42 protein-coding genes (1 of these 42 running past the window's edge) are annotated in these 57671 nt (G+C 47.6%); 21 read left to right on the top strand and 21 right to left on the bottom strand.

Going from position 1 to position 57671, the window contains the following annotated elements; all coding sequences use genetic code 11:
* The 4 genes from gltB to E1919_RS09770 form a co-directional block, all read left to right on the top strand.
* Positions 1–620: the final stretch of a glutamate synthase large subunit gene (gene gltB / locus E1919_RS09785; RefSeq protein ID WP_162053186.1), read on the top strand. 3883 nt of this gene lie to the left of the window's left edge; 620 of the gene's 4503 nt are visible here — the last part of the coding sequence; its start codon lies beyond the left edge, outside the window; its stop codon occupies positions 618–620.
* Positions 620–2077 carry a glutamate synthase subunit beta gene (locus tag E1919_RS09780; protein WP_162053185.1) on the top strand — a complete coding sequence of 486 codons (1458 nt, stop codon included), beginning with the start codon at positions 620–622 and terminating at the stop codon, positions 2075–2077. The genes gltB and E1919_RS09780 overlap by 1 nt, the downstream gene beginning before the upstream one ends.
* 387 nt (positions 2078–2464) lie before the next feature.
* A complete protein-coding gene (gene cphA, locus E1919_RS09775; protein WP_162053184.1) occupies positions 2465–5101 on the top strand; it encodes a cyanophycin synthetase in 2637 nt (878 codons plus the stop codon).
* A 96-nt stretch (positions 5102–5197) separates the two neighbouring features.
* Positions 5198–6655 (top strand): aldehyde dehydrogenase family protein, encoded by a 1458-nt coding sequence (locus tag E1919_RS09770; protein ID WP_162053183.1) that lies wholly within the window; start codon positions 5198–5200, stop codon positions 6653–6655.
* 101 nt (positions 6656–6756) lie between these two features.
* Here the strand turns inward: E1919_RS09770 and E1919_RS09765 are convergent, their stop codons facing one another.
* The 15 genes from E1919_RS09765 to E1919_RS09695 form a co-directional block, all read right to left on the bottom strand.
* Positions 6757–8091, bottom strand: a complete 1335-nt coding sequence (locus E1919_RS09765; protein ID WP_162053182.1) for an NAD(P)/FAD-dependent oxidoreductase — start codon at positions 8089–8091, stop codon at positions 6757–6759.
* A 368-nt stretch (positions 8092–8459) separates the two neighbouring features.
* A complete protein-coding gene (locus E1919_RS09760) occupies positions 8460–8795 on the bottom strand; it encodes a hypothetical protein (RefSeq protein ID WP_162053181.1) in 336 nt (111 codons plus the stop codon).
* 186 nt (positions 8796–8981) lie between these two features.
* The gene (locus E1919_RS09755; protein WP_162053180.1) at positions 8982–9890 is read right to left on the bottom strand and encodes a Gfo/Idh/MocA family protein; all 909 of its coding nucleotides are present in this window, start codon (positions 9888–9890) and stop codon (positions 8982–8984) included.
* Positions 9891–10142: 252 nt separating this feature from the next.
* Complete coding sequence (locus E1919_RS09750; RefSeq protein ID WP_162053179.1) at positions 10143–11186, bottom strand: SusE domain-containing protein; 1044 nt, start codon at positions 11184–11186, stop codon at positions 10143–10145.
* A 64-nt stretch (positions 11187–11250) separates the two neighbouring features.
* Positions 11251–12849 (bottom strand): RagB/SusD family nutrient uptake outer membrane protein, encoded by a 1599-nt coding sequence (locus E1919_RS09745; RefSeq protein WP_162053178.1) that lies wholly within the window; start codon positions 12847–12849, stop codon positions 11251–11253.
* Positions 12850–12865: 16 nt separating this feature from the next.
* Entirely contained in the window at positions 12866–16084 is a 3219-nt protein-coding gene (locus E1919_RS09740; RefSeq protein WP_162053177.1) for a SusC/RagA family TonB-linked outer membrane protein, read from the bottom strand.
* A gap of 107 nt (positions 16085–16191) precedes the next feature.
* Positions 16192–17232 (bottom strand): FecR family protein, encoded by a 1041-nt coding sequence (locus tag E1919_RS09735; RefSeq protein WP_162053176.1) that lies wholly within the window; start codon positions 17230–17232, stop codon positions 16192–16194.
* 179 nt (positions 17233–17411) lie between these two features.
* A complete protein-coding gene (locus E1919_RS09730; RefSeq protein ID WP_162053175.1) occupies positions 17412–17864 on the bottom strand; it encodes a carbohydrate-binding protein in 453 nt (150 codons plus the stop codon).
* A 605-nt stretch (positions 17865–18469) separates the two neighbouring features.
* On the bottom strand, positions 18470–20074 hold the full coding sequence (locus E1919_RS09725) for a DUF6377 domain-containing protein (protein WP_162053174.1): 1605 nt from the start codon (positions 20072–20074) through the stop codon (positions 18470–18472).
* A 126-nt stretch (positions 20075–20200) separates the two neighbouring features.
* The gene (locus E1919_RS09720; RefSeq protein WP_162053173.1) at positions 20201–20794 is read right to left on the bottom strand and encodes an RNA polymerase sigma factor; all 594 of its coding nucleotides are present in this window, start codon (positions 20792–20794) and stop codon (positions 20201–20203) included.
* A 616-nt stretch (positions 20795–21410) separates the two neighbouring features.
* Positions 21411–22436, bottom strand: a complete 1026-nt coding sequence (locus tag E1919_RS09715; RefSeq protein ID WP_162053172.1) for a UDP-glucose--hexose-1-phosphate uridylyltransferase — start codon at positions 22434–22436, stop codon at positions 21411–21413.
* 55 nt (positions 22437–22491) lie between these two features.
* Positions 22492–23640: a galactokinase gene (locus tag E1919_RS09710; RefSeq protein ID WP_162053171.1), complete on the bottom strand. Its 1149-nt coding sequence runs from the start codon at positions 23638–23640 to the stop codon at positions 22492–22494.
* 248 nt (positions 23641–23888) lie between these two features.
* Complete coding sequence (locus tag E1919_RS09705) at positions 23889–25499, bottom strand: alpha-amylase family glycosyl hydrolase (RefSeq protein WP_162053170.1); 1611 nt, start codon at positions 25497–25499, stop codon at positions 23889–23891.
* A 141-nt stretch (positions 25500–25640) separates the two neighbouring features.
* Positions 25641–28235, bottom strand: a complete 2595-nt coding sequence (locus E1919_RS09700; RefSeq protein ID WP_237144209.1) for a cellulase family glycosylhydrolase — start codon at positions 28233–28235, stop codon at positions 25641–25643.
* A 155-nt stretch (positions 28236–28390) separates the two neighbouring features.
* Complete coding sequence (locus tag E1919_RS09695) at positions 28391–31219, bottom strand: DUF4961 domain-containing protein (RefSeq protein ID WP_162053169.1); 2829 nt, start codon at positions 31217–31219, stop codon at positions 28391–28393.
* Positions 31220–31546: 327 nt separating this feature from the next.
* Here E1919_RS09695 and E1919_RS09690 point away from each other — a divergent pair, with 327 nt between their 5' ends.
* The 3 genes from E1919_RS09690 (at position 31547) to E1919_RS09680 (ending at position 35198) form a co-directional block, all read left to right on the top strand.
* A complete protein-coding gene (locus E1919_RS09690) occupies positions 31547–31831 on the top strand; it encodes a GNAT family N-acetyltransferase (RefSeq protein ID WP_162053168.1) in 285 nt (94 codons plus the stop codon).
* A 165-nt stretch (positions 31832–31996) separates the two neighbouring features.
* The gene (locus E1919_RS09685; RefSeq protein WP_162053167.1) at positions 31997–33658 is read left to right on the top strand and encodes a M1 family metallopeptidase; all 1662 of its coding nucleotides are present in this window, start codon (positions 31997–31999) and stop codon (positions 33656–33658) included.
* 1165 nt (positions 33659–34823) lie between these two features.
* Positions 34824–35198 carry an STAS domain-containing protein gene (locus tag E1919_RS09680; RefSeq protein ID WP_162053166.1) on the top strand — a complete coding sequence of 125 codons (375 nt, stop codon included), beginning with the start codon at positions 34824–34826 and terminating at the stop codon, positions 35196–35198.
* A gap of 381 nt (positions 35199–35579) precedes the next feature.
* Here E1919_RS09680 and E1919_RS09675 read toward each other — a convergent pair whose 3' ends face one another.
* Positions 35580–36503, bottom strand: coding sequence for a mechanosensitive ion channel family protein (locus tag E1919_RS09675; protein WP_162053165.1), 924 nt, complete (start codon positions 36501–36503; stop codon positions 35580–35582).
* Positions 36504–37027: 524 nt separating this feature from the next.
* Between E1919_RS09675 and E1919_RS28040 the strand changes: the two genes are divergently transcribed.
* From E1919_RS28040 to E1919_RS09655, 5 genes are all read left to right on the top strand, one after another.
* Positions 37028–37525, top strand: a complete 498-nt coding sequence (locus tag E1919_RS28040; protein WP_317168209.1) for an MFS transporter — start codon at positions 37028–37030, stop codon at positions 37523–37525.
* A gap of 63 nt (positions 37526–37588) precedes the next feature.
* On the top strand, positions 37589–37711 hold the full coding sequence (locus E1919_RS28035; RefSeq protein WP_317168208.1) for a hypothetical protein: 123 nt from the start codon (positions 37589–37591) through the stop codon (positions 37709–37711).
* Positions 37712–38330: 619 nt separating this feature from the next.
* Positions 38331–39815 carry a S8 family peptidase gene (locus tag E1919_RS09665; RefSeq protein ID WP_162053164.1) on the top strand — a complete coding sequence of 495 codons (1485 nt, stop codon included), beginning with the start codon at positions 38331–38333 and terminating at the stop codon, positions 39813–39815.
* A 121-nt stretch (positions 39816–39936) separates the two neighbouring features.
* Positions 39937–40842, top strand: coding sequence for an alpha/beta hydrolase family protein (locus tag E1919_RS09660; RefSeq protein WP_162053163.1), 906 nt, complete (start codon positions 39937–39939; stop codon positions 40840–40842).
* 539 nt (positions 40843–41381) lie between these two features.
* Positions 41382–42755, top strand: a complete 1374-nt coding sequence (locus tag E1919_RS09655) for an ammonium transporter (protein ID WP_162053162.1) — start codon at positions 41382–41384, stop codon at positions 42753–42755.
* Between the two features lie 86 nt (positions 42756–42841).
* Here E1919_RS09655 and E1919_RS09650 read toward each other — a convergent pair whose 3' ends face one another.
* Positions 42842–43420, bottom strand: a complete 579-nt coding sequence (locus E1919_RS09650) for an AraC family transcriptional regulator (protein WP_162053161.1) — start codon at positions 43418–43420, stop codon at positions 42842–42844.
* Positions 43421–43666: 246 nt separating this feature from the next.
* On the opposite strand from E1919_RS09650, the gene E1919_RS09645 reads away from it, so the two are divergent.
* Positions 43667–44068: a hypothetical protein gene (locus E1919_RS09645; protein ID WP_162053160.1), complete on the top strand. Its 402-nt coding sequence runs from the start codon at positions 43667–43669 to the stop codon at positions 44066–44068.
* Between the two features lie 132 nt (positions 44069–44200).
* On the opposite strand, the gene E1919_RS09640 is transcribed toward E1919_RS09645, so the two are convergent.
* Positions 44201–44854, bottom strand: coding sequence for a response regulator transcription factor (locus E1919_RS09640; protein ID WP_162053159.1), 654 nt, complete (start codon positions 44852–44854; stop codon positions 44201–44203).
* A gap of 476 nt (positions 44855–45330) precedes the next feature.
* Between E1919_RS09640 and E1919_RS09635 the strand changes: the two genes are divergently transcribed.
* Positions 45331–45726, top strand: coding sequence for an STAS domain-containing protein (locus E1919_RS09635; RefSeq protein WP_317168212.1), 396 nt, complete (start codon positions 45331–45333; stop codon positions 45724–45726).
* 200 nt (positions 45727–45926) lie between these two features.
* Here E1919_RS09635 and E1919_RS09630 read toward each other — a convergent pair whose 3' ends face one another.
* Positions 45927–46817, bottom strand: coding sequence for a hypothetical protein (locus E1919_RS09630; RefSeq protein WP_162053157.1), 891 nt, complete (start codon positions 46815–46817; stop codon positions 45927–45929).
* Between the two features lie 146 nt (positions 46818–46963).
* Complete coding sequence (locus E1919_RS09625; RefSeq protein WP_162053156.1) at positions 46964–47755, bottom strand: hypothetical protein; 792 nt, start codon at positions 47753–47755, stop codon at positions 46964–46966.
* 190 nt (positions 47756–47945) lie between these two features.
* Between E1919_RS09625 and E1919_RS09620 the strand changes: the two genes are divergently transcribed.
* The 7 genes from E1919_RS09620 to E1919_RS09590 all read left to right on the top strand — a co-directional run bounded on the left by E1919_RS09620 (position 47946) and on the right by E1919_RS09590 (position 56375).
* Complete coding sequence (locus E1919_RS09620) at positions 47946–48686, top strand: DUF72 domain-containing protein (RefSeq protein ID WP_162053155.1); 741 nt, start codon at positions 47946–47948, stop codon at positions 48684–48686.
* 119 nt (positions 48687–48805) lie between these two features.
* Positions 48806–49822 carry an NAD(P)/FAD-dependent oxidoreductase gene (locus E1919_RS09615; protein ID WP_162053154.1) on the top strand — a complete coding sequence of 339 codons (1017 nt, stop codon included), beginning with the start codon at positions 48806–48808 and terminating at the stop codon, positions 49820–49822.
* Positions 49819–50142 (top strand): 2Fe-2S iron-sulfur cluster-binding protein, encoded by a 324-nt coding sequence (locus E1919_RS09610; protein WP_115564107.1) that lies wholly within the window; start codon positions 49819–49821, stop codon positions 50140–50142. Before E1919_RS09615 ends, E1919_RS09610 begins: the two co-directional genes overlap by 4 nt.
* 499 nt (positions 50143–50641) lie before the next feature.
* Complete coding sequence (gndA, locus tag E1919_RS09605; RefSeq protein ID WP_162053153.1) at positions 50642–52060, top strand: NADP-dependent phosphogluconate dehydrogenase; 1419 nt, start codon at positions 50642–50644, stop codon at positions 52058–52060.
* Between the two features lie 140 nt (positions 52061–52200).
* Entirely contained in the window at positions 52201–53709 is a 1509-nt protein-coding gene (gene zwf, locus E1919_RS09600; protein WP_162053152.1) for a glucose-6-phosphate dehydrogenase, read from the top strand.
* An 11-nt stretch (positions 53710–53720) separates the two neighbouring features.
* Entirely contained in the window at positions 53721–54452 is a 732-nt protein-coding gene (gene pgl / locus E1919_RS09595; RefSeq protein ID WP_162053151.1) for a 6-phosphogluconolactonase, read from the top strand.
* Positions 54453–54821: 369 nt separating this feature from the next.
* On the top strand, positions 54822–56375 hold the full coding sequence (locus E1919_RS09590) for a M20/M25/M40 family metallo-hydrolase (protein WP_162053150.1): 1554 nt from the start codon (positions 54822–54824) through the stop codon (positions 56373–56375).
* A 248-nt stretch (positions 56376–56623) separates the two neighbouring features.
* On the opposite strand, the gene E1919_RS09585 is transcribed toward E1919_RS09590, so the two are convergent.
* The coding region (locus E1919_RS09585) for a DUF4082 domain-containing protein (protein WP_162053149.1) at positions 56624–57671 on the bottom strand (1048 nt) is incomplete at its 5' end.

The following is a 57671-nucleotide window of genomic DNA, read 5'->3' as shown; positions in this document are numbered from 1 at the left end:
CCGGGCAAACCTTCGGCGGCTTCCTGGCACCTGGCCTCACCTTCCGGCTTATTGGCGAAGCCAACGATTACCTGGGCAAAGGGCTATCTGGTGGCAAGCTGATTCTGCAGCCGTTTGAGGGCACCACGTATGTGGCGCATGAGCATATCATTACCGGCAACGTAGCCTTATACGGTGCTACCTCCGGTACTGCCTATATCAACGGTATGGCAGGAGAGCGTTTTTGCGTGCGTAATTCCGGAGCAGAAGCAGTAGTGGAAGGCATCGGCGACCACGGTTGCGAATATATGACTGGTGGTAAGGTGCTGGTTCTTGGTTCGGTAGGTAAAAACTTTGCGGCTGGTATGAGCGGTGGTATGGCCTACGTCTATGACCCTGCGAATGCTTTCGCAGATCAATGCAACCTGGATATGGTAGACCTGGAGCAACCGAATGAGGAAGACCTGGCTTGGATAGAGCTGAAGCTGAAGGAGCATGCGTTCTATACCGGTAGTGTGCTGGCACAGCAAATGCTGAAAGCCTGGCATGCCGACCAGAAGTTCTTCCAGAAGGTGATGCCACACGACCTGAAGAAGGCATTAAAAGTAAAAGAAAGTGAAATGCTTAAAGAAGTAGCCTGATGGGAAAAGAAGATGGATTTTTGAAATATAACCGTGAGCTGCCAGCAGCGCGCGATCCGAAACAAAGAATAAACGACTCAAACGAAATATACACTGAATTTCCGGAGGAAAAGACGAAGATACAGGCTGCCCGCTGCATGGACTGCGGCGTGCCTTTCTGCCACAACGGCTGCCCTTTAGGCAACCTGATTCCGGACTTCAACGACGCGGTTTATGACGGCGAATGGGAACGTGCCGCGCAGATTTTGTACAGCACGAACAACTTTCCTGAGTTCACGGGCCGCATCTGCCCTGCTCCCTGCGAGTCCAGTTGTGTGCTGTCTATTAACAAGCCTGCTGTAGCCATCGAGCATATTGAGAAAGCTATTGCGGAGAAGTCATTTGAATTGGGGCTTGTAAAAGCGCAGCCTCCCGTGCGCCGAACAGGCAAAAAGGTGGCTGTTATCGGCTCCGGACCTGCTGGTCTGGCAGCCGCAGCCCAACTGAACCAGGCGGGGCACAAGGTGGATGTCTACGACAAAGACGATAAGGCCGGCGGTCTGCTGCGTTACGGTATACCTGACTTTAAGCTGGAGAAGTGGACGATCGACCGCCGCCTCGCTGTTCTGGAGGAAGAAGGCGTTCAATTCCATTTAGGACAGGAAATAGGAAAAGACATTAGCCTGAAGAAACTACACAGGAAGTATGATGCCGTGCTGCTTGCCATTGGTTCAACCAAGCCAAGACCACTGAATATTCCTGGTAGCCACCTGAAAGGAATTCATTTTGCGATGGACTACCTGACGCTGCATAACCGAAGAGTGGCTGGGGAGGATATACCAGCGGAAGAAGACTTGTATGCCCGCGACAAACATGTACTCGTGGTGGGCGGTGGCGACACGGGCTCTGACTGCGTGGGAACAGCCAACCGTCAGTTTGCAGCCTCTGTGAGCCAATTGCAGTATCGCACCATGCCCTCTACCGTTCGCCCTCCAGATAACCCATGGCCGGAGACGCCTATGACCTACACCTCCTCCAGCTCACACGAAGAAGGCTGTGAGCGTAGCTGGGGCTGGCTTACAAAAGAATTTGTAGGCGACGAGAACGGGCATGTCACAGGCCTGAAGGTGGTAGAACTGGAATGGAAAAACGGACGTGAGTACACTGAGAAAGCAGAAAGCGAAAAGATACTTCCTTGCGACCTGGGTATGATAGCCATCGGCTATGAGCGCCCGATGCACGATGCTTTCAAAGCAAGCTTCGATATAGAGACAGACCAGCGAGGGAATTTTAAACTGCAGGACTGGCAGACAAATGTACCTGGCATATTCGCAGCCGGCGATTCCTTTCGTGGGCAGTCGCTGGTGGTATGGGCCATTTCTGACGGACGGGAAGCAGCACGTGCCATTGACATTTACATGATGGGTGCCTCTGATTTGCCTTCTAAAGAGCTCTCCAAACTGGTGCTGTACAGATAACATACTTTTACCGTGTATCAATGCCGGTTTGTTTGGACTATTAGCTTCTCCGGTGCGCCATAAACTGCGCCATTTGTGTTAAAACAGAAAAACCGCTTTGTCTTCTGAGACGAAGCGGTTTTTCTGTTTTAACACTGCTGTAAGCTCTTTTTCATTTGCCCTTGGCATCAAAACACATACCGTCCTTCTCTCCATAAAGAAGAGACAGTGCCTCCTCCTTACAACTGTTTTAAGTGACTGAATATTTTTTCAGCTTCTATATACTGCCATGCAGCCTCCCGAAACGTATAAGGAGTTTTAATGGTTAAATCCCATCCTTTTAACTCTTTTTATGGCATCACCACTACGCATTTATATTGCTTTTATGAAGCGCATCAAACATAATGTATGAAAATAGCAGAGCTTAAAATTATGCGTGGTCCTAATTACTGGTCCATAAAGCATCCGAAAGTAATTGTGTTGAAGCTGGACCTGGAAGAACTGAAGGACACCCTTACAAATGAAGTGCAGAACCTGGCACAAAGGCTTGAGAAACTCTTTCCGGGCATGTACAAACACCGCTCCTCAGTGGGCACCGATGGAGGCTTCTTCAGGTTAGTACGCGAGGGCACCACCTTAAGCAAAGTGGTGCAGCACATTGCACTCGAACTTCAGACAATGGCTGGTATGGAGTGCGGGTATGGCAGGCGGTATGCGGCAAATGAGTCGGGTATGGACTGGGTTGTATTTACCTATCAGCAGGAACGGGCCGGGGAGTATGCGGCCGAAGCGGCTGTGCGCATTACAGAAGCTCTCGCTATGGGAGAAAAGGTGAGCGTAATACAGGATGTCGCCAAACTACACCAGATACGGGAAGATGAATACTTTGGACCCAGCACGGAGGCCATCATACAGGAGGCTGTTTCACGAAACATTCCCTACATCCAAAACAGGAAAAGCGATCACATACACCTGGGCTACGGAGTACATCAGCAGCGTATACAGGCGGCCATGTCAAATAAGACATCCTTCTTTGCAGTGGAGTGTGCCGGTGACAAAAACACCACAAAGCTGATTTTAGACGAAGCTGGTATACCGGTGCCACAGGGCCATATTGTGTATAATGCCGCTGAACTGGAGGAAGCTGTGGAGGAACTTGGCTACCCGATTGTAACAAAACCATTGGATGGCAACCAGGGCAAAGGCGCCAGCATCAACCTCTTGACCTGGAAAGACGCGCTGAAAGGACTCGCTGAGGCGAAGCGTTTCTCTGACGCCGTGATGGTAGAGCAGTTTATCCAGGGCCACGATTACCGCATGCTGGTGATTGACGGCAAGTTTATAGCGGCTGCCAGACGCACACCAGCCATGGTGACCGGAGACGGGCAGTCCACAATCAGGCAGTTGGTGAATGCCGTGAATAAAGATCCACGCCGTGGCGTGGGGCATGAGAAAGCACTGACACATATCAAGATTGATAAAATAACAAGGGGTATCCTGCGGGAAAAGGGGCTTACGTTACAGTCGATACTAGCAGCCGGAGAAGCATTGTACCTTAAGAACACCGCTAACCTGAGTACAGGCGGTACCGCCGCAGACGTAACGGATATCGTGCACCCTTACAACGTGCTGATGGCAGAGCGGATAGCCGGCATTATCGGGTTAGACATCTGCGGTATTGATGTGATGACTTCAGACATTGCCATACCACTCCCCGAAACAAGAGGCGCCGTGATAGAAGTAAACGCTGCTCCGGGTTTGCGCATGCACATCTCCCCTACCGAAGGCTTGCCTCGTAACGTGGCCGACCCTATCATCAACATGCTGTTCCCATACGGTTGCCCTTCCCGCATCCCGATCGTAGCAGTAACAGGCACTAACGGTAAAACCACCACCACCCGGCTGATAGCACACATGCTGAAGTTTAAAGGGAAAAAAGTCGGCTTTACCACAACAGACGGTATTTACATACAAGACAGAAAAATAGTGAAAGGCGATACCACCGGTTCCTTCAGCAGTGAGTTTGTGCTGAAAGACCCGACCGTGGATTATGCGGTGCTGGAGTGCGCACGTGGCGGCTTGCTGCGGTCAGGCCTTGCGTTTACCCAGTGCGACATAGGCATCGTAACCAACGTATCAGCGGACCACCTTGGCTTAAAGGACATCAATACCGTGGAGGAAATGGCTAAAGTGAAAGCCGTTATTCCTAAAACTGTTTACCCGGACGGATACGCTATCCTAAATGCCGACGACGATCTTGTCTATAACATGGCAATCGGCTTACGATGCAAAGTTGCTTATTTCAGCATGGATGAAGAAAACTTTCGCATTAAAGAACATATATCGAAAGGCGGACTGGCTGCCGTTTTTGAAGACGGCTACATCTCTATCTTCAAAAACACCTACAAAATAAGAGTGGACCGGGTGGCGGACGTGCCGCTTACCTTCAGGGGCAAAGCCAGGTTCAATATCCAGAATGTGCTGGCTGCCACACTAGCAGGTTACATCGCCCACCTCGAGGTAGGTGAGATAAAGACGGCGCTGCGCACCTTTATTCCATCAGCGGAAACCACACCGGGCCGCATGAACCTGTTTCACCTGCCAAAGTGTGACGTGCTGATTGACTATGCCCACAATGCTGCAGGCATGCAGGCTATCAGCGACTTTATCAGTCAGATGGAGGGGCAGCCTAAGATTGGCATAATAGCAGGTATCGGAGACAGGCGCGATGAAGACACGCGGGATGTTGGAAGAATTGCCGCCTCGGTGTTTGACGAAATCATTATCCGGCAGGACACTGACTTGCGGGGCCGCAATGGCAAAGAGATAAACAACTTACTGAAAGAGGGAATTTTTTCGGTGAAACCAGAGATGGAGCCCAAAGAAATAAACCAGGAAGCGCGCGCACTTGCCTATGCGCTGGAGTATGCCCCGGAGGGCGCCTTCATCACACTTCTTGCCGAAAATATAACCGAGGCGGTTAAAATGGTGGAGAGCTTCCGGATTATTCAGCACCGTAAACAGGCAACAGATCAGCTAACCTGAGTCGTGTAGTGCCACAGCATTAGAGAAAACTTTAAACAATCAAGCTGCTTTGGGTGTAAACTTGTCTAAACGCATGTAGTAACACGACAAAAAACTATGGAAGCATACAAAGAACTTAACAAGCAGTTTATCAATGGTGAATGGCTCGACGGAACAGAGGGCAACACAGTCGAGAACCTGAACCCATATGATGAATCTGTAATTAACACATTCAAAGGTGCAAGTACAGATGACGTAGATAGCGCTTTCAATAACGCTAAAGAAGCCTCCAAAACATGGAGCGTAACTCCCCCAACAGAAAGGCAAAAGGTACTGCTGAAAGCTGCGGAACTTTTACAGGGGCGCAAAGATGAGATAATGGACTGGCTGACAAAGGAGGTGGGAGGCACTTACCAAAAGGCAGAGATAGAATTTATGCAGACGTACCAGATGCTGATTGAGTCTGCCTCCTTCCCGATGAGAATGCACGGGTACACTATCCCATCTATGACGTCAGGCAAGCAGAGCCTGGTCTTCAGGAAAGCCCTGGGAGTTGTGGCCATGATTAGTCCGTGGAATTTCCCGCTGTACCTTTCAATGCGTACGGTCGCCCCTGCCTTGGCAGTTGGGAATACGGTTGTAATGAAACCTGCTTCTCAGTCGCCGGTAACCGGAGGAACATTTATTGCCAAGCTTTTTGAAGAAGCAGGTGTGCCTAAAGGAGTCATAAGTGTAGTGGTGGGCAAGTCCAGTATCATCGGCGACTACTTTACAGGGCATCCGGTATCCAACCTCATTTCCTTTACTGGGTCTACACCGGTGGGAAAAGGTATAGGCCGTGTAGGTGGAGAAGGCTTGAAGAAGCTTGCGCTGGAGTTAGGCGGAAACAACCCGCTGGTTGTTCTGGAAGATGCTGATATTGGCAATGCCGTAGATGCCGCTATTTTTGGCAGGTACATGCATCAGGGGCAGATATGTATGTCCACGAACCGGATACTCCTACATGAAAAGGTGTATGAAGAGTTCAGAAAATGTTTTGTAGAAAGAGCGAAGGCATTGCCTTATGGTGACCCAACCGACAAGGAAACTGTTATAGGACCTTTAATTGATAACAAGTCGGTGAAGCGCGTACTAGACCTAATTGACAGGGCTGTGAAGGCTGGTGCGAAAATAGAAACAGGAGGCGAAGCAGAAGGCAATGTGGTTCAGCCAACGGTGCTATCTGGGGTAACGGAAAATAACCCGGTATTTCAGGAAGAGATTTTTGGTCCGGTTGTAGGCCTGACTACTTTCAAAGACGACAAGGAAGGAATCAGGCTGGCAAATGCAACGCAGTACGGCCTGAGTTCAGCACTGCATACCAGAGACCTGCAGAAAGGTATATGGCTTGCCAAACAGATAGAAGCAGGTATGGTGCACATTAACGACCAATCCGTGAATGATGAGATGAACACACCGTTTGGAGGAGAAAAGGATTCCGGAATAGGACGTTTCGGTGGGCAGTGGATTCTGGAAGAACTCACCACCCTGCAGTGGATCAGCTACCAGGATGAATATAGAGGCTATCCAATTTAAGGAAGCTTAGCTTTGCGCAAGCGCTGCCTGTCCAGAAAACTGAACAGGCAGCGCTTGTTATATACGGATAACGCCTCTGCTCCCCGGAACGAACATGCAATTTATACCACCGCTTTGCGTGAAATGGTTTCTTCCACCGGAATATTCTCCTGCTTATTGCCTACGATTAAACGGTTACCCGTGTCGTAGGTAAAATAACTCCAAAGCCAGTTAACGGTAACAACCAGACGATTCCGGAAACCAACAACGGAAATAAGGTGGATAAACATCCAGATGAGCCAGGCTAAGAAACCTTGTGTTTTATACTCCTTTTTTAAGATCTTCAGGTCAGCCACGGCGCGGTTACGCCCCACTGTTGCCATGGAACCTTTGTCGTCGTAGGTAAATGCCTCTAAAGGTTTTCCTGAAAATATGTTGCACAAATTTTTTCCTAACTTTTCGCCTTGCTGTATGGCAGGCTGCGCCAGCATGGGGTGCCCATACGGGTACTCCTCCGTAATCATGGCGGCTATATCGCCAATAGCAAAAATATTATCATAGCCCGACACGCGGTTGTAAACATCCACCTTCAGCCTGTCACCACGCAAAACGCTTTCATTTTGGATACCTTTTATAGGTGCACCTGATACACCTGCCGCCCAAATGAGGGTCCGGGTGATCAGCGTCTCTCCTGTGTCTAATGTTACTGTATAACCGTCATAGGACTTCACCCGCCGATTCAGCCATACGTTTACGCCAAAGTCTTCCAGAAACTTCAACGCTTTCTCTGATGCCTCTGCTGACATTCCTTTAAGAAGCTGGGGCCCACTCTGTATTAGGTGGATATCCATCTCTTTGAAATTGAGTTCCCGGTAGTCCTTTGGCAGCACATGCCTGCGCAGCTCACTCAACGCGCCAGCCAGTTCCACTCCTGTAGCACCGCCACCCACAATTACATAATCCATCAGGCTGTTCAACTGCTCGTCGTCCTCAATCTGTAAAGCCTGTTCAAAATTCTTTAGAATAGTGTTCCGAAGCGTTAAGGCATCATCCAAGCTCTTCATGGAAATGGCCTTCTCCTCCATCGCTTTGTCACCGAAAAAGTTAGACGTGGCGCCGGTTGCCATCACCAGGTAGTCGTACTCTATCAGTCCGATAGAAGTCTCCACCAGGTTGTTTGCTGTATCTATAAACTCCACCTCTGCCAGCCGGAAGTAGAAGTTATCCTGCCCTTTAAAAATTTTCCTGAAAGGGTGCACAATGGAATCTGCCTCCACACCGGCGGTTGCCACCTGGTAGAGCAGTGGCTGAAAGGTATGGTAATTTTGCCTGTCTACCAGAACCACCTGCACATCAACATCCCGAAGCGACTTTGCCAGTTCAATACCTGCAAAACCGCCACCGATAATTAGTACACGTGGTTTTCCTATATGTTCTATTCTTGTATGGTGGGTCATATTTAACTGAGGTTTGCTATCGTCTCACAAGCCTGCAAGAAGAGCGTATGCTGTTATTCGTAAATAGAATGAGAGGCGCAACTAATCAGGTACTAAACAATGCCTGGCATTCTTACATAACTCTACGAATCAGTGCTGCTGCTGTTATAGGAATGATATAAGACAATGCCTGAGGCAGACAAAGGTTTATCCGGAGATAATATACCAGCTTATAACAACATTGATACTCCAGCCTGAAGTTGCAGGCAAATACAAGGCAGTTGCTAGTGCTGCACCTGTAGCTTCTAACTAAATGAAATACTATAACGCAGGCGCTGTGAGAGGTAAGTGAAAACGTGAGGCAGCATCAAACCATTCGCTTTTCCGGGTTAAACTCTAGTGTCCAGGTTTTTTCCTAAATCCTGGACCTGCTTCATAAAGGTTTCAGTTGCTTCATCCGAATAAAGACCATATGCATCAGAGATGGTGCCTTTGGCACCAGAGGTTGTATCTACCACGTATAGGATGGCCATATCATCCGGATTGCTTTCTCCTTCAAAACGGTAGAAGTTCACGATCCGCACCTCGTCCGGCCTGAACTGCTGTTTGCTGTCCATGGTGCTCAGCATGCCGTCTTCCGTTACTCTAAAATCAAGTTTATATCCTTCTTTCTTCACTTGAGCGAGTACTGAGACAAGAGATGTTAATTCAACTTTGTTCTGCATATTACTATTATTAATTCTGGTTGAGATATAAGCCTATACGGAGAAAAAGCACAAGTATTCAGTTTAGGAAATAAAAAACGGAAAAGAACGAAGAGTGACTTATGAAGCAACCATTTAAAAAATACATTTCCTGCCAAATGAAAGAAAGTCAGCTACAGTTACGGTGCCTTCTTCTTTGGCATCACATCAGCTTCTTGACAGTTCCTCCACTATCCTTTCGCAAATCTCATGCGTGGCCAGGGCATCATTTGCTGTAATGCCTGGAGGAGTGCCTGTTGCCACGGCCTTTATAAAATCAGCCACAATCCCCTCAAATCCGCGCTTGTATAAGGTGGGCTCCCAGTCACTGCTTCCCAGGCGGGTCTCTTTTTTGCCCTGCAGCACCACGACATCCGATACATTATAAGCTATTCTTTTCTCGGAGGTACTCATTACTTCCACCTTCTCCTCATTTGTACCGCTGTCACGGTTCATGATGCCGATGGCGGTGGCACCAGTGGAGATAAACTGTACCGTTACATGATGCAGCAGTTCCTGCTCTATTCTGCCACTTACAAGAAGCTGCTCCACCGGGTACGGGAACAGGTACCGCAGCGTATCGACTACATGAATAAAATCGTCGAAGATAAAGGTGCGCGCAGCTGCGGGTAAGGCGAACCGGTTCTTCTGCATGATAACCATATTTGGCTCCTTTACCTCTTTTAGCTTCTGGTACGCCGGTGCATACCTCCTGTTAAAGCCGGTCATCAACGTTAAGCCTTTATTCTCTGCCAACGCTACCAGCCGCCTAGTTGAATCGTAACTGTACGTAATCGGCTTATCGACATACACATGTATACCGTGTTGCAGCAACTGCTCCACCAGTTCTGAGTGTGCTTCCGTAGTCCCATGCACAAATGCGCCTTTTATGCCACTGTTAAGCAGCGATTCAAGGTTTTGGTGCAGATGCTGGTATCGGTATTGTTGGCCGATCCGTGCAAGTTTTTCCTGATTCCTGGTATACAGGTGCAGTTCCACATCTGCCCTGTTACTTAATACCGGCAGGTACGCTTTTTGGGCAATGTCGCCCAGGCCTATCATTCCTAATTTCAGCATGTCTTCTTAATAGTTAACTGTTGATGTACTTCTTTCTCTTCTTCCTGATACTTGTGGAGGCATACGTAATTAAACAAAACATGCCGAAGATGCAGCATCTCCGGCATGGCTTTTATACCTGCGCCGCCAGATAGAAGCAAAACTTTTGGAAAGACAAATTGGTATGATGGTTCTACTCTTAGGTATGGTCATAAAAAAGCACCTGCGCTTTTTGGTTGCACAGGTGCTTTAAAAATGTAGCTGCAAAGCTGCTTACTGTCTGGTTACAGAGTAGGTAGGCGTGCCGTCTTCGGTTTCTAAATCGAGAACAATCTCATAAGTGCCTGCCTCTTCAATCATAATGTCACTGCCAGCTTCATCCAGGAGATCATCGTTAGCATTATTATCACCATAATTAAGTGCCCAGTCATCATTTAGCCTGAACTTAATGGCACCTGCAGTTAAATCAGTTGTTAGTCTCCAGACTCCTTCTTCATAATCATATTCCATGTCCAGGTCACCATCCCATCCAGTAGAAGTGGCGCTGCCGATCAATCCCCAGGAGTATCTGGTAAAAGACCAGGTATTAGTATTCAGGTTAACCGTTATCCTATAGGTGTCGGCGGTGGGCACTGATAAATTGCCACCACCCGGACTTAAGGTTCCCTCAGCATCTCCCATACCATAGTCTGTGTCCCAGTTTCTTTCAGGTGTAAACTTAAAGTTCAGGTCCTCAGCGTCTGAGAAGTCAATAATACCAAAATAGATACCGTTATCCTCTACCGAAGTAAGAGCGGGCGCGGTAGCCGGAGCCCATCCCTGGTAAGCCCCTGGAACATAAAGATATCCTGGCTCTACAAAAGTAGAATAGGGCGTAACACTGATAGTAGAAACGTTAGAATATACAGGATCTACCATATCAGAAACAGTGGCCATAATTCTAATAGGAAGGTCTTGCGCCTCATCCGGGGTATAATTCAATCTTGTGAGCAGCGTGTTTAACTCTTCTACTGTCCAGGCCACTTCCAAATCATTACCCATAGAAGCAGTGTAGGGTGTAGCAAAGTTATTCCCGGCAGTATCTATCTGTAGTGTGTACTCTACAGCAGCACCATAGCCGAAGTCAGCTTCGCTCCATGAAAGGGCAACAGCGTCGTTAGCTGCATCTTCCTCTGTTAAAACAATACTACTCATAGAGGCCTGTAGCATAGGTGCTGTGCCTACTCTAAGAATAGCACGATCCTCATCCTTCTCACAGGAGAACAGAGCTAAGGAACATAGGGTGAGTATAAATACTCTGTTTATCCAAGTCTTCATATATCTCTTTTAAAATTAGTGGATAAAACGGGTAAGCTGCCTGTTCGCTGCTTACCCGTTTCTGTTACCTGTAGTTCGGATTCTGCACCAGGTTAGGGTTAGCGATAACGTCTACTGCAGGTATTGGGTACAAATTTCTGAATTCCGGTACGCTTCTTCCTTCCTGCACACCACCTTTCCATGGCCACACATACTCTCCTCCCGTAAACAAGCCGAAACGGATTAAGTCAGTTCTGCGGTGTGCTTCCCAGTACAATTCTCTGGCTCTTTCATCCAGTATAAAAGGAAGCGTTAACTGACTTGAGGTAATATTACCTTCCGGTCCGTCATAAGCTCGCTCACGCAACTGATTCACGAGTTGCAGCGCCGTTGCTATATCACCACCGCCACCACGAAGCACAGCTTCTGCATACATCAGGTACACATCAGCCAGACGGAACATCGGGTAGTCTGTGTCCGGGAACAATCCGGTAGGGTGAGAACCACGCGCGCCGGTTGAGGTTACGTTCCTGTATTTTGTAATTGCGAACCCTTGTGTAAACTGACTTAAATCTTCAATCTCCAGTGTATGGCCTTCGGTATGGAAAATAGCCCGCTCATCTATGGTGGCTGTCACATCCGGGAATTTCTCCACGAGCGCTTTTGTGGTTCGCAGACCAGTCCAGCCTTCTTCAATGCCGAAATCTGATAAGTTCATAGTCGCCCCACCATAAGGAGCATGTATCAGATAGGTCATACCACCCCAAGTCTGGGTTCTCAAGCCATCATAAACAATGGGGAAGATAATCCCATTTGCAGTGTTGTTGTCAGCCAGGAACAGGTGCTGATATTCATCTTCCAGGGTAAAACCTGCATCAATTACTTTTTTAGCATACGTAACAGCTTCTGTATAACGAGCATTTCCTGTATACACCTCCGCATTAAGGTAAAGCTTCGTCAGCAGCGTCCAGGCAGCAGCCTGGTCGGCTCTTCCATACTCATTCTGGCCTGCGGCAACCAAGTCGTTTTCAATAGCAAGCAGTTCTGACTCTATGTAGTTAAACAGCTCTTCTCTTGCGATTGGCTCCGGGAAAAAGGCACCCACCGGGTCCTCTTCTGTTACAAAAGGGACACCGCCTCCGAATAAGTCGAGCGCATGCCAATAGCTTAAGGCCCTCAGGAAGCGAGCTTCAGCACGGTACTCCGTTGCAAGCTCTGCCTGTGAACCTGAGATACCACGGCTACTCAGTTTACCGTCAGTTGTTTCACGAATATACTCATTTGTAAGCGATACCTGGTAATAGATGCGGCTGAACATAGCTCTGATAAACTGGTTATTTGGCGTCCAATCCATCTCAACCAAATCAGGTAAACCGGCATCGCCCCACCCTATCACAGCTTCGTCGGTTGGTAGTTCCTGTAGCTGCCAGTACTGGCGCAGATAGCTGGAAAAACCTTCGTCACCGCCCGTAATGTCAGCGTTGCCTGCCGGTCCCGACTGTCCGGTTAGCGCATAGCCTGCGTAAAGTTTGGCCAGTACACTCTTGTAATTAGCAAAATCATTGTAAACCGTAGCCGATGTTATTTCATAAGGCGGCACCTGGTCCAGGTCGTCATGACAGGCAGTTACAGAAAAGGCTACTATTCCTGCTAATAATATCTTCTTTAAATATTTAGTCTTCATTCTTTTTTGTTTTTGATTATAAATCAACGTTCACGCCCAGCGAGAAAATGCGTGGTCTTGGATAGAAGCTGTTGTCGATGCCACCTGCCACTTCAGGATCCAGACCAGAGTAATTTGTAATTATAAATAGGTTTTGCCCCGTAGCCGACACACGTAAATTTGCCTTATCATTGAATACTCTGCCAAAATTGTAGCCGAGGTTAATATTGTCAAGGCGCAGAAAAGAAGCATTTTCTACAAAGTAATTCGAAAATAGGCGCTCTGCATCTTCACTAACAAAATTCGTCTCCAGGATGCTTCTTGGTATAGTGAGCAGATAACCTGGCCAATCAACGTTGTTGTAGAAAGTATTCGCGTTGATATTGTTGTACACATAGTTGCCGATTGACCCGCGGAACACAAAGCCCAAGTTCCAGTTCTTATAGTTCAGTTGCGATGTAAAGCCCAGGAATACATCCGGGTCCGGGCTCTGGTAACGGAAGAAGTCCTCATCTGTGATACTTCCGCTTCTATCCTGGTCCACGTACAAACGCTCAATAGGCATGCCGTTTCCATTGTAAACCTGCTGATATACATAGAATGTGTTTCGCGGGAATCCAACGGAGTTAATCTGTATAGTGTTACCCACACCGCCACCGATTCCACCTGTTTGGACTCCAGGGAAATTTGGATCTTCTATCTGGTTAAGCTTTGTAATCTCATTCTGGTTATAGGTAGCATTAAAGCTTAAATCCCAGGTTAAGTCGTTTGTATTGATAGCAGCATAGCTTAACATTGCTTCTACCCCTCTATTCTCCAGACTACCTACGTTCGTGAACAGTTGGTTTGTGAGGTTTGAGCCTGCCGGCACGGTAATAAAGGATATCAGGTCGTTTGTACGTCTGAAGTAATAGTCTACAGTACCTGATATTTTATTATTCAGCAAACCATAGTCAAGACCGATGTTGTAGGTTTCAGTTTCTTCCCATTTAATATTCGCATCGTAACCCGCTGGGCGTAAGGTGGTGTACACCTGGTCACCCAGCCGATAACTGGCTTCGTTGTTACTGTAAGCATAACGGGGCAGGTATGGATAATTACCACCTGGTATGTCCTGCTGTCCGGTAATTCCATAACCCAGCCTTAATTTCAAATCAGATAAAGCAGTTATACTTCTCATGAACGGTTCTTCCGCAATTCTCCAGGCAAGTGCCAAAGCAGGGAACGTTCCCCAGCGTGTGTCTGGGCTGAAGCGGGACGATCCGTCTCTACGCACAGTAGCCGTCAACAAATATTTGTCCCTGAAGGAGTAGTTAATTCTTCCAAAGTAAGAGATCAGCACGTTTGTGAATTCATCCGGCCGTGGAGTATTGAGCGTGTCATCACCTGCAAAGTTCGTCGTCGGGAAAGCTGGTATCTCTGTATTAAACTTCTGGTAAGAATAACCAGCTGTCATATCAACGCGGCTTCTGATTTCTTCATACTCCTGCGTATAATTCAGGTAGAAGTCGAGCAGGTTATTCTTTTTGCTCTGCTCATAATGTGAGCGGCTTCCACCTTGCAAGAATACAGAACCCAGGGTGGTAGGAAGTATAATATCACCCTCACCCTCTGAAACATCGTAGCCCAAGTTCAGGTTGGCCCGGAGAGCAGGAAAGAAATGAAATTTGTAATCAAGTTGTAAATTTCCAATGCTCCTTCTTACATCGCTGGTGTTATTTGTCTGCTCCAGCATGCTCAGTGGGTTACGCGGTGCCAGTGGATTGATAACACCTCTCGAATCGACCCACTCAAAATAACCCCCGAATTCGTTATCAGCATAAACAGGTTGCGTCGGATCAAAGCTCACGGCCGTTCCAACAGCGCCTTCATTTGCAAAGCGTTGTTCCGCTTTTATTCCCCTCACATTCAGGTTAACCTTTAAATGGTCGTCCAGGAAGGTCGGGTTTAAAGTGAGTGCGGCAGATGCTCTCTCCAGGTTAGAGGTAAGCAGCACACCGTCCTGGTCTAAATAACCAATAGAAACGCGGTAAGGTACTGATTTAATACTACCGCTAACGCTCACGTTGTTATCAAAGCTGTACGCGTTGCGGTAAATAAGCTCCTGCCAGTTTGTGTTGACGTCACCTAATAACGCTCTGTTTGCAGGGGCCGCATACTGGTTTACGACAGCCCGGTACTCATCACCCGTCAATACATCAATCTGGCTCGGGTTGTAAGAGACAGAAGCAAGCGAACTGAAGTTTACACTTAGCTTTTCTCCTGCTTTACCTTTTTTGGTTGTGATAATAATAACGCCGTTCGAGGCACGGGAACCATATATAGCAGTGGCTGAAGCGTCTCTTAAAATATTAAATGACTCAATATCATTCGGGTTAATAAGGGCCAGCGGATTTGCCACGCCGGCAACACCCTGGTTATCAACTGGAACACCATCTATTACAATAAGCGGATCATTGCTTGCACTAAGGGAAGAGCCACCACGAATCCTGATTTGGCTACCTGCCCCAGGTGCGCCGCTGCTAGAGGTAATTTGTACACCAGCCACTTTGCCGGCAATCAGCTGCTCCGGCGTCTGGATGTTACCTTTCTGAAACTCCTTTTCCGAGACGGAAGTAACAGTACCAGTCAGGTCACTCTTACGCTGTGTACCATAACCCACTATCACAACCTCATCGAGCGCCTCCGCATCCTCGCTCAGCGTCACGTTGATAGTAGACTGGTTGCCTACCTGCACTTCCTGGTTTGTGTAACCAATATAAGAGAAAACGAGGGTGGCACCAGTGGAAGGCACAGCAATGGAATAGTTACCTTCATAGTCTGTGGATGTACCGCGGGAAGTACCTTGCAGCACAACCGTTACACCTGGTAATCCTACACCGGTCTCATCTGTTACCTGGCCTGTCACCGTTACATCCGCCTGCGCACGCCGGCTTTCGGAGTCCGTCCGCACCGGGGCAAAGCTTCTTTCCCCCTTTGCAGCAGGTGCGGCAACAGCCTTCTGAATGATGTACACCTCATTTACCTTTTTGTAATTCAGTCCGGCTGGCTGCAGCACGCTGTTCAAAAGAGCTTCCGCATCTTTTTCTCCCTCCAAGGACGCAGGCACGCGCAGTTGCAGGTTTTGAGCCACATCCGCTTTAAAAGAAAACTGGATACCAAACTTGCTTCGAATGTCTGTCAGAACTTCGTTCAGCGATTTAAGAACGTAGTTCGTTTTATTTCTGCTATAGTTAGCCGCCAGTTCCACCTGCATATCTGAGTTACTCAGACCCTGTGCAGTTCCTGGTAAAACTAAGCAGCATAACGCAGTGGAAAGGCCAAGGGCCTTGATCCGCCTTGTGTATTTATTTTGCATAGAACTTATTTATTTGTAAGACTTATTGTTATTTCCTGATTCTGCTTTTCAATTGTTACTCCCAGTGTTTCAGACACTGTTTCCAGAATATTATCTACTCCACTGTCGTCGAGGTGCGCTGTCAGTTTCATATCTACCAGGCTGGCCTCCTTCATCGTTACTTCATATCCGTAAACATCCTCCAGCATGGCGGCTATCTCCTGCAGGGAGGTGTTTTCAAAAACGACTTTATTTTCTTTCCAGGAGGTATAGAGTTCTGTTCGAACATCCTTTCTGGTAATACTCGCTGTGGTTCCAGATACTTCAACCAGCTCCCCTGGCTTCATCACCAGTTGTTTTTCCTCATTGCCCTGCTCATAATTGAGCCGGACTTTACCGGAGGCTAATACCACACGGCTCCTGGCTCCCCTGCTCGACACATCAAATGCTGTCCCTAATACCTCCACCCGTACGCCGTCTGCAGTTTGCACGACAAACTTCTGATCGTTTTCTTTATGAGTGACTTCAAAAAAAGCTTCCCCTTCAAGCTGCACGAAGCGTACTTCACTTTCGGACCATTCATGCGGGAATGAAATCCTTGAATTAGAGTTCAGCACTACCACAGACTTATCCGGCAGCTGTATGGTGCGTTTTGCACCATAGGCCGTTGCATATTCCACTGTGTTGTTCTGCAGGCTACTATATATAAAGAAGGCCGATAGCAGGAGCAGTAAACTGGCAGAGGCGGCTATTGCTGCCATTCTGTTCCTTTGCCAGAAGTCTAGCGACACCACACTGGCCTCACCCAAATGTCGGGGATCATCTTCTCTTATCGTCTGGTTCAGTTGCTCCCACATCGCTTCTAACTCAAAGTCATGCAGCTCGTCCTCATCTTCTGACAGCAGCAGTACCATTTGCCTGGCTTCTTCCACTAATTCACGGTGAAAGGGATACTGCTGCAGCCAAGTCTTCCAAATCAAATCCCTTTCAGGTGTAGGCGATTTCACCCATTGAATAAAGTCTTCGTCTACGGCAAGATCTGATGCGTTTTCGTACTGATACTTCATCTAAAAATTTCGTTACTGTATTTGAGGTTATCCCTCTATACCAGTAATAGCCTGCACGCACACATACTATCCCTCCTCACGCAAAATTTTTAATCTGATTTCCACCTGTCGTCTACAGGTGGCAGTTTTAGCTGTATTTAGTCCTAAGCCTTCGCTCGTTCTTTAGAGCAGCAGGCCTTTTACCTGATTTTAATGACTCGCATATTGTCAACCATTGCCTGATTTATTTCACCGTGCATGTTTTCATTGGCCGGCTCAAAGGTGAGGGAGATGGTGTGGCGGCCTTGCTGAAGCGGAACTTCTACTACATTGGTATAACCCCAGTTGCTCCACTCGCCGGTGCCGGAGGCCTTTTCGTTGTCGCGGCCGTTGATGGCGAACTTAAACGTGATGCGCGGGTCCTGGAACTCGTTGGCCGGGCTCCGGTAGCTGGAGGTCAGATGAGTTGGAGAAAACGCTCGCGCCACATGCTCCCCCTGCACCATACTGTCCGGGTACAGCGCATACGCCTCCGACTGCCACATCGGCGTGGCCCCAACGCTGGCAGGGCTTTCTACTGGCTTCTGCGTTTGGTAGGAGTTCAGGGCCAGTAGCGTAAAAGGTATGCTTGCTTGGATTGAGAATGTCTTCATCTAAGTGAGGTTTTATCAAATCGAATGATGCCCTCTGTTATCGTATCATTAGCACTATGACAAGGTGCTTCGCTTTACGAGTACCGTTGGCCTCTTCTCTTTTTATGATAAGTGAAGCAACCAACAGAGGTTAGTACTCACTTACAAAAAAACAGCACATTACAGGTAACAGCAATTTACCCATTCTAAATGTAGAATATAAAGGCCCATACAATAAGGTAAATAATTGGTATACAGTTAGTTATTTACGTAAAATTTCAGATTAAAAGTAGGTAAAATATAGGCATACCTATACCTGAAGAAGGAAAATGATTACAATTAATGGGTAAATACTACTCATTGTTACACCACTGATCCATCTGTTGCAAGTGAGTTATTCAGTTAGAAAGTGATAGCTGGTACCTAAGTGAATACTTTGAAATCGGCTACATGATGTGAGACTGCCCAAAGTTAACACCCCTTGTTCGGTGATAAAAGAGGTAAAGGTGAAGAACGATGTTCTGTGTAAAAATCCTCCGGAAGAGCATCCGGAAGAGCGGGTGAGAATACTAGAATATAGTTTGATAAACCTGCCTTATTGAATAGGCAGAATAGTATGCGATGAGTTAGAAGGGTTTGATTTCCATTATCTTCTTTTCGAATTCCTCATTCGGAAGTATGGACCTGTTCTTCACTTTTGTCTTATAGTTATAGATAGTACTTACAGAGTACTCCAAAATACGGGCTATCTGCTCATGGTCGTGTATACCAATCCGAATCAAAGCAAAAATCCTTAATTCAACATTTAGGGAGTCCCTGCTTTTGGTTATAATCTTATCCTCTTCGGGAAAGTAGGAATTAAACACGGACACAAAATCAGGAAAGAGCTTGATAAAAATCATATCGAAGTTTGTGTACAGCGCCTCCCTTTCCTTCTTCAGGTTGATGGTCTTCAGCGCATGCGGTATTTCATCATACTTCTTCGCCCTCAGCTTATTCTCGATCGACTCTTTGAACTTCTCCAGCTTTTTGATGTACTCAGAATAAACATTAAAGGAGTGTCCTATATATTCTTCCTTGATGATGTTTGCCTCCAGCAGTTTATCATTTATTTCCTGAAGGCGCTGGTTTGCGTCTGTAACTGTCTGCTTTGCCTGCCGCAGCTGCTTTAACTGCCTGAATATGATAAAGGCAAACGCTACCACGAGCAAAGACAGTAAGGTTACAGCAATCGCGTACAGAAACAAACTCCTGCGTTGCCCTTCCACCGTCACCAGCCTCTCTCCTTCTATGACAGGCAATATGGCTGCCACTTGCATTTTACGCTGCTTAGCGCCATAAAATTCAGCATCCTGCAGCGCTTGCTTAATGTAGGTATAGGCTCTGACCTCATCCCCGTTGTTATACAGCAGTTCCGCCAGGTTCATCAGGGCAACTGCTTCCGTGGTAGAGGACTCGATGTCTGCGATAGCTGCCTTTGCCATCATCTCTATTGCTTTGTCTGTGTTACCCAAAGCTCTGTGTATATTGCCCAGCGAATGGGCCGCCATGGCATACTGATGCACAGTGGGAGTAAACTTATCCAAGATCACCTGGAAACCAGCTCTTGCCTGCTCATAGTTACCACTCGACTCGTGTTTCATTCCTCTTAAAGAGTAAAACTGCAGACTGTTCTGGTTCGTGAGCGCAAGTGCAGAGTCAACATACATACCTCCCTGTGCTATGTATTGGCTGGCATAGTGTTTATCCTGGTTATAACTGGCCAAATCATAATAACCACGCGCCTTCTGAGCATAGTAATCAATTTTTATGCTGTCAGGTTTGTTGGCGATGCTGACTGAATCCAGTGTATCAAAGGCCTCTTTGAACATACCCGACGACAGCAGAATAAAACTCATACTTAACCTGGACTGGGTAATTCTGGTGGAATCCTGCATTTGCCTTGCTGTTTCCTGAAGCTTTTGCGCATAGGTGAAGGCAGAATCATATTTAAAAGAGCGGTATTCGTCATAAAGGCTTTTATATACCTCAAACTCACGAAGAAGAGAAGCATCACTTCTCTCTTTTAATATACCTTTCAGCCTGTCGATACGCTCACGCTTTTCCTGAATATAAGCTTCCCTGTCTTCTATCGCCTGGCTTAACTCCTGGAGCAAGCTGTCTGGGGTTTCTGCTGATAAAGCTGGGATAGCATACATAAAAAGCACCAGCAGAACTGAAAGAAGCTTCATATCTCTAAAAAAATGTCTAGAAAAGTCATGATATAATTGAGCACATAAAGTAACCAATTAATCCAGACTAAAACTAAATCCAAGAAGGTCTGGCGTCGCCTTTGTTTCTATATGACAAAGCCGTAATCAGTATAAAATGTTTTGGATTTGCTCACTTAAACCATAGAGCGAAAATAGGCCGACACAGACCTTCGCCAGCAGTTGATGCAGCTTATCTATGGCTTTGTAGGTGAGTTTATAGACCGATTGCTGCCCGATACCCATTACAGCCGCAATCTCCTCATACTTAAGATTAGAGTAATACTTCAGGAAAATGACTTCTCTTTGACGGGGGGGCAATTGAGCGAGAACGGAGGCAATTCTTTCCCGGTTGGTTTCGGAGGTCTGCAACGCGATGAGGTCTGCCTCGAAGGAAGTTGCTTCCTCATAACTATACTCCTCCGGCAATGTTTCGTATGCAATGCCTCGGGTAAGTTTCTTAATCACTTCGCAACGCAGCGATTTTAAAAGGTAATTTTTAATACTGTAGGGAGTGGAGATATTTTCTTTGCTTTTCCAGAGAGTAAAGAAGATTTGCTGAATCGCATCCTTTACCAGCTCTCTGTCCTTGGAAAGTTTAGAGCCGTAGCGAAACATGGTAGGCGCATACTTCCTGTAAAGGAGTGTGAAATCTTCTTCGCTGCCATTTTTAAAATTAGTCCACAACTCCAGCTCATTCATTGCAAAGAAAACTAAGATTATCTGTGATAGTCAAATAGAATGCTATTGGTTTAGAGTAAGTGGCTGCTAAGAATACGAAACAAGTTGCCTGCTGTTACAGATTTGATTCCTGAAAGGTGCGTCAGAACGCCCCCAACTTCATGTACATCTTTACAAACTGCAGGCTCGCTTCCATTTCCTGTGCAAAATTCATGATATTAAAGATCAATTCCAAGCCCATAGTGAGTGACAAGTCACTTCATCAGTTAAACCGCTGAAAAGCGAAAGTGTTTGTTTGTTTTTCTATTTTTAAGACCACGTAAATGTTTTGACTGAAGTACTGAAAAGAAGTCTTGCCACATTTAACTGCACTAGAGCATTTTAGGCATTACTGGTCTTGAAGTTAAAGTATGACAAAGGTTCAGGAAAAGTAGCTAACCTTAAGCATTGTGCAGAAGCATTATCTAACTTATTACCAAGTGTTTATAGCAGGAATGGAAGGAAAAATTGTACTGAAGGCAAGGCCTATTATTGTGAGAAATCTGAAACAATTAAGGCTTTCCTCCTGCTTCGGACTTCCCACTTGTCGCATATTTTTGGCTTGACAGCTATAAATTAAACTATATGGTTGTGGGGTTTATACTAGGTCTCTTAAACGCTCGGCACTTGCTTCAGGAGTGATGTCACGCTGCGGGTCACCCATCATCTCATAGCCAACCATAAATTTTTTAACGGAAGCTGAGCGAAGCAGCGGCGGGAAGAAGTGCATGTGCAGGTGCCAGCCAGGATGCTCCTGCCCATCAGTTGGCCGCTGGTGTATGCCTGATGAGTATGGAAACGACACATGGAAGACTTTGTCATAAACCATCGTCAGGCGCTTAATAGCATCAGCGAAAGCATCTTTCTCTGCGTCTTTCATCTGGCCAATATGCTGCAGGTGGCGCTTGGGCAGGATCATGGTTTCGAAAGGCCAGACCGCCCAAAATGGCACCAGCACCACAAAGTGCTCGTTTTGGTAGACTAGTCTTGTCTTCTCTTCCAACTCTATTGCGAGGTAATCCTGCAGGAGGCTACGCTGATGTTTTTCATAGTATTCAGCCTGGTGCTGCGTCTCTTTGGCCGGGCCGCCGGGGATGGAGCTCTGCGCCCATATCTGACCGTGGGGGTGCGGATTGCTGCACCCCATGGTTGCGCCTTTGTTCTCGAATATCTGTACATGGTTGATAAAATCCAGCATGCCCAGCTCCTCATACTCCTGCTGCCACAGGTCCACCACCTTCCGGATGTCTTCCACTTCCATATCAGGTAACGTAAGGTCGTGGCGGGGCGAAAAGCAGATAACCTTTGCAATACCACGTTCACTTTCAGCACGCAACAACCCTCCTTTTGTAAAGGAGCCCTCAGGGGTGGTAGGCTGCAGCGCCCCGAAATCATTATCAAAGGCATAGGTGGTCTTGTAATCGGGATTGTGCTCGCCGCTGGCTCTTTCGTTGGTGGGGCACAGGTAGCACGAGGGGTCATATTCCAACCGCGTTTCTTTGTTTAATTCCTCCTCCTGCCCCTGCCATGGCCGCTTAGACCGGTGCGGGGATACAAGTACCCACTCGCCACTGAGCGGGTTATACCTACGATGCGGGTGTTCCGCTAAATCAAAAGATGACATGTCTTCTTATTTTAGATACAAAAGTCAAAGGCGGAGCTATACCTCAAACACTATATTACTTTGCATAACTGCTTCCTTCCACTATCTCTGCTATGTACGTTTTAAGCTGCACATTAAACTGCTGCTGGTAGGCTTTTTCCATCTGCTGCACAAAATTTGTCAGTGCATCTACTTTAACCAGATTGATAGTACAGCCCCCGAAGCCGCCGCCCATCATACGGGCACCCAACACATCAGCAGATTGCTTTGCCTGGACCACCAGGAAATCAAGTTCCGGGCAGCTTACCTCATAATCGTGCTGCAACCCGGCATGCGAAGCGTACATTCTGTCTCCGAAGGACTTCATGTCGCCTTTCTCCAGGTCGGCGCAGGCTGCCTCTACCCTATTGTTTTCGCTCACGATGTAGGTGCAACGCTTATACACCACCGGATCGAACTCCTGCTGGTGCTGCGCCAGCATGTCCAGCTTCGCATCGCGCAGGCTTTGCACCTCCGGGTAGTACTGCTGCAGTATAGCTACACCCGCCTCGCACTCTTTCCTGCGCGTGTTATACTCCGAGGAAGCCAGCGAGTGCTTCACCTGCGTGTCGCAGAGCACAATGCGGTAATCCTGCATGTCGAAGTTGTAAAACTCGTACTCCAGCGAACGGCAGTCGAGTTTGATGGCATGGTTCTTTTTGCCGAACATGCTGGCAAACTGATCCATAATGCCGCACATCACGCCTGCATACTCATGCTCCGCCTTCTGCGCCATTTTCACGAGCGCAAACTTATCAATCTCGAAGCCAAAGACTTCGTTCAGGCCAAAGGCGATGCCGCACTCCACAGCAGCCGAAGAAGAAAGTCCTGCTCCAATGGGTACGTTACCGCCGAATACCAGGTCGAAGCCTTTTACTTTATAGTTTGCCTTCTGCAACTGGGCAATTACGCCCAGCAGGTAATTTGCCCAACTGATGTCAGAAGGCTGCACATTAGCCAAAATAAACTCAGCACTCTCGCCTAAATTAAAGGAGTGCACCCGGAAGATATCTGTAGCGTTTGGAGCTATGGCAAAAAAAATTTCTTTGTTGATAGCCGCAGGCAGCACAAAGCCATTGTTATAGTCGGTGTGTTCACCAATCAGGTTCACCCGCCCCGGCGATCGGAAAACAGTTGGCTCCTGGCTATATAACTCTCTGAACTTTTGAGTAATCTCTTTTAACATTTTCCTGTTGCTTTACTCCAGGACACTAAAGGCCTGGGTTCTTTAATTTAAATATCTGATAAAGCTAATAAAAATACTGTATTAGGCCTTACGCGATAGACGGTGAATGGATCACAGATTGCCTTATGTACGTGCTGTTGTCCATTCTTGTCAACTGAAAGGAGCTTGTAAATTACTACAGGTTAATCACAAGCTCCTTTCATAATGATAGAACAGAGAGGCTATGATTTTCTTTGAACAGGCAGACGCTACTCCTCTAAAACTACAGTGCTGTAAGGGGCCAGCTTCAGGGTGTTATTGTTTTTAGTAGAAGCCTTGCTTTGAAAGCGCACATCGTCATAATCTGTCAGGTTAGCAGGCAGGTTAACAGATACCTCTTGGCCAGAAAGATTGTGCAGCACCAGCAGCGACTCGTCTTCATACTGTCTTAAAAAAGCACTTACTTCCTGCGTCCCTAGGTTCAGCGGCTCCAGCTCTCCATAGGTCAGTGCTTTGCTGTTGTTTCTGAGTTCAATGAAAGTCTTGTAGTGGCTTAATATAGAGTTCTCGTTTTCCATTTGTATGGCAGCCGGGGTAACGGTTTGCTCTGTGCTGTACTGCGGCACCACCCAGGTGGCACGGCAACCATCGGCCTCTTTTTTATCCCAGATAAAAGGCTCCCGTATAAGCTCATCAGGCTTTTTGCCCCTCATGCCTATTTCTTCTCCATAGTACATGTATGGAGAGCCCGGTAGTGTGAACAGAAGCGCTGCAGCCATTTTTGCTTTGTTTTCATCCCCGTTCACTTCGCTCATGATACGGTTCTGGTCATGGTTCGTCAGGAAAGTGGCGTCCACAAAATCAGGATTAATGGTTTTATAAAAGTCTCTTATCTTTTTGTGGTTCTTGACAAGCACTCCCGCATTTTCCTTGTTCACAGCCTCAGTGATGGCATAGCCCATATCAAAGTTGAACAAGGCCGGGAGTCCTTTCATGTAAGGGGCCACCACATCAGCCTCTGCCCATACCTCCCCAACCAGGTACACGTCTTCTTTCGCTTTCCGCATTTCGTTCCGGAAGTCCACCCAGAACTGGTGGTTGTCTTCCGGTCTGTCGTCCGGGAAAATATGACGGGCCGCATCCAAACGAAAACCATCTACCCCCACCTCTGAAAGCCAGAACCGGCCGATTTTGTAAACTTCTTCGCGCAGTTCCGGGCTGTCAAAATTCAGGTCGGGCATACCTCCATAGAAATAGCCGTAGTAAAGGGAGTCGCTGTCGGGCACCTGATGCCACCGATTCACATTATCAGAATCTCCGGCCAGAATCTTACCTTCTTTCTGTGTCTGAGGGTCATCTTTATGCGCCCACACATAATAGCCCCTGTAAGGGCTGTCCGGATTTCGGGCAGCTTCCTGAAACCAGGGGTGATCGCTGCCGGAATGGTTCACCACCAGGTCCATCACCACATGAATACCCCGCTCGTGTGCCTCCTCTATAAACTCTTTGAAGTCCTCTAGTGTACCGTAGTCGGGGTGGATGTCGTAATAGTCGGTTACATTGTACTTGTGGTAAGAAGGGGAAGGGTTCATCGGCATCAACCAAATCCCCTCCACGCCCAGGTCCTGGAGATAGTCCAGCTTGGAGGTCATGCCTTTTATGTCTCCTATACCATCGCCATTCGAGTCACAGAAGGACTGCACGAAGATCTCATAAGTCACCCCTCTCGGCCATTTGCTGGCTTTTTCCTGTTCGGCTACCGGGGTTTGCTGCGCAGTGGCAACCGCTCCAGCCTGAGTTGTTTTCTCGCCGGTACTACAACTTGTGCCAAAGACAATAGAAGCCGCCAGAGCAAGGTGTAAAAATTTAGTTTTCTTCATTGTATTTTTATCTGATTAAGAACTTTAGAATATCATCCATCATCAAGTGGCTATTCTTAAACCACAGGTTACGCTCTACTGCTCTGGCATGAATTGCGGTGTGGGCGCTTTATACCCTCCTATCAGTGGTAGCTTGCCTAGCTACTTCACAGGCTTTTCCAGCCACACGCCTTCCACCTCAAAACTAAAAGGTTTTCCTTTTTCTGCCGGAGACAAATCCTCCCCAACTGTAATTTCGAATTTCTCTGCATGGTTCAGGTTAAACGGCTCCACTTTGCCGGGTTTAAACCAAAACGGGTGGAAGCCGGGGTATGGCCTTGGCAACAACATAAAGGAAGACGACTGGAGACTATTCAGCGGCACCTCAATTTCCCTGAAGGTATTGTCTAAGGTGATGTTAGCAGCATAGGCCGAAGCATCATCTGTGATGAGGGACACTTTCGCCTGCACCGGCTCTGGATTTGTGGTACGGGCTCTGATCACCAGTCGGTCAAATGTAGGCAACTCCCCCTGTCGGCCTTTTACTTTGTCACCGAAATAAAATTGCATGCCCATTACACCTTCGCCCGTGAGCTCTTTGGCTGCTAAACGCAGAATCAGTTGGCCCGGCTCTTCTCCGGTTAAATACTGCCGTTCTTCGGGGCGCCATAAGTTAGGGTATACAAAGATGTTCTGGTCCTGCGTCGGGTTGAACAGCTCCAGCGCCCCATTTTCGGATGCTACATAGGTTTGCCAGGTGTCGCTCTCCACATAGTCCCAGGCCCACGGATTCCCTTTGTGCCCTCCAGGGAAGGTAACAAACTCTCCCTCCTTCGTCTCCACTATAATGCGGTATCGGATCAGTCCCGGCGTCGCCATATCTGCAGGTACGTTAGCCTGAAAGGTATAGGGCGTTGCCTGCTGCATCGGCACTGTTTTCCAGGCACCTGACAAGCTGTTTGCCGCAATGCTTACTTTCGCAGCCGTATCAATGCCTACTATTTTTGCCTCGATGGTAAAAGGACTTCCGGAAGAAACCTCATTCTTAGGCTCATGCGACACAGACACTTCATTTTTAAGTGGCAAGGGCGCAAGGAATTCATTCAGGCCAATAGTCCCCAAGGCACCGCGCTTTACATTTCGGTTGCTTTTCCCGCGTCTGGTCAGCAGGTAAGTTCCGGGCCGAATCTGGAAACTGCTGTTGTTTGCGGTGGTGGTATAGGTGTTTTCAGGGTTTAGCCCTTTGATGCTGAAGTCAGCACCCAAATCGGGCAGGCTGATTTCCATAAGATGATCCTGCCACTGAATGCGGGTGACGATTTTCTGTGGAGATGCCTTCGCAAACGGATCGCGCACATGTATGGCATCCGGCATTACCTCCAGGCGCCACACGCCATTCTCCAGCTTGTCTACAAAATATGCCCCTGTGCCCTTGTATGCTACCACAGGCGAGGAACCTACTCCGGCAATCTGGATCAGCCTGGAGACGCTGGCGGGTTTGGTGCGGGTGGTGTTGGAGTAGTAGAACTTCTGCGGCGCATTCATCTCGCTCAGGTTTTCTGTATAGCTCACCCGGAAAACATCAAACACAGTGTCTAACGGATAGGTACCGTAGTTCTTCAGCCTTGGAAGTTTATGAAAGGCTTCCGAAGCTATCATATAGCTTAATGCCTTGGATGGCGTGTAGGCAAGGTTCAGGTAGTGCGTCTGGTATTCGGTGTTGCCGTAAGCTGTCGCCAGCGGATCGTATGCGAACTGCGTGGCCCACTGAAACCCAGCCCCTCGGAAACTCCGCGCCATAGCCGGGTACATGATTGGCTGCAGGACATCACCGGCATCAAACTCATACACCATGCGCGCTTTGCCGACATATTCCGGTATGGTATCAAACGGTATCCGGTACTGGTCTACATGCGGCAGGTAATTACCTTCCAGGGTGCGGTTGGCCACCAGACCCGTCGGGTACCACTGGAAGCTAACACCATCGATGTTTGCCTTCGCCACCGCATCGGCATAGGTGGGCGACTCGCTGATATTATAGAAAACGGGCTTGGTCCAGCCGGTGCCGCGCACGGCTGCTGCCATGCGGTTCACAAACTCAGTTGCACGCGCCTTCGGACCGGAGTGATGCGGCTCGTTGTTTATCTCCATGGCGATAATGTCCGGATCGTCCTGGTAGGTAAGCTTTGTATAGGGGTTCACGTGCTGGAAGAACTGCTGCAGGTATCTCTCCTGGGCAAGAAAGGCCTCTTCTTCGGTCACAGCTTGCCGCTTGTTGTAGATGCTGGAGAAACCGGCGGTCTTCACGTCTGGCTCCGGGTAGCCTGCCCCCCAGTAAGCGATGGGCGTCACCAGAATTTTGATGTTGCGCTCCTTCAGTTTGGCGATCAGGTAATCGAATAGCCGCAGGTGCTCATTCTCCAGCAGGTTTCCCACGGAATCAGTTATCTCGGTGTCCCATACATGCACCCGGAAAGCATCCAGGCCCATGCGCGCAAAGTGGTATACATCCTGGTCAATCGCTTTCTCAAGGTCTGCGTTAAGGGCTTTGTGTGATCGGTAGCCGTAGGCAAATGGCACTGTATAATTGACACCGAAAAAGGCTGCTTCTTTGTTCCCTTTCTGCCAGCGCAACACGCCTTGCTTGTCCACGTAAACGCCTTCCCTGTTTTGGCTGAAAATTTCTGTGTTAGCCGTTAGCAGAAGTGTAAAAAGCAGGAGCAGCTTAATGCTGAATCGATGTATTTTCTTCATCATATTAATTTATTCATTTACAAAGAGAAAGAAGAACCCACCCCTGCCCCTCCGAGGAGGGGAATAAAATTACTCTTGCAGGAATTTCCCTGCTCGGAGGGGCAGGGATTGGTACAAGAACTTTCCCTATTTAAAACTATATCTAAAGTAAAAACAGGCTATTGTCCCAGCTTCACCAGCTTCCTGGTGCTTTTCTGATCCCCTTGCTCTACCTGCAGGTAATACAAGCCACCCGCTAAATTCTGAAGGTTTAGCTCCTGCTGCAGTGTTTGCTGTCCTTTCTGCGCTTTCATTGTTCTAAGTGTGCGTCCCGTAACGTCCACCACCTGCAGCGACACAGCACCACGATAGCTGTTGTTCAGTTCAATGACTGTGGCGCGCTGTATTGGATTTGGATACACCACCAACGAGAGTGCATCGGCTAGCTCTTCCTCAGCATCCAGCACCACCTGCTGCCATGGCAGCAGATTTGCCGGCGGAGCAGGCAATGGCTCTGTTGTGAATAACCTGAACTCCCCTGGCTGCAGTGCAATGGCTTCGGCGGTATTCGTCACATTCACCTCATCACCGGAAAAGTAGTCATACCAGGTACCGGCAGACGGAAAGTTTGCAACAGGTGCCTGTGGCTGAACGTCGAAGTTACCAATCAGTAAAACCGTCATATCCTCACCATCCAGGGTAATGCGCTTGACCATACCGTCTAAAGCCATATCGAAGTCATCGGTTGCAAAGGCAGGCACTGTGGTTTTCAGCTTAATGAGCTCCGCGTACACGTTAAATAGTTTCTGGCGCTCCGGGTCATCCTGGTATTCCCAGCGGATAGGCTTCGCACCTGTTCTTCCATTTTCTTCAATAGACACATCGTATCCTAACTCGCCAAACTGCCAAATCATTTTCGGGCCTGGCACCGTGAGGCTAAAAGCTGCCGCCAGTTTGGCACGGTTCAGTGCAGTAGTAAGGTTTCGGGTGTTATAGCTTCCGGCAGAGCGTCCGTTTTGCAGTAAATCATACATCAGGCGCTCTTCATCATGACTCTCTATGTATCCTACCACGTGCGGCACCTGCCAGCCCCGTTCCTGGTAAGATATCCACTCCAGGTTGGCACTGTTTCCCTTAGCGGCCTCACGGTAATCGTGGTTCAGGTTTCCCCAGAAAAGCATGCCATACGCTGCCAATTCTTTTTCTTCCTGGTTTGCGGCAAAATGCTCCAGTATCACATAGGCAGATGGGTCCACCTCCCGGACGTGGTCGTAAATATTTTTCCAAATGGCCACCCGGCTGACATCGTAGGCGCTCCAGGTATCTACGTTATTTCCGGTGTTGTTCTGAGTGAAGCCTTTTGATAAGTCGAAACGGTAGCCATCGATTTTATACTCCTCGAGCCAGTAGCGGGTAACACGCTCCACAAATTCCTCCGTCGCCTCACGCTCATGGTTAAAATCGAAGAACACGCTGAAGGGATGTGTGGCTTGCTGATTAAAGAAAGGACTGTTGGCAGCAGGCCGGTTATTCACTTCATCCCAGTACAAGCGTACATAAGGAAACTCATAATCCGCCTGGTTCAGCACGATATCCAGAATAACAGCAATACCTGCTTTGTGGCACTCGTCGATAAAAGCCTTCAGGTCTTCCGCTGTGCCATAGGCTTTGTCCGGGGCAAAAAAGAAGGTGGGATTGTAGCCCCAGGAGTCGTTGCCGCTAAACTCCATAACAGGCATTAGCTCAATGGCATTGATGTTCAGGCTCTTCAGGTATGAAAGCGTATCAGCAAGGGTTTTATAGTTGCGGGTGGCGACAAAATCACGCACCAGCATTTCGTATATCACCAGGCGCTCCACATCCGGGCGCTCAAAATTCTCTACCTGCCAGTTATACTCCTGCTGGTTTGTCTGCAGCACCGAAACGATTCCTTCTGCGCGGGTCGGGTGCGGCTTCAGGTCCGGGTAATTGTCGTCGGTGAGATATGGGTCATGGATGGGGTCCAGTATCTTTTCTGCGTAAGGGTCTGCCACCGCTATCTTGCCATCCACCAGGTACTGAAAAGCGACTTCTTCACCTGCAGGTAAATTTGTCAGACGGAGCCAGTACCGGTCTCCATCGGGTGTGCGGTTCATGAGGTAGTCTTCTGAGGGCAGCCAGTTGTTAAACTCCCCTATCACATAAACAAACTCCTTTTCAGGGGCAAACAGCGTTAGCACCACCTCCTCTGCATTGATATAGGTAATGCCGTCCTGCACGCCCGCCGGAAGCGCCGCCACTACCGGGACCGGCTCCACGATAAAGTAAAAGGTATCGCTGGCTGTTTCCGTGGCAGTTGTAGCCTCCAGAACAACCTGGCGGCGCCTGCCTGCCTGAGTACCGGTGTTGAGGGTATAGCTAAGTGCCTCCTCGTTTGTAGCCGTAGCCACTATAGTATTATCAAGTTTCAGCGTAAGGTTTGCCTGTGCGGATGCAGCAGCTTGTACAGGAATGGTCGTGTTGGCCTGTGCAAAGAGAAGTTTTTGCGTTGGGGTGATGAAGGCAGCTGTCAGCTCGTCAGGATATATGGTTACGTACAGATCTTCTGTCTGTGCGGTTCCGTTTCTGTTCTTCAGCAGCAGCCCTAACCGGCGAATCGTCACATCGTCGGGCACATTGAAGTATTCACGGGGTATTAGCTTAATTTGCCAGCGGTCATCGCCCAGGTAAGTCATTCTGCCCGGTTCAAAAGGCTGCTCCCAGTTTGTCTGGCCAGTAGGCACATACTCAAAGGCATTGCCTGTTTCTGTGGTTCCTGCACCGGCCCAAAGGTAAACATCGCTGGTTTTGCCCAACAGTTCCGCTGCCCGCGCATCTGACGCTTCGGAGACATCGAAGGTCAGTGTCACCTCCTCATCTGCCGTCGGAAAAGTGGGGGATGTGGTCATCACCTGCCCTGCAGCCTGCAGGCAGAAGCAGAACAAGAAAAGCAGAAAGGTAAAGTTTCTTCTGGTCGTAAAAAGGTGCATAGGCTTGTAAGTAAGGTTAGATTAAAACTCAGTTTAAGAATACGCTCTTTGCAGCTTCCCTGTCCGGCCCCTGCGACACACGCGCAACAGCATTACCCGCAGAAAAGCCATCAAAAACATCATTCTTTTAAAAGGAATAGCCTGCTGTAGCTTATACTATCCCTCTTGCTTCAGTTTTTTTACTTACTATTAGGGAAGAGGCTGATTATGTAGCTGATATTAACAAAAGGACGCTGCACAGGCGGGGAATGAATACCTTGCCGGCGGAAAGAAGAAACGCCACACTGCCAGCCCCGTATAAACGGGATATTTAAACTTGAAGAAACAATGGACTTAAATATCATTCACGACGAGGAAGATCTGCGCTTTTATGCAGTTATTGAAGGAGACGAAGCAGAACTCACCTATACTTACCCCGAAAGCGGAGTAATGGACTTTGACCACACCTTTGTGCCGGAAGACAGCCGGGGCCAAGGGTTTGCTGATAAAATTGTAAAATCAGGGCTGGACTATGCCCGCTCTCAAAACTACCAGGTGATTCCCTCCTGCCCGGTGGTAGGAGCATATATTAAGCGCCACCCGGATTACAGGGATTTGGTACAACCTGAATAAGATCATTAAAGCTGTTGGCGCTAAACCAACAGCTTTTTTTGTCCTTTTAAAACCTATCACGCTACTGCACATTTGGCATAAACCTTGCGAAATTGTACATTAGCTTCTATGCATCCTGCATCAGGAGAAAATTTATTCGGCTTTACCTGCTGCACATTTTATCTAATGAAGAGAAATCCATCAACAACGATATTCACCCGCCTTCTATTAGGAGCAGGCTTATGCTTTGGCGCTGTACAGGCACATGCTCAGACCCCGGAATTTACACGCCAGGACACACTGCGCGGAAGCATTACGCCTGAGCGCGCCTGGTGGGACCTGACTTACTATCATCTGGATGTTGAGGTAAACCCTACCGACAGCGCCATATGGGGTACCAATACAATACAGTACAAAGTACTGGAACCACATCAGCGGATGCAGATAGACCTGCAGCCTCCAATGCGCATACAGAAGGTGGTACAGAACGGGAAAGATCTACAGTTTGAGCAGGATGGCAACGCCTGGTTTGTACAACTGGGAGAACAGCAAGAGCCAGACAGTGTGAACAGCGTAGAGGTGCACTATGGCGGAAAACCCCAGGTAAGCGAAAATCCGCCGTGGAGTGGTGGGCTCACCTGGCGGTATGACTCCAACGGGAGACCTTTTGTGGCCAACTCGAACCAAGGCGACGGCGCTAGCCTGTGGTGGCCTGCTAAGGACCATATGTATGATGAGCCCGACAGTATGCTGATCAGCGTTAAAGTACCCAAAGGCCTGACTGATGTATCCAATGGGCGCCTGCGCAAAGTAGAACAGCATGCCGATGGCACCAGCACCTTCCACTGGTTTGTAAGCAACCCCATCAACAACTACGGCGTGAATGTGAACATCGCTGATTATGTTCACTTTTCTGAGAAATACCAGGGCGAAAAAGGGGAGCTGGATCTCGACTACTATGTACTGCGCGGCAACCTTGCAAAAGCAAAAAAGCAGTTCAAAGACGTGCCGCGTATGCTGGAAGCCTTTGAGCACTGGTTTGGTCCCTACCCTTTTTATGAGGACAGCTATAAGCTGGTAGAGGCTCCTTACCTCGGCATGGAGCACCAGAGTTCGATTACGTATGGCAACAATTTTCAGAACGGCTACCTGGGCCGCGACTTGAGCGGCACCGGGTGGGGAGATAAGTTCGATTACATCATCATACACGAGTCCGGGCATGAGTGGTTCGCCAACAACATTACGTACCAGGACTACGCCGATATGTGGATACATGAAAGCTTTACCACCTATTCAGAAAATCTTTTCCTGGATTATCACTACGGCAAAGAAGCTGCCGCTGCATACGTAATCGGGCAACGCGACCTGATTCAGAATGACCGCCCCATTATAGGAGCGTACGGTGTGAATCAGACGGGCTCCGGAGATATGTACCCGAAGGGTGCTAACATGCTGCACACCCTGCGCCAGATTGTGAACGACGACGAAAAGTGGCGGGGCATTTTAAGAGGACTCAACAAGGAGTTCTACCACCAAACAGTCACCACTGCCCAGGTAGAGAACTATTTAAGTAAGCAGACGGGACGGGACCTTCGTCCATTCTTTGACCAGTATCTCCGCGATGTGCGCATACCTGAGTTTCAGTACCGGATGGAAGGAAATAAGCTGATGTACCGCTGGAACAATAGTGTAGCGGACTTTAATATGCCTGTGAACGTACATGTAAACGGTAAAGCGCAATGGCTGGAGCCGACCACCAATTGGCAGGAACTGAAAGGTGCGCCAAAAAAAGCGAAACTGGAGGTAGACCGAAACTTTTATGTAACGGCGGCAAAAGCGACATCCTAACAAGGCCTGTAAAAAAAGCAAAGGCTAAAGGAAGCCACCCTCAGCACCCAAATGGGTATGGCGAACCTTTAGGCCTCCATTATAACTTTACAGGTTTTCGACAGCTAACTGAATTCTTTCAGCTGTTCTTCTGCTTTTTTTACTCTTTGTTTCGTAGTACACCCTTCCTGCCATTAAAGTGTGTTCCACCCTGAAGATCACGTGTTTATCCGAACATGTTACTTTAAAATACGGAGCCTGACAGACCAGATTATCTGCTCCTGTATTTCATACCAGTAAATTGCACCTGCTAAGCGTTTAAAAAGCTGCAGAAGCTTCTCCTCTACTGTTCCTGATGCAGTACACCCTTATATCAGCATTAATACTTATGTAGCTGTGTCTAACTGGTATTTAGAGAGTATTAACACCCAATTTTCCCTAAAAAAGCAGCTACAAAGCTTTGCGTTCGTAAATTCAGGTGTTGGCAGCAGACAATAGATAAAGTGGATTTGGTTGGTTTTACTCCTGTTTAGGAGTTAATTTCTTTTGTTTGCAACCAGTTGTTTATTTGTTTAATGTTGATGGAGGGGTGCTGAAGATGGGTGCCTGAGGCACCCCTACCATTCGCTTATAACAAAATAGCATAAACTCTTCCAGAAAATATTATCGAACAACCTTCTTAAGCAGAAATTTTTGCTGCTTTCAATTTTTCTCTCCCATACCGTTAGAAGTGTTGCTGTATTTAATTAAGCAGCGCAGCAGCTTTCATTCAACTGAACTCCAATTTCACCACTAAATTATGGGGCCATGGTAGTAGTAGTAGTAGTAGTAGTAGTATTATTATTGAAGCAGGTGTAGGATTGTCACTTCGTAACAGCAAGCGGTTGTTTTAATGCTGACAACGTCGCCTCGCCAGCTTAGGCAGGTGATTGCAGATGCAAAGGAACGGTACATCAGGCATGTGCTGGTAGATTGTGAAGGCATAATGTCTGTTACAATTGAAGCTTGAAGCATAGTGCTTTCTCAGATCACACACGCTGAGATAGCCAGAATAAATTTACTATTTTATCGTATTAATACAAAAACGCAGGAAATTATAGACAAAACAGGATTAAATTCCGTATGACACATTGTTCTGAGCTTAAAAGAAGCTTATTAATACTGTAAACAACATACATAGTCTTCTATGAACAATACCAAGCACCGTTTTATCAGTGATTTTACGCCTGTTGAGAATGGCATTATCTTAAGTATAAAAGGTGAACTCGATGCCAGTTCGTCTCTCATGGCAATCAATATTATGGAAAGTATGGTTTTATCCGGTGCGGGGAATTTAATTTTAGACTGCAGCCAGCTCTCCTATATTTCCTCAGCAGGTATTGGTGTCATTCTTTCTGTATACCACCTCTCTCTTGAAAAGCACACCATACTGACCCTATTCGGCTTGCAGCCCCAAATTAAAGAACTCTTTGAAGCATTAGGCATCGATAACCTACTGCGAATTACATCAACAAAAGAAGAAGCCATGATACCTACGGCGGTGGCTTCCCGCCTTGCTTAATTCCGAATACTACCAAACCTCCGCTTTTAGTCTGGTTTACCCATCGCACTAATAATTTTGCTGCAAAGTAGTGTTACAATGTTGTACTTATTTAACGGCATATACAAGTTCTTGCCCGGACACTTACCAGAACAAACATAAAAATATTAAATTTACATCGTTCTTTTTAGAGTTTATATGGAGATGATGGTGCACTATGGCATGAAACCGGTGCAGGTATTACGCGCGGCCACTTCTGTAAACGCCGATGTATTTACACCATCGGACGCACTAAAGCAGGGGTACTGGCGGATATTATCAACTTGAAAGGGTATCCGGCTGCAGCTATTTCTCAGATAAGAAACGTACGTCTTATAATAATGGGCGGGCTGCAAATTTAATTTATATGGCCGGCGAGGGCGGCTCTGTGTCCTGTCCTGGCGAGCCCTGATAAAAACGGGTAGTCGGGTAAGCGAACTGAATATCAGGAGCGGATAGGAACTGTGTCAGCACCTCCTCCCAGATGAGGTGAGAACTTTGGCGGCGGCGCATAATGCCGCACAGGTAGCGCATCGTAAGTTGAATGCCATTTTCACGAACTGTAGTATAGAGCTTTGGCTTCAGGTCCTCGTAAAAAATGAGGTGCCGCTGCGACTGCCGCTTTACCTGCTGCACCGCCACTTCACTTAGCTGCTCCGCGTGCCGTTTTGTTACCTCCTCCAGAATTTCCTTTGCCTTCTGCCAATTACTTTCAAACGTAATACATACCGGAATTTCGTGCCACACAAAGGGAAACCCATAGTTGTAATTGGCCTGCGACACCGTGAACAGTCTTGCGTTCGGAACATTGACCACCCGGCCTGTCGCCTGGTCGGCGTCTACCCAACCCCTGATCTCGTTCAGGGTGAACTGAAACAGCTGGATGTCGATGACATCCCCGATGGTGTCCCCTACCTGTACGCGATCACCGATCCGAAAAGGACGCTTCCAGAGGATATAGAGCCAGCCGGTCATACTCAGCAGCGGCTCACGCAGAGCCAGCACCAGTCCCGCCGATAAAAGCCCTAAAAAAGTAGCAATAGACTCAAACCCGTTGAACCAAATGTTCGAGAGCAACAGAATGCTTAAACCAGTGACTGCATAGTTTGTAAACTTCCGCCACTGGTACTGTTTGCGCAAATCTTTCTCGCGCCGGAAGATAGTCCACAACAGTAATCTGCTGAGCAACCACAGCACCAGTACTACTCCCACCGTATAAAAAAGGTCGTGATAGAACGCTGCTGTTAGGCCAGTGTTCTCTTCTAGCCACAAGTTTATTCTACGCATGTTGCATTGTTTTCCTTTGCTTACGGATATTCCGGGTGGTAGTGTTCCTGCATGCAGGAGGCTTGTCCGTCATCAACGCCTGAAGATGTGCTGTAGCAGGTGAAGTTTTATTCTCCGGCTTCAGTAAAAGGCGTTGTTAATTGTAAATAAACCATTCTAACTTGAACACCCGAATCTGAAATTCACAAATGCAATACCTGTATGAGAAGCTTAATACCAGAAAAAGCCATGGACCTGTTCCCCCTGACTTCAGATTTTACCTGCTGTTGTTTTACTGGCTGAGATGCCACCGACAGACACACCGCTTCGGGAAAAGCACCTGCTTTGAAGGGTGTATTGTTATGAGACACTCCTATTGATTCATCCGGGAATCGAAACAAACATTTTACTTGAACAGCAACTATTTTATGCCCGGAATTTAAAAAAAAGCACAAAAGGACTACACTGCAGCGCCCTCGCGCAATTACCATGGTCCTTTGATCATTGTGACCCTCTTATTTTTCATGCGGGGTTTTATCACGTGTATGAACGACATCATCATACCAAAACTGCAGCAGGTGTTTACGCTGCAGCTCTGGCAGGCGATGCTCATACAAACAGCGTTCCTTGGGACGTACTTCATCGTGACGCTATTATATTTCATTTTCTCCATTACAAAAGGAGACCCCATCCAGAAGATTGGGTATAAAAATGGTATTATGGTGGGGCTGGTAGCTGCTGCTGCAGGCTGTGCCCTGTTCTATCCGGCTGCCAGTATACTGAGCTATGTCTTTTTCCTGCTGGCACTCTTTATACTTGCTTCAGGTATTACAATTCTGCAGATAGCTGCTAACCCTTATGTGGCCATACTTGGCTCGCCTGAAGGTGCAGCCAGCCGTATGAATATAACACAGGCCCTGAACTCTCTCGGTACAACTGTGGCTCCTATTATTGGGGGTTACCTTATTTTTGAAGGCGTAGTTTCCTGCCCGGCAGAACGCTTGGCTTCTTTGCAGCCACTGTTATCGTGTTGCTCCTCCTGACTAGCTTTGTTACAGGCCCGGTGGCAATGTGATCCGTTATTGCTATTGGCTTGTTTAACCATCATGTTCCCAACTATCTTTACTCTGGCATTAGAGGGTTTAGGCGTACATACGAGCCAGGCTTTATCGCTGCTGGTGATGGCTATTGTGGGTGGTGCCATCATCCCCCTCTGCAAGGCTGGATAGCCGACGCCTCTGGTAGCCTGCAGCTTTTCTTCCTGGTACCAATGGCCTGTTATACCTATATCATGTACTATGGCTTTCTAGGTTCAAAAGTAAAAAAGGTAGTCGCTTAGTATATTAAGCTTACCTTTAAAAGGAACACAAACAGAAGCAAGAAACTAACCTTATGGGGGTCTGGTGCTGAGCTAAAACAGTGCCTATACTACACTTGACCTATCCAAGCATCAAAAACTAATTTTCATCCCGCACATACTTTGCTATGAACCTCTGATACATTACTTGTATCAGGAAAACAATAAATAAATAAGCTTAATATATTATAAATCAATTTGTTACAAGCATATTTTATTTTATTTTTAGTGCAATTTTACAAATCCACAAAATTATAGTTAATCTTAAATCTGTTATTATAATTTTCATTAACTAACAAATATTAGTTGTTTACATCACAAAATTAACCTTTCACATTTTTAATAATAATCCATGAACTTAAATATAGTGTTTAGCCTTTAAGAATCACTATCTTTAGTGTTATACAAGTCCAAGAATTTTATAACTAAATATTATTTATTACTTTCTTTGTTTAATCATATTTAACCTTCATATCAAATTAAATCATTTTATGTTAACAAATCTTACCAAGAAACTATCTTTTCCAGTGCTTGCAGCGGCTTTGGCCTTTGGCTGTACTCCTGATCAAGAGCAGGTAACACCTACTACAACAATGAACGCCGAAGCTACAAGTGCAGCGCTAGTTGGCTCAGAGAATCCTTCAGTAAGATTCAAGTCTAACGATTACATTATTATCTCGTCTTCAAGTAGTCTTCCTGCTGACTTAGAGGGACAGATAAAGTCTCTTAAGGGAAAAATTACGGGACAGATGAAAGAAGTGGGTATTGCTACTGTTTCTTCAACTGATGCTGATTTCGCGGCAAAAGCTAGTAAAATCAAAGGAGTAAGCTCTGTAATAAGAGATGTGGAGATTCAGTGGTACAACCCTGACGGCTTCAAAACAGCAGAAGTTGATGCGACAAATGTTAACCCAGCAAGCACCGGCGATAGCAATCCTTTCTTTGCGTTCCAATGGGGTGCTACCGCTATTCAGGCACCGGCTGCCTGGAATACAGGTGCACGTGGCAAGGGTGTTAAAGTAGCTGTTTTAGATAGTGGATTTCACCTGGATCACCCTGATCTGAAGGATAACGTTATCTATAGCAAATCATTTGTGCCAGGCGAAACAGTAAAACCTGTAGGTACAGGTTTTACCCATGGGACACACGTAGCAGGTACAATCGCAGCAGTTGATAATAACAGAGGTGTGATTGGTATTGCTCCAGAGGCAAGTTTGATACTACTTAAAGTGCTAGGCGATTCCGGGTCAGGTTCTTTTGGATGGATGATACAGGGTATCATGCATGCTGTAGAGCAGGAGGCAGACGTTATCAACATGAGCTTAGGAGCTTACCTGCCTCGTAATGGTAAATATCTGGATGCAAACGGCAATGTAATCAATGATACTAAGGCAACACAAGAGCTGCTTGTTGCTATCACAAGAGTTACAAATTATGCTACTCAACAAGGTGTAACTATCATATCTTCTGCTGGTAACAGCGCAATTGATGGTAATAGCGATAAGTCTGGTATCAGTATACCTGCCGGTATGCCTAATGTAATTTCTATATCCTCTACTGCACCATCTGGCTGGGCTGCAAATCTTTTAGGTGCTGACCTTGACGGTGTAGCTTCTTACACCAACTATGGTACTCCTGATGTCACCTTTGCTGCTCCTGGTGGAGATTCCAGATATCCTGGAAACGAAGATGGTGTAATAGCAGGTTTAGTAAGACCAGTATGGGTTTTTGATATGATACTAAGTACCGGCACAGCTACCAGCTATAATTGGGTGGCAGGCACTAGTATGGCTTCTCCGCATGCTGCGGGTGTTGCTGCACTTATCATTGGCCAGAATGGTGGTAAGATGCATCCTAAGCAGGTAGAAGCCGCAATGCGTGCTTCCGCTGATGATTTAGGCAAGCCAGGCCGTGACCCATACTATGGCTATGGCCGTGTAAATGCTTTTAAAGCTGTAACAGCCACTGTACAGTAAGCATTAGCTTAATTTTCAGAAAGCCTCAGCAGGAGATCTCTTGTTGAGGCTTTTTTATGAAAGAAAAATTATTTTTGTTTAAGTGTTACTTTTGCGCTGAACCTGCTTCATCAGAATTTCCATGCTACGTATATTCAGCATCTTCATTGTAACCCTTAACGTTTTGACCACTACTCCTCTCTTTGCACAGGAACAGCAGCCCAACCTGATTACCTGGAAGGAAATAGCCGCACTACCTGTTCCTCCTGCTGACCAAACCGTCTCTTATGGGCCGGACACGCTACAGTTCGGGGAACTTCGGTTGCCGGAAGGAGAAGGCTTGTTTCCGGTGGTGGTGGTGGTGCATGGCGGGTGTTGGCTCTCAGCGTATGACCGGCAATATATGGCGCACCTGAGCGAGCAGTTGACACAGGCAGGTTATGCTACCTGGAACCTTGAGTTCCGGCGGGTGGGTGATGCAGGAGGCGGCTGGCCGGGGACTTTCCTGGATGTAGCCCGAGGCACAGACTATGTGCGTGAACTGGCAAAGAAACATCCACTGGACACCAAAAAAGTAGTGGTGATTGGGCATTCTGCCGGCGGCCATCTGGCACTTTGGCTGGCCGCACGCCACAACCTGCCCAAAAGCAGCCCGCTTTATATGAAAAAGCCACTGAAGTTAACAGGTGTTGTTTCATTGGCAGGTATACCTGACCTGGCGACCTATAGCCATCAGAAAGGGAGCTGTAATGAGGCGGTGCCTGAGCTAATGGGTGGCATGCCAGCAGAACAGCCTGCACGTTATGCAGATGCCTCTCCCACAGCCTTATTGCCGCTGCGTGTGCCCTCCAGGTTAATACAAGGTGCCCTAGATTTGATTGTGCCGGTTACTCAGAGCCAAGAGTTTACCGCCCATGCCAAAGCCAAAGGTGACGATGCGGAACTTATACTAATTGAAAAAGCAGGGCACTTTGACTTAGTAGCACCTCATTCACCTGTATATGAACAAGTGGAGCGTGCAGTGCAGGAACTCATCTGGCAGAAGTAAAAAGCCACCTCCCCCTGGCACAAAAAACGCGCTGTTCAAAATAAGAGTGCCACGCCCATATGGGCTTAATCATAAGCAAAGCGGATTGTTTTAGCCTGACGTCCCCTATCCACTTTTAACTCCAGCAAAGCAATCTCTTAACAGAACCTTACAGGTCGCTCGCTTAAGTTAAATTGATGGTGGGACACCCTCTAATTACCATCTCCAGCTGATATTCTGTACCTCATCCTATCTGAATTTCCGCCATTCACTTTCCCTCCATCTCTATTGCACCGTATATCCGCACGAGTATTTAACATAATATTTAAACCATTGAATCAATAAGCAGTACTTCTCTTCAGCAAGCGTATATTCTATATGTATGCTGTAATCCAATAGGTATTTCATCGCTAATTCAACCAAAAGGAACATTTTTTGAAATAAATACATTAAATAGGCTGCACTAAAAGTAATTTATTAATAATTTACGCCTTGTTATCTCATATTTATAACTAAAAAGAAAATTCATTAGCCTATTTTCAGACTTTTACCTTTAACAGATGACTCAGAATTTATCCCGAATCCCGTTTCTATTGCTGCTGCTGGTTGTGGTGGCCACTTTGGTTTTTCCTTCTGTGCCCTCCATTGAAAATGCTGCAGAGATTGATGGGGCAGACACTGCCTGGATGCTGGCTGCAACGGCCCTGGTGCTAATTATGACGCCTGGCTTGGCTTTTTTCTATGGGGGCATGGTACGCAAAAAACATGTGCTCTCTACTATGCTGCAGAGTTTTATCTGCATGGCTATCGTAACAGTTCTATGGGTTGTATTCGGCTTCAGCCTTGCTTTTGGTGAATCAGTAGGTGGTGTGTTTGGCGACCCTACCACCTTTTTCATGATGCGGGGTGTTATTGATGGTGCTCCATGGCCGGCAGCCCCTACTATTCCGCTGTTGCTTTTTGCTATGTTCCAGCTAAAATTTGCCATCATCACACCAGCGCTTATTACAGGGGCTTTTGCAGAACGAATTCGCTTTACGTCTTACACTGTATTTATCGGGCTTTTCTTCGTCTTTATCTATGCGCCCCTGGCACACATGACATGGCACCCGGATGGCTTACTCTTTAACTATGGCGTGCTGGATTTCGCAGGTGGTACCGTTGTGCATATGTCGGCAGGCTGGGCGGCGCTCGCCTCTGCTATTTATCTGAAAAGACGCAGTGACACCAGCAACCACAAGCCAGCCCATATTCCGTACGTGATGCTGGGTACCGGCCTGCTCTGGTTTGGCTGGTTCGGTTTTAATGCAGGCTCGGCCCTCGGAGCCAATTCACTGGCCGTTGTTGCCCTGGCTACTACTACTACTGCCTCTGCTGCTGCTGCCATTGCCTGGATTTTCTTTGATGCCATAAAAGGACGCAAACCATCAGCCATGGGCACCTGCATTGGCGCTGTCGTAGGCTTGGTGGCCATTACGCCTGCCGCTGGTTTCGTAACCATACCGCACTCGCTGGCCATAGGTGTTATTGCCGCTGTTGTAAGTAACCTGGTGGTAGACTGGCGTACGCGCACCAGCCTCGACGATACATTGGATGTATTCCCCTGCCATGGTGTAGGTGGTATGGTGGGTATGTTACTGACAGGTGTTTTCGCGAGCCAGGCTGTTAACCCGGGCAATGAAACAGGTAACGGGCTTATCTTTGGAGAGACTACTTTGTTTATAGTGCACCTGGTTGCTTTGGTAGGTGTTTCTGTGTTCGCCTTTGGAGGTTCGTGGGTGCTTCTTAAAGTAACAGATTTGATTTCAGCACTTCGTGTAACACCTGAAGAGGAATTTGAAGGCCTTGACCTGAGCCAGCATGACGAAAGCCTGGACAATATGGAGGTACCTGCCCCTGCAAAGGAAAAAGAGCTTGTGACTTCCTCTATGTAAAAAGTAGATCCTTTCTCGTCTCTAAATTTAGATTTATTTCCTTTACCCACACCTGCCTCGTTTCACCGCTGGCGGGTGTGGGTTTCTTACTCCTGTACCTTATCTATTGTTTTTCGCTTTTCTGTTTTAATCTGTTTAAAGTGGCTTGGCGTAAGGCCGGTTACTTTTTTAAACTGATTAGAGAGATGCGCCACACTGCTGTAGCCCAGTTTATAGGCAATCTCTTTCAAGCTCAGTTCATTATACACCAGTAGTTCTTTTACGCGCTCAATGCGCTGCAGAATAAGATACTTTTCAATGGTGATGCCCTCAAAAGACGAGAACAGGTTGCTAAGGTAGTTATAGTCAAGTCCCAGCTTTCCAGCAATATGATCGGAGGTATTCACATGCAGTTCAGCCTCTTCATCCTGATGCACCAGCTCAATTATAACCAGTTTTACCTGCTCTATAAGCTTCGTTTTGCGGTCATCCAGCAGTTCAAAACCGTTCTCGCGCATCACCGTCCGTATCTCCTCCAGGTCGGCTTCTTTGCCTGTCGTAGCTATTTCAGCTTCCCCCAGTCTTACCTGTAACACAGTATAGCCAAGGTTGTTTAGCTCTTCTGCCACAACACGATTACAGCGGTCGCAGACCATGTTTTTAATGTATAATTTTATAGTAGCCATAATATAGTTTAACGATAAATACCATTATCCAGGCGTTTATACAGTATAATGTGCCAAAGCAGCAGTAAGCCTCAACAGCTCTGCTTACTGATAATACCAAATGTGCAGTGAGAATAGCCTAAAACAATCCACACAATATCATCCACACTTTGCTTAGCTAACAAAGCTGACCTGCTTACCGCACCTGGATATACTGCGCTGGAAATATAGAGTTTTTTATGTATATTCACCACGAACATGATGGATATGAGCTCTGAAGTACATGATTTTCTTTTGTTAACCCTGGATAAGGAAGAGCAGCTGTTGCGTTCCACATGGCTCCGGAATGTGACCAGCGATGAGTACAGGGAAGGTGTTACTTTAATGAAAAATTATATCCTTCATCACAAGGTATCATTTTGGCTAACCGATTCCCGGCTACTGGATACTATCCTGTTTGCAGATCAACAGTGGCTTAAGCGTGAAATCGGCCCCCTCTTAAAATCCTCCAGCCTTCAGCGGATTGCACGGGTTCTGACAGAAGATGTATTTAACTATATCTGGTTAGAGAATATCATACAGCAAATCAGAGAGGAATATGAGATAACTGTTGAACTTGCACAGTTTTCCTCGCTTGAGGCTGCTTTCGACTGGCTGCGCATGGAATAGCTGCAAGTAGCATAGCAATATAGCACTTTATAAGCTTGCCAAAGCGCTTTTACCTGAGAAACGGCTGGATGAGCAAACTCCGACTGGCTTCTAAAGCGCCTATCGGCAGAAATGTTACTTTGGGGTGCTGTATCAGGAGATAATACCGTTCAGAACAGCAAACTTAATCAGGGCCGCTGTATTTTTAGTTTTGGTCTTCTCCAGCAGGTTCTGGCGGTGTGTTTCTATCGTGCGTTTACTTGTAAACAGCACCTCCGATATTTCAGCGTTTGTATGGCCTTCAGATATGAGCTGAAGTATTTCCACTTCCCGCTTTGAGAGTTCTTTGTAAGGTTTTTTTATTCCCTGGCTTGCAAAAACATGAGGAGTGCTTTTACTTTTCTGAAGAAGGTTTAAGGTAAGGGCAGGACTGATGTACTGCATGCCGCTTGCGATCAGCTTTATGGCAGCCTGCATCTCTTTTGTGCTCGTGTCTTTCAGCAAGTATCCGGCTGCCCCAATCTCCAGCATCTGGTACACATACCGCTCGTCATCAAGCATCGTTAGCACCAGTACCTTTACATCCGGGAAGTTTTCGTGTAGCAACTTCATGGTCTCGAAACCATCAAGGTCCGGCATGCTTATATCGAGCAATACAATATCAACAGGCGTGTGCACAAGTAATTCCAGCAGTTCTCTGCCGCTGGCAGCCTCTCCAGCCACCTCAATGGAATTATCCTGTGTCAATAATGCCCTAATGCCTTCCCTGATTATTTTGTGGTCATCAGTGAGAACCAATCTTATCATAGTAATCTAAAAACGTCGGAATAACAGTGTGCTTCGACACCCAAAACAAAGCGCATACAGAGCACTACAAATATAATACCTTAACTCCCTGTTAAAAAAGTCATGGCAGGGAAAACTCCACCTGCTCACGCTGCCTGCTATAGAACTTTCCGAATAGTAAGTTTATATCTAAATTTTGCAATATTAGCAATTATATGGCTATGTTCATTCACATTACCAGTTCAACCGGGCACTTTACGTACTAAACTTCCTATGATTAAGTATTTACCGCTACAATGTTGCTCATTCTGACTAACTATATTTGTCTAAGGCTGATTTTTCCATTACGCTAAGTTGATTTGTGTAATTGCATTTTTGTGCAGCGCCAGGCTTATCTAGGCCATAGCGAACTGATATATTCGGAACAGGTTGTTTTTTAAAGGCCAAACAGGAAGTAAAGAGAAACAGGTTTAAAGAAGACACAACTTAGGCAGTATATCAAAAAGAAAAAAGAAGAGTACGGTACACAGGACTTACTGGTAAAGGTTGAGCAATTGAACAAAGTGGCTGTAATTAGACTTGCAGGAGAACTGGATGCAAATACAGCTGTTGCAGCTGATGATGGACTTTCCAAGGCTGTGATGGCTGCTTTTAAGTATCTGCTAATTGACCGCCAGGAATTACGGTACATCTCTTCTGCAGGCGTGGGTGTGCTGTTATCTTCTTTACATGCCTGCACAGAAAAAAAGGTTCAAATCATCTTCTACGGTCTGCAGCCTAAAATAAAGAATGTTTTTGCCATACTTGGTTTAGATAAAATCATTACAGAAACCGCTACCCGGGAAGAAGCGCTACAGTGTACGGCATCGTCTGCCAGGTTACCGCTGAAATAGCTATTAAAACGATGGCACCAAATAAGCATCCTTAGTTCTATCGCAGCACTCAGAGGCTCTGCTTATAATACCGGAAAGAACAATATTTCAAAAGTAAAAAGCCTGCCCCATGAGGGCAGGCTTTCCTTTGTATTTTATGGAACAAGTATGAAGACCATTATACAGCTTCTACTGAAGTCTCCTTACCTGTGACGGTTCGATTAGTAGTCCCGGTTGCGATCGCTGTTAACATAACCACCCCGGTCTGAGTTGGCTGAATAGCGGTCTTCATCAAGTATGGTTCTGCCGCTATAACCAGTGTTATCGCTGCTACCGGAGCCATACCCTTCGGCATTGCCTGAATAAGAAGTACCATAGGAGTTGCGTTCTGTATTACCACTACCATAGCCTCTGGTATTTCCCGCGCTTTCACCATAGGTACTACCGGCTCCGGCGCCGTATCTGTTCTCAAAATTACGAGCAGTATAATCTGGCTGCCCCCTGTCAGAGTACGAAGTGGAAGAGCTTCCGTATCCTGATGAATTAGATAAGTCATCCATATCGCCGCCGCTTCCACTCATTGAGCCATAGTTCGAGGAACCGCCAAAGTCGCCGTGGGCGCTGTAGTTAGAGCCGCCGTAGCGTGAGCCGCTGTAACCACCGATTGTACCGCTGCCATAGCCCAGTTCATTTTGTGCGCTTCTGTTTCGCTCCATATCGTTCATGGTATCATAGCGGTCGGAGGTACCTGTAAAGCCGGACATGCCATACCCTTGCCGGATATCGCCAAGCTCGCCCCTGTTGCCTCTGGTATTCTCGTAATAGTTGCGCTCCATGTCATAGTCACGGTTGCGGTAGTCACTGGTACGGTCGCTGCCAGAGAAACGGTCATTGTCTGAATAGCGGTCGTTGCGTTGTCTTCGGTAGTCTCTTTCAAACTCCTGCTTCAGTTCACGTCCCGGCCTGTCGTTGCGGTCATACCTGTTGTTCGGGTCATAGTCGTATCTGTTGTCCCGGTCATAACTGTTTCTGTTATTGTCATAGTCGGAATCATTTCTGTTTTCGTTATTGTAGCCACCTCTGTAGTAGCGGTCTCTGTCGTTTCTTTCCATAGTGTTTGGTTTCTTTATAGGTTAGAAAATAAGTAAATCTCAATCGTTTTAAACGAAGAGAACTGGCTTCGGTTTATTTGTGCTTATTTGAAGCCTATAAGAAAAAGGCCCGCATAGAATGCAGGCCTTTCTTCTGTATTTTGTAATTATCTGTCGCGGTTGTAGCGGCTTCTGTCAAAGTCACTTTCCCTTCTGCTACCCCGCTGATCGTAGTCGCGGTCGTAGGCGGATCGGCTTTCCTGATAGGAGCTTCTGTCGTTGCCGCGGCCATAGGCACTGCGCGAACGGTCTTCGTCGCGGTTGTTGTAGCCTGAAGAACCGTATCCTGTGTTTCTGTACTGATCAAAGCTGTTATCGTACCCGGTGCTGCGACGCCCAGTGTCTCCAAATGAACCTATATTTCCAGACCTTTCAATGCCTCCGCGGTTGCGGGATTCACCGTTGCGGTCTACATAATCGTTGTAGTTGCGGTCTTCCCCAAAGCTACCGTAGTTTCTGCTGTTATAATCGGCAAAGTTTCCGTAGCCGTTTTGCACATTTTCTGAGCGGTTTCTATCACCGCCTGAGTTGCGTGGCCCCTGCATGCGGGACGAGCCATAGTTAGAGTGGCCATAGGCAGAACCTCCGCCGTAGGTGCTTCCCCCCTCGCCATAGCGGGTGCCGCCACTGTAGTCGCCTTGTGCACTGGCTCCAAAAGTAGAGCGGCTGTAGTTACTGTCGCGGTTGCTGTCGTTATACCTCTCCCTGTTATTGGTGAATTCGCTGTTTCTATCGCGGTTGCCCTCATTACGACTTCCTTCCCGGTTTAAAAAACCGCCGCCTCTGTTTCTGTCATTGTCATTATCATTTTGTCTCCTGTCGCGGCGCGACCCGTCTTCGTTGAAGTCGGCGTAATGGTTGCGGTAAGTGCGGTTATTGTTATCGTTGTCTCTGTTCATAGCTTTCAATTTTTTTAGTGTCAAATACTTACCTTTTATAACGCAGTGCATCCCCGGCTTGTTATTTTTATTCATGTGCAGGTCCTGCTCCTGTTCTTCCACTACCTGCTTTCGAAACCATAAAACAGCACCCGATTAACTAAGGCAGGTACTTAGAAGTATAACGGCTGAAGATAGCGATGACAGACACATGGAAAAACAGATTCATATCGGAACTTCGGGCTGGCATTACAAGCACTGGATGGGTACTTTTTACCCTCCGGAGATAAAGCAGAAAGGCTTTACCGATTACTATACCCGCTTTTTCAAGAGTGTGGAGATTAACAACTCCTTTTATAAATTACCCTCCGCAGAAACCTTTGCCAAATGGCGTGCTTCTGTGCCCGATGATTTTCTTTTCGCTGTAAAAGCGAGCAGGTACATTACGCATATGAAAAAGCTGAAGGACCCGCAGGAAAGCATTGCCCGCTTCTTTAACAATGCGAATGCACTGGAAGAGAAACTGGGGCCAGTCCTTTTTCAGCTGCCCCCGGGCTGGTCTGTTAACATCGATAGGCTGCGCGATTTCCTTACCCTGCTTCCCCCGTACTACAAGTATACCTTCGAGTTCAGGCACCACAGCTGGTATGCGCCAGAGGTATTGGACCTGCTCCGATTCTTTAATGTCGCTTTTTGTATTTATGAACTGGAATGGCACAATTCGCCGAAGGAGGTAACGGCAGACTTTGTATATGTGCGGCTGCACGGGCCGGAGGGAAAATACTCCGGCAGCTACCACGACGATGCCCTGCAGTACTGGGCCTGGCAGTGCCTGGAATGGAAAAACCAGGGCCTGCAGGTCTACATCTACTTCGACAACGACCAGAATGGCTACGCTGCCTTTAACGCTATGCGGCTGCAGGAAATTGTAAGGGAACGTCAACAGGCATAGTCCCTGAAAATTGTATAAAAAAGCTACAGAAGTCTTAAAAAGCATAGATTTACTATGTAAGCTGCCATTTCGATAGTAAATTTGCCACCACAACATTTGTTGCAACAAAAATCAAAGTAATGAATAAAATTATAACTGATATATGCATTGTAGGGGCTGGCCCGGTAGGCCTGTTTGCCGTATTTGAGGCCGGCCTTTTAAAGATGCGTTGCCACGTGGTAGATGCGCTGCCAGCCGTAGGCGGGCAACTCTCGGAGATATACCCTAAAAAACCGATATACGATATACCCGGATTCCCGGAGATTTTAGCGGGCGATTTGATTAAAAACCTGGAACAGCAGATTGCACCTTTCCACCCTACCTTTACACTGGGCGAGCGTGTGGAGCACCTTGACAAACAGGAGGACGGCTCTTTTATACTCACCACAGTGGATGGTACTGAGATAGCCTGTAAAGTGGTGGTGATAGCCGGTGGCCTAGGTTCTTTCGAACCGCGCAAACCGGCTATTGAGAACCTGGAGAGGTATGAAGGCAAGGGTGTAACTTATATGGTGCGCGACCCGGAGCACTTCCGCGATAAGCGCGTTGTTTTGGCGGGCGGTGGCGATTCTGCCCTCGACTGGGCGATTTACCTGTCTGGCCTGTGCAAAGAACTGACGCTGGTGCACCGCGGCACTTCCTTTAGAGGAGCCCCGGAGTCTGCGGAGAAAGTAGTGACACTGTCAGAGGAAGCTCAGATTAAATTGCTGCTGAAATCTAACGTGACAGAAGTGCACGGGGAAAAAAACCTGGAGAAGGTAACAGTGCTGATAGATAATGCTACGCCACATGAAATAGAAGCGGATTACTTTATTCCGCTGTTCGGCCTGGTACCTAAGTTAGGGCCTTTGGAGAACTGGGGACTGGAGCTGGAGAAAAATGCGATTCTGGTAAACACAGAAGATTACTCTACCAACATACCAGGCGTTTACGCTATCGGCGACATCAACACCTACCCTGGTAAGCTAAAGCTGATTTTGTGTGGTTTCCATGAGGCGGCCCTAATGGCACAAAGCGCGTACAACATCCTGAATCCAGGTAAGAAATTCGTACTGAAATACACTACTGTAAACGGTATTCAGGAACTACAGGCATGACAGATACAATAAACATCTATGTGGAGCAGGACAATGGCGAGCGTATTGCCCTTGAAGCTCCTACTGATATGGGCCTTTCAGTAATGGAAGTGCTTAAAGCAAATGAGTTTGATGTGCAGGCTGTTTGCGGTGGCATGGCCATTTGTGCCACCTGCCACGTAGAGGTGTTGCAGAGCGGCGAACTGCCTGAGATGAATGACGACGAGGCTTATATGTTAGAAACGCTTCCGCATGCAACAGAAAGCAGCCGCCTGAGTTGCCAGTTGCGGGTAAATCCGGAGCTGGACGGTTTGGTGGTGCGCATTATGCCGGAGGCTTAAACAACATGTTGCTTCAGTTTCAGGGGCCACTCAAACGCTCCTATCAGGAACTGATAATCCTGAAACAGGCACTTTGAATGCAGTGCCTGTTTTTTTTGTCCTTGTGTTCAACACTCCTCCTGTTCTCCTGAAAGAATCAAACCAAGTCTCCTCCGCTAAACGCTTGCTACAATAGTAGCCTCTATCGCTTCATGTAGCAAGTCACGTCCCGCCAGCTTCTTGAAGTTTGATGCTACGCTGGCGCAACAGGTAATACACTCTCCCTAAAAGAAGTTATCTGCTGTAATCATAAAGAGTCATCTGCTCAGGTAGAACAACCATGGGTGTAGAATTACCAGGAGAGGTTCTGTTGGCAAGAGTATGATATAAGTTGTAGCTTTACTTTATTCAAAGAAGCGCAGTATACATGACAGGTTGAAGTAGAAATTTGAATAATCAGAATATTTAGCAAACCTATACCTGTATAAATACATATAACCTCTACACATTATTCCTACTTATGAACGACACACAATATGAATTTGGAATGGTTGGCCTGGGTGTTATGGGCAGAAACCTCATGCTCAACATCGCCGACAATGGCTTTTCAGTAATAGGCCTTGACCTTGATCCCGAGAAAGCGGCGGCAGTTGAAACAGAAGCGGGCGCCGGAAAGCCAGTACGCGGCACCACCTCCGCCGAAGAATTTGTGCAATCGCTCCGTAAGCCTCGGGCTTTGATGCTGCTGGTGCCGGCGGGCAAAGCTGTAGATGCTGTTATTGCTTCTTTGTTGCCCCTGCTGGAGCCCGGTGATATTGTGATTGACGGTGGCAACTCATACTTCCCCGATACCGACCGCCGCGTGGTGGAGCTGGAAGCAAAAGGCATTCACTTCTTTGGTATGGGTATTTCCGGTGGTGAAAAAGGAGCCCGTTTCGGACCGAGCATGATGCCTGGCGGAAACCGCGAGGCCTACGAAAGACTTCGCCCTATTTTTGAGGCTGTGGCTGCCAAAGTAAACGGTGAGCCCTGTGTGACATTCTTAGGAAACGGCTCTGCCGGTAATTATGTAAAGATGGTTCATAACGGCATTGAGTATGCCATCATGCAGCTCATTGCCGAGACATACGACCTACTGAAGCGCGGCTTTAGTCTGAGCGACGTCGAGCTGCAAACCGTTTTCCAAGACTGGAACCAAACAGAACTGCAGTCCTTCCTGATTGAAATTACCGCGGTAATTTTACAGAAAAAAGACGATGTAACGGGTCAGCCACTGGTAAACCTCATTTCTGACGTAGCCCGTTCCAAAGGTACCGGAAAATGGACTTCACAAAATGCCATGGATTTACAGGCACCCGTTCCTTCCATTGATATGGCCGTGCTGATGCGCGACATGTCTAAACTCAAAGAAGAACGCGTGGAAGCCGCCAAATTGTTACCAAATGATTCCCTCCAGGTTAGCGTGGGTACTGACCGCAAGGAGTTGTTAAACCAGATGCGTAATGCTTTTTACTTTGCCATGATTTCTACTTATGCGCAAGGTATGGCACAGCTGAAAATGGCCTCCGAAGCTTATAACTATGGATTGCAACTGCAGGATGTGGCCAGAATCTGGCGGGGCGGTTGTATCATACGGGCAGCTTGCCTGTCTGATATCCGTGCGGCCTATGAGCAGAACCCTTCGCTGGCGAACCTGCTGCTGGACTCTAAAATCGGGGATGATTTACTGTCCCGACAGAAAGATGTTCGGGCCATCGTAAAATCAGCCATTGATAAAGGCATCCCTGTGCCCGCTTTCATGGCTTCCCTTTCTTATTTTGATGCCTATCGCACAGAGACCTTACCTACTAATATCATCCAGGCACAGCGCGACTATTTTGGAGCGCATACCTATGAACGGGTGGATAAGCCCGGCTTCTTCCATACAGAGTGGGATTAAGGAGTATGTATAAAAGCCTACCTTTAAATGTGGCGCTTTATCTGCAACATTATTTTTATCTACTAAATAAAATCCTTAAAAAAGAAAGGACACTTCAATAAGAAGGCCCTCCTATTCTTTTTTACATCATTATAACCCATATGAAACCAGCAAGTAAAGCAGCACCCACCATTGCCATTATATTCGGAGGAACAGGAGATTTAGCAAAGCGGAAGTTGGTTCCTGCTTTTTATAACCTGTTTCTGGATGGATGGCTGCCTGAGCCCTTCGCCATGATCGGGCTAGGGCGAACGGATACCGATGACATCAAGTACCAGAACCATCTGCGGGAAGGAGTGATTGAATTCTCACGCAGCGGTGAGCCTGTTGACGAAACCTGGGATATCTTCCGCAACTCCTTGTCCTACCTGCGGTCTAACATCAACGACCCGGCTTCTTACCAGGGGCTTGCAGACAAGATTCACGCTTTAGAAGAAGCCTGGGGCACACGCGCCAATCGCTTATTTTATTTGTCAGTAGCTCCCAAGTTCATTGAACCCGTTACCATTCACCTAAGCCAGGCGGGCATTGCCAGTGACCCTGAACGGGACCGGATTGTGGTGGAGAAACCTTTCGGGCATGACCTGAAGTCGGCCAGGGACCTGAACCAGCTCCTTACCCGTACTTTTCAGGAATCGCAGATATACCGCATCGACCACTACCTCGGGAAAGAGACCGTGCAGAACATTCTGGCTTTTCGATTTGCCAACGCCCTCTTTGAGCCACTCTGGAACAGGAACTATATAGAGTACGTCCAGATTACGGTGGCAGAGGAAGTAGGGGTAGAAGACCGCGGCGGATACTACGAAGGTTCAGGCGCCTTGCGCGACATGATCCAGAACCACCTCCTGCAGCTACTGTGCATGGTGGCTATGGAGCCGCCGGTAACCTTTGAGGCCGAAGAGATAAGGAACCGGAAAGTGGATGTACTGCATGCCGTACAAAGGTACTCGCGGGAAGACGTAGGCAAGTTTGCCGTGCGCGGGCAGTATGGTCCGGGCTGGATGAAGGGAACCCAGGTGCCCGGCTACCGTGAAGAATCTGGTGTAGACCCTAAATCCGGAACTGAAACATACGCGGCCGTAAAGTTCTACCTGGACAACTGGCGCTGGCAAGGTGTGCCGTTCTACCTCCGCACTGGTAAAAGGATGCAGGAGAAAAGTTCTTCCATTACGATTCAATTCCGTCCGGTGCCGCACTTAACGTTCCCTACCACCATGGCGGAGAGCCTGATGCCGAACCGCCTTATCATTAACTTGCAGCCCGAGATGGACATCCGCCTGCGTTTTATGGCGAAGAAAACAGGCCTGAACATGGCCTTGACTCCGGCAGAAATGGTTTTCGATTTTAATGGTAACAACTCCCATTCACAGTCTCCGGAGGCTTACGAGACCCTGTTACTTGATGCCATGCAGGGTGACGCCACACTATTTATGCGCTCAGACCAGGTGGAAGCCGCCTGGGATGTCATCACGCCTATCCTGGAAACCTGGGAGTCACGGCCGTCTCTGGAGTTCCCAAATTACGCGGCAGGTATGTGGGGACCGGAAAATGCGGAGGCCCTGATTGCCCGCGAAGGCCATACATGGACAGTTACTTTTCCTCATTAATATATAAAGACATGGTAAAGATATTTGAAGATGAAGCGCAGTTGAGCAAAGCAGCCGCAGAGCTGTTTATACAAAAAGCGCAGGAGGCTGTAAAGCAGCACGGCCTTTTTACAGTAGCCTTAACAGGAGGCTCTTCGCCAGTTCAGCTATACACCTTGCTGGCGCAGTTACCCTACCGGGAGCAGGTGCCCTGGGAAAAGATGTTTGTTTTCTGGGGCGACGAGCGCTGGGTGCCTTTAACAGCAAATGAAAACAACGCCAGAATGGCAATGGAAATCTTACTGAACAAAGTGCCGGTACCGGAGGATCAGGTTTACCCTATGTATGAAGAAGACACTGAACCCGAGGCATTCGCTCAACAGTATGAGCAGCTGCTACAGCAGCATTTCAACAAGCAACCCCCTCAGTTTGATTTAATCCTGCTGGGCATGGGCGACGACGGGCACACGGCTTCCCTGTTTCCGGGAACAGAGGTGTTGCAAGAGACCTCACGCTTGGTGCAGGCCTATTACCTGAAGCCACAGTCCATGCACCGCATCACACTGACTGCCCCGCTTATCAATCAAGCTAAAACCATCTGCTTTCTTACATTTGGCAGCAAAAAAGCCCCGGCCTTGCAGCAGGTGCTGGAAGGAGAAAGAAACCCGGAGAAATACCCTTCGCAGCTGATTCAACCGAAGCAAGGGGAGCTAATTTGGTTTGTTGATGAAAGCGCCGCTTCCCTGTTAACAAAAAAGAAGTAATTGTGTTGCTTAGCGCAGCCCTTTAATTCTATAAGAGCATGTTTGGAATTTACCTTCTGAGCTGCAAATGATCGTTTTCATAACCTGTCCTCTTTGCCGTTAACTTAAGTAACATACTTACTGTCATCTCGACGTTAGGAGAGATCTATCTGTAATTCCCCATAGATCTCTCCTAACGTCGAGATGACAACCTCCGTGATTTTAAGTTGTTGGTGAAATACACAACAACGGCAACTTAAACCTTGTTAGCAGCATTTGGTATCCCCCCTTCCACATTAGAATTTTGCTCTTATAAAACTAATTTGCCGTTACTTTACCTCTGCTTTTTGCTTCAGCGAATTCTACGTTCTTTCACCTAAATATCTTTACATGAAAAAGACATTACCCTATTTATTTCTTCTGGTGCTTTTTTCCAGCAGCCTGAGTTTTGCCCAAGGAAAAAAAACCGTTGTAGAAAGCATCATCAAAGAAGCCAATGAGAACTCGCAATTAGAATTGCTGGGGCATGAGCTGCTGGACGTAATCGGACCGCGCCTGGTGGGAACACCACAAATGCAACAAGCGCACGATTGGGCTGTAAACAAATACAAAGGCTGGGGCATCACGGCCCGTAACGAGCAGTGGGGCGAATGGCGCGGCTGGCAAAGAGGCATCACGCATGTTGATATGGTGCACCCTAGAGTAAGAACGCTGGAGGCGATGCAACTGGCCTGGAGCCCTGCCACGCCCCGAAGAGGCGTAACAGCCGAACTCATCTTACTTCCGGATGTACAGGACTCTGCTGCTTTCCAGCGATGGCTGCCAAATGCAAAAGGGAAGTTAATTATGATCTCGATGTACCAGCCTACCGGTAGACCAGACTATAACTGGGAAAAATTCGCTCAGCCGGCTTCCTTCGAAAAAATGAAACAGGAGCGTAACGCACAAGAGCAGGCATGGCGTGAGCGCATCAATAAAACAGGCTATACCACCCGCACTTTACCACAGGCACTGGAAAAAGCCGGAGCAGCAGGCATTATTACCTCTAACTGGTCGCGCGGTTTTGGTGTAAATAAAATATTCGGTGCTTATACCAACAAAATACCAAGCATTGATATGGCCCTGGAAGACTACGGTATGCTGTACCGCATGGTGGAGCACGGCGACAAGCCACAGATAAAAATTCAGGCAGAATCCAAGGACTTAGGAAATGTTCCCACATTCAATACCATCGCCGAAATTAGAGGAACTGAAAAGCCCGAAGAGTACGTGATGCTGTCGGCTCACTTTGACTCCTGGGACGGTGCTACCGGTGCGACAGACAATGGCACAGGCACCATTATGATGATGGAAGCCATGCGTATTCTTCAGAAGGTATATCCTAATCCGAAAAGAACTATCCTGGTGGGCCATTGGGGAAGTGAGGAGCAGGGCCTGAACGGTTCCCGCTCTTTTATTGAGGATCATCCGGAGATAGTGCATAACTTACAGGCACTTTTTAACCAGGACAATGGCACGGGCAGAGTGGTCAACATCTCAGGCCAGGGGTTCCTGCATGCCTATGATTACCTGGGCCGTTGGCTGAGTGCCGTGCCGCGTGAGATAACCACTGAAATAGAGACAAGTTTCCCGGGCACTCCCGGTGGCGGCGGTTCTGATTACGCCTCTTTTGTAGCAGCAAGTGCACCGGCATTCTCACTAAGCTCCCTGAGCTGGGACTATGGCACCTATACCTGGCACACCAACAGAGACACTTATGACAAGATTGTGTTCGACGATGTGCGCAACAACGCCATACTTGCTGCCATACTTGTTTACATGGCCTCTGAGGACTCTGAAACAACTTCTCGCGAGCGAAGTGTACTGCCATTAAGCCCCAGAACCGGTGAGCAAATGGTATGGCCCACCCCAAGACCTGCTACCCGGAAAGGCGGGCAGGAATAAGATGACTTTGACTGTAGGATTCGAAACAAAGACTATCGTAGCAGGCGGCTCCGCTCCTACTTAGTGTTAGGAGTCACTGCCAATTTAAACTCAAATTTTATAATGTTTGCAGCAGTCCACTTGGTTTCAAGTGGACTGCTGCTATTTAGCCTTGCTGGTGAAAGGGTGGTTCGCTTTTTACCAGCTTCTGACATACTCTATTTTAATTAACTTTGAAATACTAGACTTGCTACATTTTCCTGGTGTAACTACTTCTCCAACAAAAGCTGTGTAGTTCTCACTCCTGAAATAGTTTGTAGTCGCACGATATATATTCCCCTAGAAAGCTTTGAGCCATCTACCTCCACTTTATGCCGCTCGCCTGGATTGGCCTTTCCATGCTCCAGCACAGACACCTTTGCCCCCTTCGTATCATAAAGGCTCAACGTGTAGTTGCCTCCGACATTGAGAATAAAACTTACTGTGGCCTTTCCGGAAAAAGGATTTGGATAAACATTTATATCTTCTTTTTCTTGTAGTTCTGTTGTCTTTGATGTAATCACAGAAGAAGAAGAAGAAGAAGAAATAGTAGTGCTGGTGTTGAACACCACGTCCACCCAGTAGTTGCTTGCCTGGTAGGCACTGGTCGGGAAGGCAGGGGTGCCGGTGTAGCGGTAGAGGCCGTTACTGCCGTCCGCCCCGTTGGCCAGACCCGTCAGCGGCCCGTTCACAACGGCCTGGCTAAATCCTTGGTCAACTGCAGAGTAGTAGCCGGCGCTGCTGTGGTAGGAGACGACGTAGGTGGTGTTGGCGGAGATGGCAACAGGAGAAGAAAAAAGCACCTGCTGCCAGCCGGAGGCAGTCTCGTTCACAAAGGTGGCCTGCGCCAGCAGGGTTCCGGTGCTGCTGTGGAGCTGCCCGACGTGGGTGCCCGTGTTGCCGCTCTGCTTGTAGAAGCGCACGCCTGTTACAGAGCCCGACGACGAGGAGCGGAACTTCATCCCCACCTGCAGCGCCTGCCCGTCGTTGTACAGGACGTTAGCAGGTGCATCCGTTGGCCGGAACACCGAGCAGGGGCAGTTAGTGCTCGTAGAGCTGTTGACTGTCACACTCACGGCAGCCGAGGTGGTGACGGCATTGCCGTTGTCAGTGGCCCGTGCTGTCAACGTATACGGACCAGCCGCCACATTAGTCCAGCTATAGCTGTAGGGGCTGGTCAGGTCCTCCCCCAGCTTTGTGGTGCCGTTGTAGAACTCCACCTTAGAAACCGTGCCGTCTCCATCGGAGGCGTTGGCCGCGATGTCGATGGTGGCCGGC

Source organism: Pontibacter pamirensis (assembly GCF_010015475.1).
In the GTDB taxonomy this organism is placed as follows: Bacteria; Bacteroidota; Bacteroidia; order Cytophagales; family Hymenobacteraceae; genus Pontibacter; species Pontibacter pamirensis.
This window is presented reverse-complemented; position numbering and strand designations above follow the sequence as displayed.

What these genes read in the sequence shown, in the direction of transcription:
- E1919_RS09685 (WP_162053167.1), top strand. Translation starts at nt 31,997, where the DNA reads ATGAAGAGAAATCCATCAACAACGATATTCACCCGCCTTCTATTAGGA.
- E1919_RS09715 (WP_162053172.1), bottom strand. Translation starts at nt 22,436, where the DNA reads ATGTCATCTTTTGATTTAGCGGAACACCCGCATCGTAGGTATAACCCG.
- gndA (WP_162053153.1), top strand. Translation starts at nt 50,642, where the DNA reads ATGAACGACACACAATATGAATTTGGAATGGTTGGCCTGGGTGTTATG.
- zwf (WP_162053152.1), top strand. Translation starts at nt 52,201, where the DNA reads ATGAAACCAGCAAGTAAAGCAGCACCCACCATTGCCATTATATTCGGA.
- E1919_RS09630 (WP_162053157.1), bottom strand. Translation starts at nt 46,817, where the DNA reads ATGGAAAGAAACGACAGAGACCGCTACTACAGAGGTGGCTACAATAAC.
- E1919_RS09680 (WP_162053166.1), top strand. Translation starts at nt 34,824, where the DNA reads ATGAACAATACCAAGCACCGTTTTATCAGTGATTTTACGCCTGTTGAG.
- E1919_RS09770 (WP_162053183.1), top strand. Translation starts at nt 5,198, where the DNA reads ATGGAAGCATACAAAGAACTTAACAAGCAGTTTATCAATGGTGAATGG.
- E1919_RS09725 (WP_162053174.1), bottom strand. Translation starts at nt 20,074, where the DNA reads ATGAAGCTTCTTTCAGTTCTGCTGGTGCTTTTTATGTATGCTATCCCA.
- E1919_RS09765 (WP_162053182.1), bottom strand. Translation starts at nt 8,091, where the DNA reads ATGACCCACCATACAAGAATAGAACATATAGGAAAACCACGTGTACTA.
- E1919_RS09645 (WP_162053160.1), top strand. Translation starts at nt 43,667, where the DNA reads ATGAGCTCTGAAGTACATGATTTTCTTTTGTTAACCCTGGATAAGGAA.
- E1919_RS09650 (WP_162053161.1), bottom strand. Translation starts at nt 43,420, where the DNA reads ATGGCTACTATAAAATTATACATTAAAAACATGGTCTGCGACCGCTGT.
- E1919_RS09740 (WP_162053177.1), bottom strand. Translation starts at nt 16,084, where the DNA reads ATGCAGGTGGAACTGGCGGCTAACTATAGCAGAAATAAAACGAACTAC.
- E1919_RS09620 (WP_162053155.1), top strand. Translation starts at nt 47,946, where the DNA reads ATGGAAAAACAGATTCATATCGGAACTTCGGGCTGGCATTACAAGCAC.
- E1919_RS09690 (WP_162053168.1), top strand. Translation starts at nt 31,547, where the DNA reads ATGGACTTAAATATCATTCACGACGAGGAAGATCTGCGCTTTTATGCA.
- E1919_RS09755 (WP_162053180.1), bottom strand. Translation starts at nt 9,890, where the DNA reads ATGCTGAAATTAGGAATGATAGGCCTGGGCGACATTGCCCAAAAAGCG.
- E1919_RS09695 (WP_162053169.1), bottom strand. Translation starts at nt 31,219, where the DNA reads ATGCACCTTTTTACGACCAGAAGAAACTTTACCTTTCTGCTTTTCTTG.
- E1919_RS09730 (WP_162053175.1), bottom strand. Translation starts at nt 17,864, where the DNA reads ATGAAGACATTCTCAATCCAAGCAAGCATACCTTTTACGCTACTGGCC.
- E1919_RS28035 (WP_317168208.1), top strand. Translation starts at nt 37,589, where the DNA reads ATGTTCCCAACTATCTTTACTCTGGCATTAGAGGGTTTAGGCGTACAT.
- E1919_RS28040 (WP_317168209.1), top strand. Translation starts at nt 37,028, where the DNA reads ATGAACGACATCATCATACCAAAACTGCAGCAGGTGTTTACGCTGCAG.
- E1919_RS09665 (WP_162053164.1), top strand. Translation starts at nt 38,331, where the DNA reads ATGTTAACAAATCTTACCAAGAAACTATCTTTTCCAGTGCTTGCAGCG.
- E1919_RS09625 (WP_162053156.1), bottom strand. Translation starts at nt 47,755, where the DNA reads ATGAACAGAGACAACGATAACAATAACCGCACTTACCGCAACCATTAC.
- E1919_RS09735 (WP_162053176.1), bottom strand. Translation starts at nt 17,232, where the DNA reads ATGAAGTATCAGTACGAAAACGCATCAGATCTTGCCGTAGACGAAGAC.
- E1919_RS09640 (WP_162053159.1), bottom strand. Translation starts at nt 44,854, where the DNA reads ATGATAAGATTGGTTCTCACTGATGACCACAAAATAATCAGGGAAGGC.
- E1919_RS09750 (WP_162053179.1), bottom strand. Translation starts at nt 11,186, where the DNA reads ATGAAGACTTGGATAAACAGAGTATTTATACTCACCCTATGTTCCTTA.
- E1919_RS09700 (WP_237144209.1), bottom strand. Translation starts at nt 28,235, where the DNA reads ATGATGAAGAAAATACATCGATTCAGCATTAAGCTGCTCCTGCTTTTT.
- E1919_RS09710 (WP_162053171.1), bottom strand. Translation starts at nt 23,640, where the DNA reads ATGTTAAAAGAGATTACTCAAAAGTTCAGAGAGTTATATAGCCAGGAG.
- E1919_RS09780 (WP_162053185.1), top strand. Translation starts at nt 620, where the DNA reads ATGGGAAAAGAAGATGGATTTTTGAAATATAACCGTGAGCTGCCAGCA.
- E1919_RS09675 (WP_162053165.1), bottom strand. Translation starts at nt 36,503, where the DNA reads ATGCGTAGAATAAACTTGTGGCTAGAAGAGAACACTGGCCTAACAGCA.
- E1919_RS09610 (WP_115564107.1), top strand. Translation starts at nt 49,819, where the DNA reads ATGACAGATACAATAAACATCTATGTGGAGCAGGACAATGGCGAGCGT.
- E1919_RS09720 (WP_162053173.1), bottom strand. Translation starts at nt 20,794, where the DNA reads ATGAATGAGCTGGAGTTGTGGACTAATTTTAAAAATGGCAGCGAAGAA.
- E1919_RS09745 (WP_162053178.1), bottom strand. Translation starts at nt 12,849, where the DNA reads ATGAAGACTAAATATTTAAAGAAGATATTATTAGCAGGAATAGTAGCC.
- E1919_RS09655 (WP_162053162.1), top strand. Translation starts at nt 41,382, where the DNA reads ATGACTCAGAATTTATCCCGAATCCCGTTTCTATTGCTGCTGCTGGTT.
- E1919_RS09760 (WP_162053181.1), bottom strand. Translation starts at nt 8,795, where the DNA reads ATGCAGAACAAAGTTGAATTAACATCTCTTGTCTCAGTACTCGCTCAA.
- E1919_RS09660 (WP_162053163.1), top strand. Translation starts at nt 39,937, where the DNA reads ATGCTACGTATATTCAGCATCTTCATTGTAACCCTTAACGTTTTGACC.
- E1919_RS09615 (WP_162053154.1), top strand. Translation starts at nt 48,806, where the DNA reads ATGAATAAAATTATAACTGATATATGCATTGTAGGGGCTGGCCCGGTA.
- cphA (WP_162053184.1), top strand. Translation starts at nt 2,465, where the DNA reads ATGAAAATAGCAGAGCTTAAAATTATGCGTGGTCCTAATTACTGGTCC.
- E1919_RS09590 (WP_162053150.1), top strand. Translation starts at nt 54,822, where the DNA reads ATGAAAAAGACATTACCCTATTTATTTCTTCTGGTGCTTTTTTCCAGC.
- pgl (WP_162053151.1), top strand. Translation starts at nt 53,721, where the DNA reads ATGGTAAAGATATTTGAAGATGAAGCGCAGTTGAGCAAAGCAGCCGCA.
- E1919_RS09705 (WP_162053170.1), bottom strand. Translation starts at nt 25,499, where the DNA reads ATGAAGAAAACTAAATTTTTACACCTTGCTCTGGCGGCTTCTATTGTC.